Consider the following 57,671-nt stretch of genomic DNA (forward strand, 5'->3'; position numbering starts at 1 on the left):
ACTGCGCACTTTGAATCGACCAATCTGATGTCCCAACTCTTGCATCATCGACATCAAGGCGCGGCTGCCAGCCGAGTCCCGGCTCGCTTTGAACAAACGGCGCAACTCGCTGCGTTGTTGCATCCGCTCACGGTTAATCACCCGTTTGCGAGCCTGATAGTCGTAAAAACAGGACGTGGGAACATCAAAAGCGCAGCAGACCAGGGTGATGGGGGCTTGCTCCCTTAATCGGTCTATCAGCGCGTACGTGTGAATTCGTCCGCCATCAAGAGAGCAGTAGCCTTTTTTAGAATGTCCTTTTCGCGCTCGAGCCGGTTGATACGGGCTTCCAGCTCCTGGATTTTTTGCTGTTCCGGGGTCAGCGCCTTGCTGATCGGGGTTGTGCCAGTTCGTTCGGATTGAAGCTGCTGAACCCAGCGGCGAAGCACGGTTTCACCGACATCCAGTGAACGGCTGGCTTCGGGGACAGAATATCCCTGGTCGAGCACCAGGGATGCGGCTTCCAGCTTGAACTCGGCAGTAAATGAGCGACGTAATCTTGTCATTGAACACCTCAGGTCTGGGTGGCGACTGTACCACCTAAAATGGTGTCCGGGATGATTAGACCACTACAATCGCTCCAAAAGCATCCATAGCGGTTTATGGCATCCGTGCAAGGCGGTAGAATGGCCGCCAACTCAATCCATTAGCAATAAGCGCACCTGTGACCGGCGCTTATGCCCATGCTTTACCCGGATGCCTTTCATGTTTGATCAAGCCTTCAAGAATATCGACGACGCCCTGCACAAAGAGTCGGGCTGCAGCTCTGAACTGGATTACACCGAGCAGACCTCTTGGCTGTTGTTCCTCAAGTACCTCGACGCGCTGGAGCAAGACAAAGAGAGCGAAGCGCTGCTGGAAGGCAAACCCTATACTCCGATCCTGCTGCCTCGCTATCGCTGGTCGAGCTGGGCCGCCCCTAAGGGTGCCGATGGCAAGATTGACCACAACGTGGCCATGACCGGTGACGATCTGGTGGAGTTTGTCGATAAAGAGCTGTTCGCCTACCTGGAAGGGTTCAAGCAGCGGGCCAGCGGGCCGGATACCATCGAATACAAGATTGGCGAGATCTTCGGCGAGATTAAGAACAAGATCCGCAGTGGCTACACCCTGCGCGATATCATCGACTATATCGACGAGCTGCGCTTTCGCTCCCAGGTTGAAAAACACGAGCTGTCGGCCCTCTACGAAGAAAAGATCAAGCGGATGGGCAACGCCGGGCGCAATGGCGGCGAATACTACACCCCCCGCCCCCTGATCCGCGCCATGATTGCGGTGACCAAACCGCGTATTGGTGAGCGGATCTATGACGGCGCCTGTGGCTCGGCTGGCTTCTTGTGTGAAGCCCATGACTACCTGAGCGCCACGCCGGGTCTGACCACCGACGATCTGGCCACCCTGCAGACCCGCACCTTCTACGGCAAGGAGAAGAAAAGCCTCGCCTACGTCATCGCCATCATGAACCTGATCCTGCATGGCATCGAAGCGCCCAATATCCAGCACACCAACACCCTGGCCGAAAACTTGAGCGATATTCAGGACAAAGACCGGATGGAGGTGATCCTCGCCAACCCGCCGTTCGGCGGCAAAGAGCGCAAAGAGGTACAACAGAACTTCCCCATTCGCACTGGCGAAACGGCATTTTTGTTTCTGCAGCACTTTATCAAGATGCTGAAAGTGGGTGGTCGTGCAGCCATCGTTATCAAGAACACCTTCCTCTCCAACACCGATAACGCCTCGGTGGCGCTGCGTAAATTGCTGCTGGAGAGCTGCAACCTGCATACCGTACTGGATTGCCCGGGCGGCACCTTCCAGGGGGCTGGCGTGAAGACCGTGGTGCTCTTCTTTACCAAGGGCGAGCCGACCCGCAAGGTGTGGTTCTATCAACTCGACCCGGGCCGTAATCTGGGCAAGACCAACCCGCTTAATGACGACGACCTGAAAGAGTTTGTCGAACTGCAGGCCAACTTTGCCGACTCGGATAAGAGCTGGAGCCTGGATATCACCGATATCGATACCGCGAGCTATGACCTGTCGGTGAAAAATCCTAACGGCGGTGAAGAAGTGGTGCATCGCAGCCCAAGTGACATCATGGATGAGATCGCTCTGCTGGATGCCGAAAGCGCTGAACTGCTGGCCACTATCCGGGGGCTGGTATGAAGACCCTCTGGAATAAAGCAAAAATTGGTGATGTTTGTTCGCTAATGACTGGCGGGACACCAAGTAGAAACAACGAAGCGTTCTTTGGCGGAAATATTAAATGGCTTGTATCTGGCGACATTCATCAGAAAGAAATTTTTGATTGTGAAGGCCGTATAACTGAGAGTGGTCTGAATAACTCAAGCGCCAGGTTGTTACCAATTAACTCAGTAATGATTGCGCTGAACGGCCAAGGAAAAACTAAAGGTACTGTAGCATTACTTCGTACTTTAGCGACTTGTAATCAGTCGCTAGTTAGTATTCTTCCTAATAATCAAAAGCAGTTACTTCCTGAATTTCTTTACGCCAACTTACATGGCCGATATCAAGAAATTAGGCGTCTCACTGGTGATGATGACAAAGACCGTAGAGGTTTGAACATGCCTCTTATCAGAAACATAGAGATCCCCCTTCCCCCTATCCACGAGCAGCAACGTATTGTGGCCATCCTCGATGAGGCCTTTGATGCCATCGCAGCAGCCCGCGCCAATGCCGAACAGAACCGCCAGAATGCCCGCGCCCTGTTTGAAAGCTATCTCCAGTCGGTATTTAGCCAACGTGGTAATGGGTGGGTGGAGAAAACTCTTGGTGACATCGGCAAGGTGTCTATGTGCAAGAGAGTTCTCAAAGAACAGACAAGTGCGATTGGCGACATTCCTTTTTATAAGATTGGATCTTTTGGAAAAAAGGCAGACTCATTTATATCAACTGAGCTTTATAGCCAATATAAAGAAAAATATTCATTCCCCAAAAAAGGGGACATCCTTCTGTCTGCGGCAGGAACTATTGGTCGGCGTGTCATTTTTGATGGAAATGATGCTTATTTTCAAGACTCTAATATTGTCTGGATTGCGAACGATCAAACGCAAGTTCTTAACTGTTTTTTGTATCATTTTTATGGTGCTTGTGAATGGAATGCAACCAAAGGTGCAACCATTTTAAGGTTATACAACGAGGATCTAAGACGAATTGTTATTGCATTTCCAACATCATTGGATGTTCAGAAATCAATTGCGGCTCAAATGGATTTAATTTTTGATGCCACCCAGCGCCTTGAATCTCTCTATCAGCGCAAAATTGCAGCACTCGACGAGCTAAAACAATCGCTGTTGCAGCAAGCCTTTAGCGGCCAGTTATAGATGGCTGTGATTGGAACTTAACAGATGACAGCACAGCAACCATCGAGGATTGCTCGGCAGTTGGCCACATAGACAGGGAGATAATGTGAAAAACGAAGCAGAAACCCGCAGCGACCATATCGACCCCATGCTGGTGGCTGCTGGCTGGGGCGTCACCCCGGGCAGCCGCATTCGCCGCGAGTACCCGATCACCCTGGGGCGATTGGAAGGTAACGGTAAACGGGGCAAGGCGCTCTCTGCCGACTATGTGCTGGAGTATCGCAATACCAAGCTAGCTGTGGTTGAGGCCAAGGCGTGGGACAAGCCGCTCACCGCCGGGGTGGGTCAGGCCAAGGATTACGCCAGCAAGCTGGCCATCCGCTTTACCTATTCGAGCAATGGCCAGGGTATCTACGCCATCGATATGGAGACCGGCAAGGAGGGGGAGACCCTGGCCTTCCCGAGCCCCGATGAGCTGTGGAATGCCACCTTTGCGGTGCAAAATTGCTGGTGGGATCGCTTCACTGCCGTACCTTTTGAAGACAAAGGCGGCTACTGGCAGGGACGCTACTATCAGGATATCGCCATCGAGCGGGTATTGAAGGCTATCAGCGAAGGACAAGATCGCATTCTGCTGACCCTGGCAACTGGCACCGGCAAGACTTTTATTGCCTTCCAGTTGGCCTGGAAGCTCTTTCATAGTCGCTGGAACACCAATGACTGGAAGAGCGAAGGTGAACCGGCCCGCCGCCCCCGCATTCTGTTTCTGGCCGACCGCAATATCTTGGCCAATCAGGCATTCAACAGTTTCTCTGCCTTCCCGGAAGATGCTCTGGTGCGTATCTCCCCCGATGAGATCAGAAAGAAAGGCCGTGCCCCCAAGAATGGCAATATATTCTTCACCATCTTCCAGACCTTTATGACTGGCACCGATGCCGAGGGCAAACCAGCCCCGGTATTTGGTGACTACCCCGCCGATTTCTTCGACCTCATCATCATTGATGAGTGCCACCGAGGGGGCGCCAACGACGAAGGGAACTGGCGGTATATCCTCAACTACTTCAAACCTGCCGTACAACTGGGGCTGACCGCAACCCCCAAGCGCAAGGATAACGTCGATACCTATGCCTACTTTGGCGAGCCGGTTTATAGCTATTCCCTCAAAGAAGGGATCAACGATGGTTACCTGACACCGTTTCGGGTGCGCCAACATGCCACCACACTGGATGAGTACATCTACACCTCTGATGACAAGGTGATTCAGGGGGAAGTAGAACGAGGTCGGGTTTACACCGAACAGGATATGAACCGCATCATAGAGATCGGCGCCCGCGAGAAAAAACGGGTCGAGATCTTTATGAAGGAGATTGACCAGCGCCAGAAAGCCATCGTGTTCTGTGCCACCCAAGATCATGCGCTGGCGGTGCGAGATCTCATCAACCAGATGAACACAGTCAAGCACCCCGACTATTGCCACCGGGTAACCGCCGACGACGGGGCGCTGGGCGAGCAGTGGTTGCGAGATTTTCAGGATAACGAGAAATCGATACCGACTATCCTGACCACCTCGCAAAAGCTCTCAACCGGCGTAGATGCCCGCAATGTGCGCAATATCGTGCTGATGCGTCCGGTTAACTCGATGATCGAATTCAAACAGATCATCGGCCGAGGCACCCGGCTGTGTGATGGTAAGGATTACTTCACCCTGCATGACTTTGTAAAAGCCCATCACCACTTTAGCGACCCCGAGTGGGATGGTGAGCCCCTGCCAGCCGAGGTTTGTGAACGCTGCGGCACCTCCCCTTGTTCCTGCGAGAAAGCTCCGCCCAAACCATGCAAAGTCTGTGGCCAGCGCCCTTGTGTCTGCCTGAAAGAGCCTGAGCCCGAGTATCAGTGCGAGGTGTGCGGCAATAAGCCCTGCACCTGCAAGAAGAAAGACAAAATCAAAATTGAGCTGGCTGACGGCAAGGCCCGCAAGATCCAACACATGAGCGCCACCAGCTTCTGGCACCCGGATGGTACGCCGATGTCAGCCGCCGAATTTATGGACGAGCTGTTTGGCAAATTGCCGGAGTTTTTCAAGGATGAAGACGAGCTGCGCGCGCTCTGGAGTGAACCGGGCACCCGCAAGAAGCTGCTTGATGGTCTTGCAGAGAAAGGGTTTGGCATTGACCAGCTGACTGAAATGCAAAAACTGATTGAAGCCGAGGATAGCGACTTGTTTGATGTGCTAGCACATGTGGCCTATGCCGATGACCCCATGACCCGGGAAGAGCGAGCCACGCAAGCAGAGGCCATGCTGAGCCAGGAGTTTAACAGCAAGCAGCAAGCCTTCTTGAGTTTCGTGCTGGGTCACTATGTCAAAGAGGGGGTGACCGAACTGGATGACACCAAGCTGGGGCCACTGCTCAAACTCAAATACAACAACGCACTGGCCGATGCCTTTGCCGAGTTGGGCACTCCTGATGCTGTACGCAGCGCCTTCGTCGGCTTCCAGAAGTATCTCTATCAAGGGCGATGAGGGAGATGAAAAGTGTTGCAGCAAAAACACAACCTGCTCCAGAGCACCTCGCGGGTGAACCGCAAGTTTGAGGGCAGGAAAAGGGACTGGTTGTTGACTACATCGGCATCAAGAGCCGGATCACATGGCGCTGGACATGTACTCCATGAGCGATGAGGTCAACTTTGAAGACATCCGCCAGTCACTTACCGAGGTACGCAACCACCTGGATCTGCTGCGCCCCCTGTTCCACACACTGATTACTTCTGTGGCGAGCCTACCAGGCGGAGAACTTCAAGAATTACCAGGGAAGTTAAGCCCAAGACCATCCGAGACGATGGCAGTTATTGCCGCTACCGCTCTCTTTCTTTTGCCGTATTGCAGACAGGCATAGCGGGATTGCCTGACTCCACATTTCCATAGCCTGCTTATCCAGGCGCATGTTGAGGTTGATTGTGTATGTCAGTTTTTTTGTTGACTTGGAATCCTGAGCAATTTTCTACCGGTGGTGATGGCAGTGCAACCGGCCTACTGGACTATCACGAGGGCGATGAGATCCGCTGGTCTTGTCGAAGTAAACAACCTCAATTTGGAGATACGGTTTATCTGATCCGCCTGGGTAAGGAGCCGCGCGGAATCATTGCCAAAGGGGTCGTCACCCAAGCCCCGTTTAATGATTCAGACTGGAAAGATAAGGATCAGAACCGCTCTTACATCAAGTTTGAGTTGCAAGACTTGCGGCAATCATGTCAGGCGGGATTATTGCCGATGTTGCTGCTAAAAGCCGCGCTGCCCGATCAAACTTGGAGTTCGCAAACATCAGGCATTGCGATCAAGACTGATGTTTCTGCTCCGCTCGCGGATCTGTGGGAGGCCGGTAAGGATAACCACTCGTTAGTACAGTTTATGCGATGGGCAAAAGCACATGATTTTAATCAGCGATGGTATGAGGACTATCAGGCTACCTGCCAATTGGCCGACGGGATAAGGCGTGGTAAGCCGTTGACGGATGCCGATATCAATAAGCTGTGGCGTGAGCAAACCAATGGCATCGCCAGTGCTGGCCAGGGGATTATGTATAACGAGGAGTTCAACAACAATCTTGAATTCCTACGCCAGCTGACCGGGGAAATCATTCAGGCTCCCACGGCAGAGACCTATCGCCAAGTCTTTAAACGCTGGAAGAGTGACGGGACTTTTAAACGGTTTCTTAAGGTTGTCATTAACCGGGTTTTTGGCGCGGCCGCTCCCGAGCGTTACACCAGCATTGCGGATGGCTCTCGCCTCAAACCTCTATGCCAGAGTCTGCAAAGCCAATTTCAACTTGATATTCAACTCAGCGATGATTGGTTAGCGGACAATCAAGCATTGCTGGCGGCGGTGATCCCTCTCGTACCCACTGAGTGGGATCTGTATACCCGTAATATCTTGCTATGGAACCTGTATGAATGGCTCGTTGAGCCAGTGAAAGATGACAGCCATGCCCAATCCCACCAGACTGATAATCAGATCAACGAGGAAGACGCAGACTATATGACTAGCGCAGACCCTGTTCGCACACAGCCTAAAAATGTCATCTATTACGGGCCACCAGGAACCGGTAAAACCCACAAGTTGCAACAGCTGCAAGCAGAGTACACCCATCGCCCGGCCGTGATGGATGAGTCGCTGTGGCTTCGCGATAAGTTGGCCCCCCTTAACTGGATGCAGGTGCTGGTGTTGTCATTGCTGAGTCTGGGCAAGCGCGCCAAAGTGGCCGATATTGTGAGCAGTAAGTTCTTCCAGACTAAGGCGAGCATTAACGGACGTACCGATAATCTGGCGCAAACGGCGTGGAGCTATCTGCAGAAATTTACCATTGCAGAGTCGGCTACGGTCAATTACAAGGGGCGCAGTGAACCCGGGGTCTTTGATAAATCAAGCGACGCCGTATGGCTGCTGCTCGATGATCGGCTGGAGTTGGTGGATGATTTGGTGCAGTTACATGCTGAACTGACCCACGGGCCGCAATCTGCCGACGAAATCAAGCGTTATGCGACAACCACCTTTCATCAATCTTATGGCTACGAGGAGTTTATTGAGGGGTTGAGAGCTGCGACTGACGATGAGGGTAATATTCACTATTCGGTTGAGCCGGGTGAATTCTTAAAACTGTGTCGTCGTGCCGAACAAGACCCTTCACATCAGTACGCCATGTTTATTGATGAGATCAACCGCGGCAATATTTCCAAGATTTTTGGTGAGCTAATCTCGCTGGTTGAAATCGATAAACGGGCCGGTGGCCAACATCCCATGACCATTCATCTTGCCTACAGCGGCAAGCCATTTAGTGTGCCATCGAATGTCGATATCATCGGCACCATGAATACAGCAGATCGCTCTTTGGCATTGATGGATACTGCGCTACGCCGTCGCTTTGACTTCATTGAGATGATGCCTGATAGCAGTCTTTTTGCGGGTCATGATTCCATCGATATCGGCAAGGGTAAAGGTAACAGGCTCAGCCTTGGCATGCTGCTTGATAGGCTCAATCAGCGTATTGAGGTGCTTTATGACCGCGAGCATACGCTGGGACATGCGTTCTTTTATCCAGCCTATCAGGCGGTGAAAAATGGCGATCACGCTGGCGCCTTGCTCGCACTCAAGGAGGCATTTCAGACCAAGGTGATCCCGCTACTGCAGGAGTACTTCTATGAGGATTGGCACAAGATCCGCCTGGTACTCGGGGATAACCAAAAGCGAGAGGTCAGTGGCAAAGAGTTGGCGGAGCTGCAATTTGTGCAACAGCATCCGATCGAATTCAAGATGTTGTTTGGCAATGACTATGAGCCGGATCAGTTCGGGGTGAACCAGCACCGTTATCAGCTGGCGGATCATGAGCATTCGGTGTGGGATGAGGGCATGGCCTATCTGGCAATTTATGACCCTGATGTGGCCCAACGGTACGTGCGGGATCATGCATCACAACCTTCTGCTGCGCAGGTAGAAGATGTCACTTCGTAACGATATTGCGCTCTTTGAGTACGCCTATCTGGTGAGCGAGGAGAGTGGTATTACCTCGATCCCGCATGAGGTAGAGGCAATTTCGCCCTTGGCGTTTCGTTATCTCAAGGAGATGGCACTGGGGAGCGGTCAGGATAATCGCCTGTTCCGGTTGTGCAAGAAACTCGGCGTGGAAGCGCTACAGGTACAAAATTATGCAGGGGTGATCTTCACCCCTGATGGTACTCAAGTTGAGGTGTTGCCCAAGCTGGGGAGGCCAGTTCAGGACAACGATACCGCACTACCTTCGCCTGACGCCCACTGTGAAGAGGCCCGGCATGCGCTGTTGATCATGCTGCGAGCATTGCGGGAGTTTTCCCATCTTCAAACAACGAACGCCAACATTCGCCAGCAAAAAATGCCGTTGTTGGAGGTGTTCATTAGCCAATTTCTTGATTCGGTGAATACCCTGGTCAAGAAGGGGCTGCGCAGTGACTATGTTCGCTGTGATGAGAATCTGAGCTACCTCAAGGGCAAGCTCAATACCGCCCGTCAGTTGCGTCAAAACATCATCACCAAACACAAGTTCCATTGTGAATATGATGAATTCTTAGTCGATCGCCCTGCCAACCGCCTGTTGCATTCGGCACTGGTTGCGCTGACTGCCATCACGCGCAGTGGGAGTAACCAAAGGTTGCTGCAAGAGCTGATCTTTATCTTTTGCGAGGTGCCGCTCAGTGCCAACTACAAGTGCGATTTTGCCCGCTTGCGCATTGACCGGGGAATGAGCCATTACCAAACGCCACTGGCATGGGCGAAATTGATTTTAGAGGGTTTTTCTCCGCAAACCATGAGCGGGGGGCACCGGGCAATCTCATTGCTGTTCCCGATGGAACGGGTTTTTGAAAACTATGTGGCGAAAACGCTGCGAGCCACACTCCCACCGCTACTGACGTTAACCGCCCAGGCACAGCGCAAACACCTGGTTTCCCATCATGACGCTGCATGGTTTCGGCTTAAACCCGATATGGTGATTGAGCAGGGCAGCAAGGTGATCAGCGTGCTGGATACGAAATGGAAACTGCTAGACCCCGCGAAAGGGAATGGCACCGACAAATACGATCTGCAACAAGGTGATTTTTATCAGATGTTTGCCTATGGCCATCACTACTTTGATGACCCTGATGGAGACAGAGAGATGTTCCTGGTGTACCCAGCCCATCGCGCATTTCAGGAGCCGATAGCCCAGCCATTTGATTTCCCAGTTGCTGGCCAAAAAACCATGCGCTTGTGGGTGGTGCCGTTTGTGATTGATGCCGTTGAGTCTCGCTTGGTACTGCCTGCTCAATGCCAGTTACAGCTGCGATGTTTGCAGTGAAGCGTTCGTAGCAAGAGCGGTGGCTACGTGACTACATGACTAGGTGAGCGACCGGCAAGGATTTGAACCCGCATCTTGTGAAGACGGCGAGGCTACGGAATGTTATGGATGTGTCTTTTGGGAAGGAGTGGTTTTACAGCGTGTACCACCAGATGTACCACAAACACTCACGAATTAAAATTAAAAACAAATAAAATCATGATCTTATAATTCAAATTCAGACTCCGCCAGCCCAAACGTTTGGAAAGGGCCACCTCGCAAGAGGTGGCCCTTTTTTATTCCTCTGTTTTCGGCAAACACCCAATCCGCACAATCTCGCCACTTATCCCGTTACGCCTGGCAACCATCTATCAACGCTGGCATCAGGGTGATGGTCATGGCGATGCTCATGGTGTCGCCGCGCTGCAGCAGCCGCAAACCGGGGTGACCGGCCAGGTGGTGGGCATTGGCGGCGTGGCTCTGGGGCTCAAGACAAACAAAACCGCTTGTTTCATCCGGCTGATAGAGCATCAGGAAGGAGGCATCGCTGACTACCTTCAGTCGCTGTTGGCGGGTGGGGTGCACCAGCTCGGCCGTACCATGCCAGCCACCGTAACAGTGGTTGAGCCACCCTTGCGGGCGCTGCCACTGGCGAAAGTCAAGGTGGGGCGCCAGCCGGCTCGTCCAATCGATCGGCAGATGATCCGTCCCCTCCTGCCAGACGCCGCTCGCCAGAAAGCGAATCTTTGTCTGCTCGTCGCGCCAGAAGAAAGGATGAAAACCGGCGCCGTAGAGACAGGGCGCCTCCCCCAGATGCGTCAGACTGATGCGTGCCAGCAGACTCACACCCTGCAGCCGATAGTCAATCTCTGCCAGATAGTGAAAAGGACCACACTGGCTAGTAAGTTGCAGCGTCACCGAACTGGCTGAGCCTGCCACCCGCAGCCATGGCAGCAACCAGCCATCGCCATGCAGGAAGAAGTCGGGATCGATGGGGCTTTCTGGCAAGCCATGCTCCTCTCCCCACAACTCAAAACGGTTGCCTGCCACCCGATTGGCCAGCGGCACCATGGGAAAAAGGGCGCTTTCGCCGGGATGCCATTGCCCGGGATCACAAGGAACAACGGGGTCGGTATTGCGCAGCAGCGGGCGCCCCTGCTCATCCTCCAGCCCCAGCACACAGGCCCCTTGGGTTGAAACCCGCATCCGAAGATGCGGGTTGCTCAATGTGTAGACCGTCATGCCGAGGCGCTCGCCTTGGTCGGCGTCAACTCCACCTTGCCCTGGGCCAGCTGGGTTTCCAGCGCCTCCAGCGTCACCCCTTTGGTCTCGGGCACCTTGCGGTAGATGAAAATCAGCCCGGCGAAACAGATAAGGCCATAGAGCAGGAAACTGCCTGCGGCCCCCAACCCGGCGTTAAGCAGCGGAAAGGTGTAGGTCAGCACGAAGCAGGCGATCCAGAGCGCTAGGGTTCCGGCTGACATGGCCAGCCCGCGTACCCGGTTCGGGAAGATCTCCGAAAGCAGCACCCAGGTCACTGGCGCCAGGGTCAGCGCATAGATGGCGATCGCCGCCAGCACCAGCAGCAACACCGGCAAGCCCAGCACGCCGCTGGCATAGGCCGCGGCCATCATGCCGTAGATGATGGTGAGACCAGCCGAGCCAATCAGCATCAGCTTGCGACGACCGATCTTGTCCACCATGGGCAGCGCAATCAGGGTGAACAGCAGGTTGACTAGACCGGTGGCGACGATGGATTTGAGGGTGCTATTGATGTCAAACCCGGAGGAGGCAAAGATCTCCTGCGCATAGTTGAAGATGACGTTGATGCCGCACCACTGCTGGAACACCGCCAGCACAATCCCGATGATGAGAATCGGCCGCACCGAGGGTTTACCCAGCTCCGCCAGCGATACCTTGTGCGCCGACTCCCCCACCAGCGTCTGGCGGATCTCGGCCAGCGTCTGCTTGGCATAGGCATCCCCGCCAATCTTGCCGAGCATGCGGGCCGCCTGCTCATACTGGCCATCTTTGGCCAGCCAGCGCGGTGACTCCGGCACGAAGAACATCAGCACCAGAAACGCCAGCGCCGGTACCAGCTCGGCACCGAACATCCAGCGCCAGCCGGACTGGCCGTTCCAGGTCGCCAGAATATCGGCTTGGGTGGCGTTGCTCGCCACCGGGTCGGCGATCATCAGGTTGACCAGCTGAGCCGCCAGCACACCGATGACAATGGTGAGCTGGTTGATGGCAACGAACTTGCCCCGCTTGTCGGCCGGGCTGATCTCGGCGATGTACATGGGCGAGAGCGCAGAAGCCAGACCGATACCGATCCCCCCCACAATGCGATAGACCACGAACAGATCGAAGTTGCTGGCCGCAGCCGTGCCCCATGCCGAGATGGTAAACAGGATGGCGGCCAGGATCAGCGGCTTCTTGCGGCCGAAACGATCCGCCGACCAACCGGAGATGGCGGCCCCCAGCACACAGCCTACCAGCGCCGAGCTCATGGCCCAGCCGGACTGGGCCGGGTCGGTGATGGAGAAATAGGCCTCATAGAAGGGCTTTGCCCCGCCGATGACCACCCAGTCGTAACCAAACAGCAGGCCACCGCAGGCGGCCACCAGGCAGATCATCCAGACGTAGCCCATGTTGAGCCGGTGCGTATCCGAGCGATGTTGAGTGTGTTCCATGACTCATCCTTATTATCTTGTCGATTGTAGGGTGCAGTGGCGCCCCGTACCGTGGCAGGGCGCCCGTTGTTGTTATGGCTGTGATGGATTAAGTGACAGCTCGCGGCAGATCAGGGCGAACAGCTGCCCCTTGTCGTGAGCCGGGTTCAAGATGAGCAGCTCGCGCAGGGTCTGGGAACACGCTTCACGCTGATCCAGCCCCAACTGGCCGAGGGCCCGGACCAGCAGACAGTGCTGACGGTGTTTGTGCTGCGGGTCGTCATCCAGCACGATGAGATCCGGCAGCGAAACGGCAAAGAAGTCCGCCTCGACCGACTCGCCCATTGCCTGCTCGGCCCAAGCCACCATCCCTTCAAACAGACGTTGTGCCTCCGCAATCCGTCCAAGACGAGCCAGCGCCATACCCTGATAGAAGAGGTAATCCACCGGCTGATCGTTGTAGTAGCGGCTGGCCCCCAGCGACCCCTGACCAAGACAAGCCTGTTGCAGGCACTGGGCCGCCAGACTCTGGTGGTCACAGGCCAGATGGCAGAGCGCCAGCAGGTAGTGAATGTCGTTGTCGGTTTGTCCTACAAGGCGCCCCTCCCCCAAATTGAGGGGGTAGTGCAGCGCCTGTTGCAGCAACGGAACAGCCTGCTCGTGACGTCCCTGAGTCATCAACGCCAGCGCCCGGCGCTGCTGGTTGATGAGGTACTGACCGGTCACTTTGCCCTCGCCCCCCTCCCAGGGGTGGAATTCGCGCAGCCGCAAGATCTCGGCCGCCGCATCCAGCTGACCGGTAATGTGATAGAGGCTGAGCAGTTCGGCGGTCAGATCATCGCGCTTGAGGGCGACCGCACGGTGCGCCTCCAGCAGGGCCAGCCGCTCTGCGGGGGCCATGGCACAACGCTTGTGCAATTGATCCAGCTCGAACAGCAGCCGCGCATCGTCCGGCTTTAGGGAAAACGCGCGACGCAGACACTGCTCGGCCGCCGCCATATCACCTACCTTGTTGAAGTGGTGGATACCGAGGTTGCGCCAGACCGGGGCAAAGTCCGGTGCCTGCTCGCACACCCGCTGCCACAGGGCAATCGCCTGCTCGTAGTTGCGCTTACTGTAGTGAAAGCAGCCCAGCAGATAGCTGGCAAACCAGCTGTGGGAAATCTGCGCCAGCATGGCCACCTCGCCCAAGGTGTTGGGGAAACGTACCTTGCGGCCAAACGCCTGCTCGGCCCGCATCAGCAGCTCCTCCTGCTCCGGCCCCGCGGCCAACAAGCTCGCCTCGAACAGCAGCGGCAAGGTCTCCTCCATCGGCAGGGCTGCCAGCAGCTTGCTGGTCAGTTCGGGGCGCCCCCAGCTCAGCAGTTCGCTGGTGAGGAAGCAGAGGTTGGTGCCACGTCCGTTGCAAATACGAACCAGCGCTTCGCGATCGGCGGCCTGCTCGCTTGCCAGCCAGCGCAGGAAGGCCAGCTGATAGTGGAGTGGATAGCGAACGCGCTGTTCGTCGATATAGGCGATTGCTGCCTCCGGCTCACCAGACTCCAGCAGGGCCAATCCCTTGAGAGCGATGGCGCCGTAGTGGGTGCCGTTGACGGCGAGACTGCGCTCGACAAATTGCAGCGCCTGCAAGGCATCGCGGCGCACCATGGCGATACGGGCCAGCCCGAGGAAGCCGCCATCGCGACAGTTGCCGCTCCAGGTCGCCTTGTAAAAGTCATCGAACGCGGTATCGAACTGGCCGAGCCGCTCCTCGATATGGCCGCGCAGCAAGCTCGCCTTGCCACACTGGGGGTTCTTGTTGAGGCGATGGGCCCGGGTCAGTGCCTGATTGGCGTAAACCAGCGCCTGCTCGTAGTTGGCACGGTTGTATTCCAGGGTCGCCAGTGCCAGGTTGCAGCGATAGTCGCCGCCATCCAGCTCCAGCCCCCGCAGGTAGTAATCAAAGGGCGAGCGGCTGGCGTGCAGATACTGCTCCAGATGCTGGCCGATGAAGTAGAGCTCGTCGACCGAGTCGAGATTGACGGCGGGCGCCGGTGCGGTGGCCGGATCCGGCAAGGCCTCGCCCGCGGGTTGATGCTCGAGGTAACTCAGCACGCACTGACCCTGCTCATCCAGCAGACGGGCCTGCAAACGTCCCTCACTGGTGATGGTGAATGGCTCCATCCAGGCCTGACCCGGCTGCAGATCCAGAAGTTGCGTAAACAGCACGCCCCCCTCGTCGCTTACCTCGAAACTGGCCCCGCAAAGCGGCGCCACCGCATAGACCCCGCAGACGAGGCCGTCATCGCTACGCTCCAGCTTGATGGCGGCGCGTGTGTTGGCATTTTGCAGAGTGCCGAGGGTGTTGTAGGGCAGGAAGTTCTGCACGAACACCTTCTCCTCCCCCGCATCCAGCCAGGTGAAATCGGGCTGGTTGTCGGTATAGACCCCGGTCATCAGCTCGATGTAGGGGCCGTTGTCGTCGGTCAGGTTGCGATCCCAGGCCAGACCGAAGTCACAGTTGCCCCAGCTCCACTGCTTCTTGCCCGGCGAGACGTGGTGATCCGCCACGTGCAACAGGCCCCCCTGCTCGTCATGACAGTAGGCACCGACGAAGTCGTAGTCGGACTTGTCCGCCATATAGGAGGTGGGCACCGGAATGTTGCGGTAACGGGAGATATCGACTCCGGCGGAGTAGTCCACCTTGTAGTAGGTGCCACGGGCGATGGGGAAGGCGCTGACGTCGCGCTTGCCGTGGTCATAGACGGCGGTCACATCGGGCGGGAAGACGCTCTGGTGGGCATCGCCCCCTTTCACTGCCGGGTTGGACCACCAGAGGAAATGGCGCGGCGTATCGTTGCCGTTGAACACCTTGCCGGTGATCTCGATGAGCGCCTTGTCGGGGTAGAGGGTGAAGCCCGCCATCACCTGCAAACCACGCATCGGCTCCACCTCGCCGAGCCAGACAGTTTTGGCGCCGCCCTCGCGCTCCGCGATGGTGAAGTCCACCGGCATGAAGGTGGTGGGTCTATGGTGCTGCGGCCAGTTGAACTCGATGCCGCCGGAGATCCAGGGCCCCACCAGCCCCACGAGCGCGGGCTTGATCACTTCGTTGTAATAGACGAAGTCGCGATTCATCACCTTGTCATAGGCACGGTGGATGCGACCGCCCAATTCCGGCAACAGCATCACCTTGATGAAGTCGTTCTCCAGCCAGACCGCCCGATAGGGCTTCATCTGCTTCTGACCGGTAAGAGTATCGATCACGCCATAGGGATAGACGGCCCCCGAAGAGCCCTGATAGACCCGCTTCTCGAGAAACATGGGGTTGGGATCTTCAGCGCCCACCTCGTAGGTCGGCAGGGTGATGGTTTCGACCCAGACCTTGACATCAGCTCTCATCAATCTCGCCTCACTTAATACTTGTTAGTAAAAATTTCAGTGAAACCAGATTAGAATGGTTAAACCACCATTAATTGCCTAAAGATCACGCAATACAGTAAGCGGAGTTTAGTGAAGTAATGAGCACAGGGTTGAACAACCAGAAGGTACGCCACCACAACAAGCAGGTGCTGCTGGCCCTGCTCTACCAGCTCAAGGAGGCGAGCAAGTCCACCTTGGCGCGCCATTGCGAGCTCTCCATTCCTGCGGTCAGCAGGATCCTCGACGAGCTGGTGGCCGAAGGGGCCATCAGCCACAGTGAACAAAACCTCTCCCAGCGCGGCATCAATGGCGGCAGCTACCGCATCGCCAGCGGTCAGGGGGCGATCCTCTGCCTCAATATCAGCCCCACCAGTCTGGAGAGCATTCTGGTGGACAACCTGATCACCCCCCTCGACGACTACGCCGGCCAGAAAATTGCGCCACAAACCCCGGACGAGCTGCTGCGCCTGATTGAGTCCTGCTACTACCAGCACAAGCGCCGCCACAAGGGGCTGGCGATCCGGTTGGCCATCGCGGTACACGGTCAGGTCAACCCGGCCAGCGGGGTGTCACAGACCATGCCACAGGCCCCCTGGCACGCGTCGGTCGAGCTCAAGTATCTGCTGGAGGAGCGCCTCGGCTGCGAGGTGATGGTGGACAACGACTGCATCATGCTGGCGCTGGCCCAGAAGTGGCAGGGAGCGGAAAACGTCGGCGATTTTTGCGTCATCAACGTCGACTACGGCATCGGCTCGGCCTTCATCATCAACGGCCAGATCTATCGAGGTGCCCTGTTTGGCAGTGGCCAGATTGGCCATACCATCATCAACCCGGATGGCAGCGCCTGTGCCTGTGGCCGTTACGGCTGTCTGGAGACGGTGGCATCCCTCTCGGCCATCAAGAAGCGGGCCCGGGTCTTTTTCAAGCAGCAGGGGGCAGATCCCGCAGCGCTGGCGGAGGGGCGCGTCGGCACCGCCCAACTGCTGGCTCGCTACCAACAGGGGGATCTCATGATCCGCGCCATGGTGGACGAAGGAGCCCGCGCCATTGGCCTGAGCCTCTACAACTTTCTCAACATCCTCAATATCAACCGCATCTGGCTCTATGGCCGCAGCTGCGGTTTTGGCGAGGAGTGGCTGCAGACCATCATTCACCAGACCGGAGCCAACCCGTTCGACTGCAGCGATGCCGTCAACGCCACCCACATCCGTTTTGGCCAGCTCAGCCGCGCCCAGCAGGTGATGGGGATTGGCTATCTCTATGTGGAACGTGCCCTGGCACAGCCTCGCTAGCCTGTTTGCGCAAGGGCTGACTCAGACCCCCGCCTGCTGGCAGGCCCAGTCAATGAAGGCTTGCGCCTTGGGGTTCTGGCAATTGGGCAGGGTGGCGATGTAGTAGCGCTGGGCGCAGCGCACCGCCATGTCCGGGAAGGGGGCCACCAGCTCGCGCCGTGCCAGCCGCTGGCTCACCAGGTTCTGGCGTCCCATGGCCACCCCGGCGTGGTTCATGGCGGCGATGATGGCGAGATCGGAGCGATCAAACCCCATGCTGGCCCTGCATGCCGAAAGCGACACGCCGGACTGCTCGGCCCAACCGGACCACTCGTCATCGTTGGAATCCTGGCTCCAGGCTTGCCGATCGTGCAGCAGACGGCAGTGTGCCAGGTTGGCCGGGTTGCCGAGCAGCCCGTGCTGCTCGGCATACTCGGGGCTGCACACCGGCACCATGTACTCGTCCATCAGCGGGTGAATGGCGAGCCGCGCAGGCGTCTTGTCATCGAAGCAGAGGGCGAGATCGATGCCGTAGCCATGCAGGTTGATGTTCTCGTTGCCGGTCATGATGTTGAGCTCGATCTGGGGATGCTGGCGGGCGAAATCCGCCAGTCGTGGCACCAGCCAGCACTGGGCGATGGAGGGGCGTGAGAAGACGGTCAGGGTGCCCGACAGCTCCTGATGGCGGATCTCAAGGATCTCCTGGTTGATGAACTCCAGCGATGACTTGAGCGCCCAGAACACCCGCTGCCCGTCTGCCGTCAGCGCCACCTTGCGGTGAAAGCGCTGGAACAGCTTGAAGCCAAGATCCTCCTCCAGGGCGCTTATCCGGTGGCTCACCGCACTCGGGCTGAGCGCCAGCTCGTCAGCCGCCAGCGCAAAGGAGCCGTGTCTGGCTGCCGCCTCGAAGGTGTGCAGTCTGGCCAGCTGATAGCCGTTGAGCAGCTTGTTTCCCGCGACACTGCTTCTTGCCACATAGTTCTCTTCGCCGTACATATGCCCCCCTTGCGAAACCGGCACCGATGATACCGAAAAAGTGGCCCGCTGCATCAGCTCACACCATGCAAAACCACCTTCACACCATAAATGTGATGAATGTGGCACCTTTGCATCAATCCAGTTCACCCAAACTGCCGATTTCATCATTTGTCAGGGAACCTGCATTTTCATTCAATAGCGCCAACATCATTCCCATGACAGAGGCACGCCATGAATTCAGAAATGTGGATCGTCGGAACCCTGCTGACCAGCATACTGCTGATCGTCGTCACCATAGTGAAGGGCAAGGTCCACCCCTTTCTCGCCCTGCTGCTGGCGAGCTTCTATGTGGGTACCCTGATGGGGATGAACCCGCTCAAGATGGTCAACGCCATGGAGGAAGGCATAGGCGGCACCCTGGGCTTTCTGGCCGCCGTCATCGGCCTTGGCACCATACTCGGCAAGATGATGGAGGTGTCGGGCGCCGCCGAGCGCATCGGCCTCGCCCTGCAGCAGTGCCGCTGGCTGTCGCCCCAGGTGACCATGGTGCTGGTCGGGCTGGTATGCGGTATCACCCTGTTTGTGGAGGTGGGGGTGGTACTGCTCATTCCGCTGGCCTTCTCCATCGCCCGCAAGACCAACACCTCGCTGCTTACCCTGGCCATTCCGCTCTGTACCGCCCTGATGGCCGTGCACTGCATAGTACCGCCCCACCCCGCCGCCCTCTATGTCACCAACCAGCTGGGTGCCGATGTGGGATCCGTCATCGTCTATGGCCTCGCGGTCGGGCTGTTTGCCTCGCTGGTAGGTGGCCCGCTGTTTCTGAAGCTGCTGGGCAAGCGGGTACCGTTCAAGGAGGTGCCTGCCGCCTTTGCCGACATCCAGGCCCGTAACGAGGCCGAGCTGCCGACCTTGGGCGCCTCTCTCTTCACCGTGTTGCTGCCCATCCTGCTGATGCTGGTCAAGACGGTGGCCGAACTCAACATGGATCACGCCAGCCACCTCTATATTCTGCTGGAGTTTATCGGCAACCCCATCACCGCCATGTTCATCGCCGCCTTCACCGCCTACTACGTGCTGGGGATCCGCCGGCGTATGCAGATGGAAGGGCTGCTGGACCAGACCGAGCAGTGCTTCTCCTCCATCGCCAACATACTGCTGATCATCGGTGCCGGCGGCGCCTTCAACGGGGTACTCAAGGCCAGCGGCCTGGGGGACGGCCTGGCCACCATTCTCTCCCAGCTCGACATGCATCCCATCCTGCTGGCCTGGCTGGTGGCCATCGTGCTGCACGCCGCCGTGGGCTCAGCGACCGTCGCCATGATGGGGGCGACCGCCATCGTCTCCCCCATCATGGTGCACTACCCGAACATCAGCCCGGAGATCATGACGCTCGCCATCGGCTCTGGCGCCATTGGCTGCACCATGGTCACCGACTCCCTGTTCTGGCTGGTCAAGCAGTATTGCGGCGCCACCCTGAACGAAACGCTCAAGTACTACACTACCGCCACCTTCGTCGCCTCCCTGATGGCGCTGGCCGGCACTTTCCTGCTCTCCTGTATCGTGTAACGAGGCCGAGAACACCATGAAAAACATCGACGTATCACAACTCACCCAGCAGTTTCCGCTGCTGCACTCCCTGATCGCGCTGGAACCGGTCAGCTGGTTCAACCCCAAGGCCACCACCCTGGTGGAAGGTCTTCCCTATGTGGGGCTCGATGGCCGCGATGTGGCGGATGCCTCCGCCCGCCTGGCCCGCTTCGCCCCCTACCTGTGCGAAGCCTTCCCCGAGACCCGCGCCAGCAAGGGCATTCTGGAGTCCAAGATCGCCGCCATTCCCGCGATGCAGGCCACTCTCAACCAGCGTTACGGCGTTGAGGTCACCGGTCGATTGCTGCTGAAAAAAGACAGCCACCTGCCCATCTCCGGCTCCATCAAGGCGCGTGGCGGCATCTACGAGGTGTTGGCCCACGCCGAGCAGCTGGCCATCAAGGCCGGTCTGCTCTGCGAAGAGGACGACTATCGCAAGCTGTTCACGGACGAGTTCCGCCACTTCTTCAGCCAGTACAGCATCGCGGTCGGCTCCACTGGCAACCTTGGCATGTCCATCGGCATCATGAGCGCCCGCCTCGGCTTTCGCGTCACCGTCCATATGTCCGCCGATGCGCGGGAGTGGAAGAAGCGCAAGTTGCGCGAACATGGCGCCATCGTGGTGGAATACGCCGAGGATTACGGGGTGGCGGTGGAGCAGGGACGCAAGGAGGCCGAACGCGACCCCGCCTGTTTCTTCATCGATGACGAGAACTCCCGCACCCTGTTTCTCGGCTACGCGGTGGCCGGTGAACGGGTGAAAAAGCAGTTCGATGACATGGGGATTGTGGTGGACGCCGACCATCCGCTGTTTGTCTACCTGCCTTGCGGTGTCGGCGGCGGCCCAGGCGGGGTGGCCTTTGGCCTCAAGCTCGCATTTGGGGACAACGTTCACTGCCTGTTCGCCGAACCTACCCACTCCCCCTGCATGCTGCTCGGGGTGCACACCGGCATGCACGATGCCATTGCGGTGCAGGATCTGGGCATCGACAACCTCACCGCCGCCGATGGCCTCGCGGTGGGGCGCGCCTCCGGTTTCGTCGGCCGCGCCATGGAGCGGCTGCTGGCAGGCTTCTACACCCTGAGCGATCAGGAGATGTACGACCTGCTGGGACTCTTGGCCCGCGAAGAGCAGATCAGGCTCGAGCCTTCTGCCCTGGCCGGCATGGCAGGCCCATGGCGCGTCGCGACTGACCTTGAGTGGCAGGCCGGTCAGGGGCTGGATGTCGCCAAGATGGCCAGCGCCACCCACCTGGTGTGGGCCACCGGCGGCGGCATGGTGCCCGCCGAGGAGATGGAAAAGTACCTGGCCAGCGCCCGCCTCTGATCTTTTTTTCAGCCATAAAACCCGCCAGACTGGCGGGTTTTTCTCGTGTGGGATCAGCAAGATGGCGCCTCTGCTCACCATCCCACACATCAGACGGCCAGACAGCTGGACACCCTGAATTGCTGACAATCCCCCCAAGCTGGTTATTTTGTGATACGATAGTGACCGTTTTTTGACATCTGCACCCACGTTGGCGCCCTGTTCGGGCGAGATCGCGACCCAATCCGTTGATCACAACCATCAAGGGCATGCAGAAAAACCGTGGCCTGATGGCCCCGTCCGGCACAAAGCCTGGCGGCGGTCAGCAAGACACACGAGATAAGGAGATCGGGCAATGAAACAATATCAAAGCTGGCTGGGACAATATCTGATGAGTCGCCGCGATGGGGACCACGCCATGGCATCCGAACTCGCCAGCTCCATCTGCGAGTTCTGGCAGACCCAGGGGGACGAGGCCGAGCAGGACAAATGGCAGCAGATCTACCAGCACCATCTGGAACGAACCACCTAATCATCCGAATCCTTGCCTTGCAGCCCCAAACTGCAAGGCTCTCTTTTATCCAGCCCCTTCTTCCCCTCGCCTCCTTTGCTCTCTCACCATGACAGCGCAGATCTGCCTGCTTCATATCGTTGCCCGCATCGATTCAACAGGTTACCGGGCAGGGCCGCCAGCCATGTGCAATTTGGCGTCACATCGGCCCGTTCGCGCCTTGCCCCTGCCCCTCCCCTTTGTTAGAGTCGCGCGCCGCGCGGCCACCGCGCCCATAACGACAACGCGCGCCCAGAGCGCCAGCAACGAGCGAGAACAATCCATGCGTGAGCGCATCAGACAAGAGTGGTTTGGCAACGTCAGGGGGGATCTGCTGTCGGGCACGGTCGTGGCCCTGGCCCTGATCCCGGAGGCCATCGCCTTCTCCATCATCGCCGGCGTCGATCCCAAGGTGGGGCTCTACGCCTCCTTCTGCATCGCCGTCATCATCGCCTTCACCGGCGGCCGCCCGGCCATGATCTCCGCCGCCACCGGCGCCATGGCCCTGCTGATGGTGACCCTGGTGCGCGAGCACGGCCTGCAATACTTGATGGCCGCCACCCTGCTCACCGGCCTGCTGCAGATCCTGGCCGGCTACCTGCGCCTCGGCGCCCTGATGCGCTTCGTCTCGCGCTCGGTGGTGACCGGCTTTGTCAACGCCCTGGCCATCCTCATCTTCATGGCCCAGTTGCCGGAGCTGACCAACGTCAGCTGGCAGGTCTACGCCATGACCACAGCCGGGCTTGGCATCATCTACCTGTTCCCGCGCCTGCCGCGCATCGGCAGCCTGCTCCCCTCGCCGCTACTGTGCATCGTGCTGCTCACCGCGGTGAGCGTCGGCCTCGGCCTCGAGGTGCGCACGGTCGGCGACATGGGCGCCCTGCCGGACACCCTGCCGGTCTTCATGTGGCCCGACGTACCCCTCAATCTCGAGACCCTGGCCATCATCTTCCCCTACTCCGCCGCCTTGGCCGTGGTGGGACTGCTCGAATCCCTGATGACCGCCGCCATCGTCGACGAGATGACCGGCACCCGCAGCGATCGCCACCGCGAGTGCAAGGGCCAGGGGCTGGCCAACATCGCCGCTGGCCTGATGGGCGGCATGGCGGGCTGCGCCATGATCGGCCAGTCGGTCATCAACGTGAAATCTGGTGGCCGCGGCCGCCTCTCCACCCTGGTGGCGGGGGCCCTGCTCATCGTCATGGTGGTGTTCCTGGACGAGTGGATCCGCCAGATCCCCATGGCGGCCCTAGTGGCGGTGATGATCATGGTATCCATCGGCACCTTCTCCTGGGGCTCGGTGCTGCGCATGCACAAGACGCCACTGGCCACCAACCTGGTGATGCTGAGCACGGTGGCCGTGGTGGTGGTGACCCACAACCTGGCCCTCGGGGTGCTGACCGGGGTGCTGCTGGCCTGCCTCTTCTTCGCCCACAAGGTGGCGCGTACCCTGCTGGTGCACAGCGACAGCGAGCGCCACGGCGCCACCCGCACCTACCGGGTGCACGGCCAGGTCTTCTTCGCCAGCACAGAGCAGTTCTGCGCCGGCTTTGACACCGGCGAATCCCTCGAGCGGGTGGTGATCGATTTAAGCGACGCCCACTTCTGGGATCTCAGCGCCGCCGAGGCCCTGACCACGGTGCGCCGCCGCTTCGAGGCTGCCGGCACCGAAGTGCAGCTGACAGGCGTGAGCGACGCCAGCGCCGCCCTGCTCGGCCGCTTCGCCCCGGCGACCTGACCGAGCGCCGCTTTGGCGCCAGGCGCCCATAAAAAAGGCCAGCCCCCTGGGGCTGGCCTTTTGCATCTCTACAGACTTACATCTGGTCGACCATGTCCTGGGCGAACTGGGAGCAGGAGCGCAGGGTGGCGCCTTCCATCAGACGCTCGAAGTCATAGGTGACGGTCTTGTTGCGGATCGCCGCTTCCATCCCCTTGATGATGAGGTCGGCCGCCTCAACCCAGCCCATGTGGCGCAGCATCATCTCGGCGGAGAGGATGAGGGAGCCTGGGTTGACCTTGTCCTGACCTGCGTATTTCGGCGCGGTGCCGTGAGTTGCTTCGAACAGGGCGACGCCGTCGCCGATGTTGGCACCCGGCGCGATGCCGATGCCGCCCACCTGAGCCGCCAGCGCGTCGGAGATGTAGTCGCCGTTCAAGTTCATGCAGGCGATGACGTCATACTCGGCCGGACGCAACAGGATCTGTTGCAGGAAGGCGTCGGCGATGACGTCCTTGACGACGATGGTCTTGCCGGTTTTCGGGTTCTTGAAGGAGCACCAGGGGCCGCCGTCGATGAGCTGGGCGTCGTACTCTTTCTGGGCCAGGGCGTAGCCCCAATCCTTGAAGGCACCTTCGGTGAACTTCATGATGTTGCCCTTGTGCACCAGGGTCACGGAGTCGCGATCGTTGTCGATGGCATACTCGATGGCGGCACGCACCAGACGCTCGGTACCGGCCTTGGACATGGGCTTGATGCCGATGCCGCAGGTCTCGGGGAAGCGGATCTTCTTCACGCCCATCTCGTTTTGCAGGAAGGCGATCACCTTCTTGGCTTCGTCGCTGTCGGCCTTCCACTCGATGCCGGCGTAGATGTCTTCGGCGTTCTCGCGGAAGATCACCATGTCGGTCAGATCAGGACGCTTGACCGGGCTCGGGGTGCCCTCGTAGTAACGGACCGGACGCAGGCAGATGTAGAGATCCAGCTCCTGGCGCAGGGCCACGTTGAGGGAGCGAATACCGCCGCCGACCGGGGTGGTCAGCGGGCCCTTGATGGCCACGCAGTATTCACGAATGAAATCCAGGGTTTCGGCCGGCAGCCAGGCACCTTCGCCATAGACATGAGTCGACTTCTCGCCGGTGTAGATCTCCATCCAGGCGATCTTGCGCTCGCCTTTGTAGGCTTTCTCGACCGCGGCATTCACCACATTCAACATGGCCGGGGTCACGTCCACACCGATGCCATCCCCTTCGATAAACGGAATGATCGGATGGTTGGGAACCTGCAGCTTGCCGTTGGCATCGACTGTGATTTTCTGGCCCTGGGTCGGGATAACTACTTTGCTTTCCATCGGCATCTCCTAACTTCCGTTTGTTATCAATCTGTAAGTTGCGCGCGGCCATCTTAAGCCCATCCATTGGCAGAATCAAATGGCGAGCACGCATGTCAGACCATAGTCGCGCACTGGATCACAATGCGTCCATTCAGCCTGCGCCGGATCCGGAGCAGCCCCGCCGGCGCCTGACTCGGACAGGCTCCGGCGGCATCCCTGTTTATCCCGCCAGCCCCTCGGCCTGCCCCTGCGGCTGGCTGAGCGCCCGGTACTGGGAGGGGGTCAGCCCGGTCTTCTGCTTGAACACCCGGCAAAAATAGTTCACATCGCTGTAACCACAGCGGCTGGCCACCTCTTCGAGGCGAAAGCGGTATTTCTTGAGCATGAACTTGGCCCGATCGATGCGCACCCAGCTGATGTAATCGGCCAGGCGCATGTGCCCCTGCTCGCGAAACAGGTGCGACAAATGGCTGGCCGAGACGTTGAAGCGATGGGCGATCGAATCCCGGCTGATGGGGCGGTGAAAGTTCTCCTGGATATAGATGCAGATCCCGTGAAACAGCTCGGCCCCCCGCGGCCGCTCGAAGGTGGACTCGGCCAGCAGCTGGCGCACGCTGGTGAGCAGCGCCTGCAGCAGGTGATTGTCGGTGGGGGAGCGCGCGGGATCCTCGGTCAGCACGTTCAGTGCCGCCAGTATGTGTTCGTTCACATGGCCGGCCCGGGCCATGATGCTGTGCTTTTGCACGTCAAAGAAATCGGGGTCTTCCCGCCGCTTGCTCACCAGACTGAAACCGAGCTGACGCTTGCCGAACAGCAGGCTCAGCACCGAGCAGTCGGTGGTCCAGAGCGGCTTGTTCCAGCCGTTGGGGGGGATGTAGAGCGCCTGCCCCGGGGCGATGCAGATCTCCTGGCAGCCCTGCTCCCTGTCCCAGATCTGGTTGCGATACTCGCCGCTGAACACCAGCTCGAGGCGGGGAAAGTTGACCTGATAGCTGAAACCGGGCGGCACCCCCTGATCCTGGGCAAACCAGATCTGGTCGAAAGGGGCCTGCTCGTGGAGGGCGCCATCGAGCAACTGGCTGAAGACAAGAGACATGCTGATCCTGATCAAGAGAGAGGCAAGCGGTTGCGGTGCCCGCGACCGCCCATGTTATAGTCCGGTCCACGGCAGCAATGCCACCCTTTTCTGCACCCGATTTTCTGCACACCAAATGAGGCATCCCTTATGAGCAGTCGCGATCTGCCCTCTTTTTTGTCAATGCAAAATCCGATTCAAGGCTACGACTGGGGCAGCCATGACGCCCTCACCACCCTGTTCGGCATCCCCAATCCGGCGGGCAAACCCCAGGCCGAGCTGTGGATGGGTGCCCACCCCAACGGCTGCTCCGAGGTAGTGCTGGCCGGGCAGGTGCAAAAGCTCTCGACCCTGATAGAGCGCGCCCCCGCCGCCGTACTGGGCGAGGCCACCCAGACCCGTTTTGGCAGCCTGCCGTTCCTGTTCAAGGTGCTGTGCGCCGAGAAGGCCCTCTCCATTCAGGTGCACCCGAGCAAGGCGCAGGCCGAAGCGGGCTTTGCCAAGGAGGAGGCCGCCGGCATTTCGCCCAAAGCCGCCAATCGCAACTACAAGGATCCCAACCACAAGCCCGAGCTGGTGTTTGCCCTCACCCCCTATCAGGCGATGAACGGTTTTCGCGCCATCCCGGCCATCCTGGCACTGTTCGAGCGGGTCAAGCTGTCCGCCCTTGCCGAGCTGGTTGCCGCCCTCGCCGCCAGCCAGAATGAAGCGGGTCTGCAGCACTTCTTCCACCAGCTGCTGGTGCTGGAAGGGGCGCGCAAGGAGGAGGCACTGGCGGGCTTGCTGGCCTTTGCCGCCAAGCATCAGGATGAAGAGACCTTTGCGCTGATCACCAGCCTGGCCGCCCAGTACCCGGGGGACGTGGGGCTCTTCTCGCCGCTCTTGCTCAACGTAGTGATCCTGCAGCCCGGTCAGGCGATGTATCTGGACGCCTGCACCCCGCACGCCTATGTGCGCGGCACCGGCCTCGAGATCATGGCCAACTCCGACAACGTGCTGCGCGCCGGACTCACCCCCAAGTACATAGACGTGGCCGAGCTGTTGGCCTGCACCCGCTGCCAGGCCAAGCCGGACGACCAGATCCTGCTTGCCCCCCGCCTGGACGGGGCGGTGCAGCACTTCGAGGTGCCGGTGCCGGACTTCACCTTCAGCGTCTACCCGGCGGGCGAGCATCAGCTCACTACCACTAGCGCCGAGATCCTGTTTGCCATCGACGAGGCCGTGATCCTCAAGCGCGGTGACGACACCCTGCGTCTCGAGAAGGGTCAGTCCGCCTTCATCCCGGCCGCCACCGGCCGCTACCAGCTGCTGGCCGAGGGCCGGGTCGCCCGCGCCGGCAACCGCTGCTAAGCCGGTTCAAATCGAGCCATGACAACAAGGGCCATCCAGGATGGCCCTTGTTGTTGGCAGTGACCGCCACTGTCCACTTCCGCCTTTGCCGACTAATTTCTTGATGTGCGGCATAAAATCATCAGATCCTGCTGTCGCCCTCTGCCGGGTTGGCTATCATGCCCGTCTGGCTATCACATGCCTTGATACCCGCCGGAGCAGCACTGTCAGCCGGCCCCAGTTCAGGAAGAACATCATGAAAGGCTACTGCGGACTATCCGTTTTACTGCTGGCGCTGCTGGGCGGCCCGGTGCACGCCGCCTGCGACAAGGGGGTGGCACTCAGGCTGGCCAAGGCGTTCTGGAGCGAGCACAAGGATTTCTATTACGCCGATCCGGCGCCGCTCAAGGCGCTGCTCACCCCCGACTTTTTCGCCGTGCTGAGCAGCGAGGCCGAGTGCAACGCCGATGGCGAGGTGTGCGCCATCGATGCCGACCCCTGGATCAACGCCCAGGATGGCGAGGTGAGCGAGCCCGTCAGCTTCACCCTGGCCAAGGAGCAAGAGCAAGGGGTAACGGTCAGGATGCACTATCTGTTCGCCCTCTCCGATACCCAGAAAGAGCCGCAGACCGTCAGCCTCCACTTTCAAAAGAGCGGCGACAACCGCTGCTACCTGATGGATGACTTCATCCCCCCCGGCGATGGCTCCCTCAAACAGCGCCTGCGCCAGTGGCAGAACCACAACGCCATCGAGTTGCAATAAAAAACCCCCGCCATACAGGCGGGGGTTTTGCATTCAGCCGGGCCACACGCATCAGCGCCGGGCCCATGGCGAGGTCACTCCTCTACCGCCTCCGACTGAGGCTCTTCAGCACGGATCTGCTGCAGCTCTTCGACCCTGGCCTGCCATTTGTCGTGGGCCTGTTTGCGCTCCTGTTGCTTGAACTCTTCGCGCATGGTGTCGATATTTTGGGCCAAATTTTCCATCAGGATGTCTCCTTACATCTGGGTGAACATGACAAGTAAAACGGGTTGACGGCACACTCCGCATCAAGGGCGTTGGCCTGTCGGTTCATCAAGTTTGACTTCCGGTTTGCCAAAACTGTCCAACTAAATAAACGATTGGATATGCACAAAGCAATCTAAAAAATGATTAAACGTCTCTCGTAAAACCGTCTAAAGGCGCTCAACAGACCCACTTCCCGCTCCTACACATGAGATGTAAACCATTAAATATCAGTACCTTAAAGTGATCACGTAGCGAGTTCACACGCCCTTTTCAAGGCGCCGATTATGCACTAATTTTTCACGCCCCGTGTTTTCGTCCCTTGCAGCCCCGCCACCACAAGCGCCGCCCAGAGCCAGGCAGCCGCTTTTGCCGAGCGGCTCACAGTTTTGCTGACCACGGGAGCACACAAATCTCCATCCTTCAGCCCACAAAGAGCAGGCCCTCCAACCGCCGACTGGTGATGAATTGCCCCCACACCAAGAATAATCGCCTGTTTTTAAAGATGTTTTTGTTAATCCACAGCGACCATCTTCAACCGGACAAAATGCGAGCAGGCTCACAGGTGAGCGCCATCAACACAAAAATCCAGTAAAGGGCACATATGTCCGATTTCGGCCGAGGCACTTGGGAGAAACAATAAGCAGGTCAACCCGTTGCACCACCGTTTTCAACAGGACCAGTTCCATTCGGACGGCACCAGCCAGGAGAGAACCATGCTCACCACCCTGATAGATGAAGGATTGATCTGCCTCGATCTTGCGGCCTGCGACAAGCAGGCGCTGTTTGTCGAGCTGGCCGAGAGGCTCAAGGCCAGCGGCAAGATAGCCAGTCAGGATCAGTTTGTGCGCGACCTCTGGGCGCGAGAGGCGCTCGACAACACCGGCTTCGAGCAGGGGGTCGCCCTGCCCCACGCCAAGAGCGAGGCGGTGCGAGAGCCCGCCATCGTGGTCGGCATCAGCCGCCAGGGCATCGACTACGGCGCCGAAGATGGCGAGCCCTCCAAGCTGTTCTTCATGATTGCCTCCCCAGCGGGCGGCGCCAACCACCATATCGAGGTGCTGGCCGAGCTCTCCACCAAGCTGCTGGAACCCGGTTTCATCGCCAGCATGCAGGCGGCCACCAGCCGCGCCGAGGTGCTCGCCTTGCTGGCCGCATCAGGGCCGTCCGCAGCCCCTGCCGCCCCCCGGGCGCAACCCGCCCAGCCGGCGGAGCCGCAGGAGCGCGGCATCAAGGCCCAGCTCAACACCCTCAAACAGCATTTGCTGTTCGGCACCTCCCACATGATCCCCTTCATCGTCGCGGGGGGCGTCTTGCTGTCGCTGTCGGTGATGATCAGCGGCAAGGGCGCCGTGCCCGAGGCGGGCGTGCTCAAGGACATGGCCGACATGGGGATTGCCGGGCTCACCCTGTTTACCGCCGTGCTGGGCGGCTACATCGCCTACTCCATGGCGGACAAACCGGGCCTGGCCCCCGGCATGATCGGCTCCTGGATTGCAGTGCAGCAGTTTCATACCGGTTTTCTCGGCGCCATCCTGGTGGGCTTTATCGCCGGTCTCATCGTCAACCAGCTCAAACGCATCAAGCTGCCGGATTCCATGAGTTCGCTCGGCTCCATCTTCATCTATCCGCTCATCGGTACCTTCCTGGTGTGCGGCATCGTGATGTGGGTGATAGGTGCGCCCATCGCCGCCATGATGGAAGGGATGAACCACTGGCTCTCCAGCATGGCGGGCTCCGGCAAGGTGATGCTGGGGGCCATCCTGGGTGGCATGACCGCCTTTGACATGGGCGGCCCCATCAACAAGGTGGCCACCCTGTTCGCCCAGACCCAGGTCAACACCCAGCCCTGGCTGATGGGCGGGGTCGGCATCGCTATCTGCGTGCCGCCGCTCGGCATGGCGCTGGCCACCCTGCTCTCCCCCAAGCGCTACAAGAAAGAGGAGCGTGAAGCGGGCAAGGCGGCCGCCATCATGGGTATGATCGGCATCAGCGAGGGGGCCATTCCGTTTGCCGCCGCCGACCCGGTGCGGGTCATCCCGGCCATCGTCGCAGGCGGCATCGTCGGCAACATCACCGGCTTTCTGATGCACAGCATCAACCACGCCCCCTGGGGCGGCTGGATCGTGCTGCCGGTGGTGGAGGGCAAGATGGGCTATATCCTGGGCACCCTGCTCGGCGCCCTCACCACGGCCCTTATCGTCAACCTGCTGAAAAAGCCGGTCAGTGACACCGAAGAGAGCAACGAGCGCCTGGAGGAGTACCAGATCATCGAGGCGGAAGGGGAAGCCGAGGTGCTGGCCATCACCGCCTGCCCCTCCGGCGTGGCCCACACCTTCCTGGCCGCCAAGAGCCTGCAAAAGGCAGCCGCCAAGGCCGGCATCAAGTTGAAAGTGGAAACCCAGGGCGCCAACGGCATCATCAACCGCATCAGCGCCAAGGACGTGGCCAACGCCCGCTGCGTCATCCTGGCCCACGACGTGGCCATCAAGAACAAGGAGCGCTTCGCCCATATCGAGGTCATCGATGTGAAGACCCGGGAGGCCATCCACAACCCGGAGGGGCTGCTGGCCCGCACCCGGCCGGGGCGTCAGGTGGCCTGATGCAAAGTTCACTCAGGTTTACAACAAAGGGGGAAACCAGTTCAGAGACACATGCCTGAATTCACCCGCAGTTGAAGTCAGTGACTCTTAGGTTGCTGGCTTCAAGTCATAGACTTGGATGCGCCCCCCACCAACTCCATCGATATGCGGCCTCTTTGCGGCAGTTGCGACAAGTACTACCTGTGAATTGCAAGATCAGCGTGACAGGCCTTCCCTACTTGGCTCAGACAGAGGACAAGAGTCTTCCAATTGATGAGATGGTGATCCAAACCTATCAGGGAAAGAGTACCGTCCTTGGTTATACCGCCTATCTGCCCACCGTGATGTAATTAAGGATAGATTTGGTGCAAGGTGGTGATTGGGATGAGTCTTGGCAGGAATTTCTAGCCAAATCACAGTACTATAAAGGCGAAGTTGTATTCTTGATCAATCAACCACATGGACCTAATTCATAGATTGATATCTTAGGGAAACAATAATATAACAACAGGAAATAAACCATTACCTATTTCGCTTAATTTTATAGGGGCTGAATTAACCCAGCCCCTATTCAGATTACTCTAATACAAGATTACACAGTAAGTTCATCATAACCACATTTTCAGGATGACACTTTTTGTTCATCTATTGAATGCGTTGGTGACAGGAATTTCGTTGCCAAACTCTCAAGCAATGATTTACCTGTCGGGGTTTGGCTGAGTGTTTCCAGCATACCACCAAAGGCCTGCCCACCTTGTGGAGAAAATATCTCCATCGCATTCTTTACCCCCGTGGGTACATCACCACCATTAACCATCACCTTCATTTCAGCCTCGGAAAGAGCCTTGGCTTGCTCTTCTCCAACACGTTGATATGCTTTAACGACCTCGAGTGCTACCAAATATTGCTGATAATTCAGATTTGAACCAATCTCTTTGGCCAGTTCTATTTGTGCTGCAACCGGAGCCATTTGCATTGCTTTTAGGGCAGTTGCCTGAGCTTCACCATCCACAGTCACCCCTTCGGCATCTCTTTTAGTCGCTTCTAGTTGACCATTTGCACATATTATCATGGTTTCTTTCTGTTGTTCTGCTTCAATAATGGCAGCCTGTTTTTTTATATTAGCATCACCAACTTCTTTGACCTGGCGAATGTCAATATCGCGTTTTTCAGTCTCGGTTTGCTGCAATTTTATACTCTGTTGTGCCAATTCTCTGGCGATACCGACTTCTTTATCTTTTTCCGCCGTTCGTTGACCTACCGCCTGTTCAGCACTCTGGCGTTGCATCTCAACTTCTCTTTCTGCTTCAATCTCGGCAGCCTGAGCCTTTTTCATATTTTGGGCTACTTCAACCCGACTCTCCATTTCAATATAGGAGGATTTTTTTGCCATAATATTGGCGATCACACGACTATCTTCAGAATCACGAATATCCATCAACTCCATTGACTTGACTGGCTCGACCCCCCAGCTTTCCAACTCCATTTTTACCTCTTCAGTAAATTGGCGCCCGAATGTTGCGCGGTCTGTCATGATCTGATTGATGTCATGAGATGCCAAGATGGTTCTAACGGACCCCTGTACAACTGATTTCAGTTGTTCGTGCAAAGATTCGAAATTTGCAACACGTTCTGCCGCCAAATTGGTGTCTTTGACCCGGAAAAAAGCAGTAACATCTAGTTCAAAGGGTACTCGCTCTTTGTCGTAAGCTTTGTAAGCATCCAATTGCAATGAAAAGTTGTTAACTGGTAACACGATTCGGGTTACACCAATGACTGGAATCCAAGAAGGCCAATTATAATAAACGTTGCCATTCTCCATTCCGGCACCATAAGAGGTTGTTTTTTTCTTGCTTTGCACAATATGCACTTTATTCGTATCTACTACGATACGGAAGCAAAGCGGTATTAATACAAGACACACCAATAGAACAACCAGTGGTACAATAAACACCAGTCCCTCGACACCAACAAAATCTAACATACAAACCTCGATTACCAGATGATTATAATAATTGACAAGCTCCCCAAAATCATAACGTGAAGATAACAGCTACATATGGAGAGCCGTTGGCAATGTTCCTCTATATACCGTTTGAATTCAATACCGTATATTGCGCATTGGGGCGCACAGAATCCCCATAATGGAGTCGTTCCGTTGCATTTGTATCAACTCCCCATCAAATTAAGAATCTCCCAAAGCCCGTCTGCAGCAGCCCGAGCTCGCCCTCACCCGTCATATCATCCCCCCCAGCTTGCAGAAGAGGGGGTTGGCTTGAGTTGGCAAGGCTGGCAGATTCACGAGCCGCTACCTCTTCACTTTTCCTGCGCCTTGATCCAGCGTCGATAGCGGGCGTTGCCAAGCAGGGTCTGCCACTGCTGCCAAGCCAGCGCCAGGGCGGGCGCGATCTTGGGGCGGCTCGGCTGGCCGCGCCCCAGCCGCCGCAGCTGGTATTTCACCATCGCCATATAACCTACCGAGGCCAGCACCTTGTTGCGCCAGGGGATGGGCCTGAGCTCGGCACTTGCCGCCTGCTCATGGTGCCATCTGGCGGGCAGATCCGGGGCGATGGCCAGCGCAGTGGCCATGCCGGCGACCGCCACCCCGCTGCCAAGCACCTGCTCCACCACCGGATAGCGGCGAATTCCCCCGGTCACCATCACGGGCATATGGGCAACGGAGACGATCTCCCGAGCGAACTCCAGAAAATAGGCCTCCCGCGCCAGAGTCCGACCATCGCGGGCCTGGCCGTGCATGGCGGGCGCCTCGTAACTGCCGCCGGAGAGCTCCACCAGATCTACCCCAAGCGGGTTGAGCATCTCCACCACCGCCTTTGCATCCTCGGTGCTGAAGCCGCCACGCTGAAAGTCGGCGGAGTTGAGCTTGACCGATAGTGAAAAGCGCTCCCCCGCCTGCTGACGGATCCCTTCTACTATCTCCAGCAGCAAGCGGGCTCGATTCTCAAGGCCGCCGCCCCAACGATCACTGCGCTGGTTGGTGAGCGGCGAGAGGAACTGGCTCAGCAGATAGCCGTGCGCGGCGTGGATCTGCACCCCGTCAAAACCGACACGCTGTGCCAGCAGCGCCGTGTTGATGAAGCGCGCCTTCACCTCGGCAATGTCGGCCTCGCTCATGGCTCTGGGCGGGGCGAACTGCCTCGAGAAACTGCCGAGCGCCATGGGCACGGCGGAAGGGGCCAGGGTGGGCTGCCCCAGCGCCGCCGGCATCTGGCGACCGGGGTGGTTGATCTGCATCCAGATCTGGGCGCCCCCGCTCTTGGCCGCCTCGGCCCAGGCACTGAAACGCTCGGCCAGCTCTAGGGAGAGATCGTGGGAATCGAGTACCACGCCCCCCGGCCCCGTCATGGCGTGACCGTCCACCATCACATTGCCGGTGATGAGCAGGCCGGCGCCACCCTCTGCCCAAGTACGATAAAGCTGGATCAGCGCCTCTGAGGGGGCATGGTCACGGTCGGCCATGTTCTCTTCCATGGCCGCCTTGGCGAGGCGGTTGATAAGCTGGCTGCCATTGGGCAGGGTCAGGGGAGTAAATGGATTCATGGCGATCTCCTCGGTAATGAGGACCCCACCATAAGTTTGAAGCTGACTTGAAGGTCAAGCCCCTTTATCGGGATGCCGTCGCGATGGGAGAAATGCTATCCACCCGCACAGTCCCTGCTCAGTGCCGTTGACATTCAAGCGGGCTTTAACCCTAGAATTCCCCATGATCCCGCCGTTTGGCGGGCAGACCCGCCAACCCGCAGCCCAGGAGGCAAGATGAAGATCGGTGAACTGGCCAAACAGACCGGCATGGCGGCCTCGGCCATCCGCTTCTACGAAGCCAGAGGCCTGCTCAGCAAGGTACGGCGGGGTGCCAATGGCTATCGCGACTACCCGCCCGAGACGGTACCCTTGCTGACCATCATCGGCCAGGCGCAACAGGCGGGCTTCTCCCTCGACGAGATCAAGCAGTTGGTGCCCGCAGATATCAGTTCTTGGCAACACGCCCCGCTACTGGCGGCGCTCGAGGCCAAGGTGAGCGACATAGAAGCGCTGGAGGCAAGACTTGCCCACAGCAAGCAGCAATTGCAGGCCCTGATCCGGCTGGTGGAGTCCAAACCCGACGAGATGCCGTGTGAAGAGAACGCCGCCCGGGTATTGGCCAGCATGGGTATTCCCTCCCCCGAGGGCATCGTAAAAAACACCATCGCAACCAAGCCCGTTACGCACCCCAAAAAGTGATCCCGCTCGCAACCAGCACACGCCCCCAGCATGGGGGATTGAGAGCCAACTGAAGAAGACTATGATGGGCGCGCCATCCATAACAGGTCATCATCATGACAACAGAGTGCACCGCCCAACCCCAAAGCGAGCCACCAAGCGAAATCCATCGCTGTGACAAATGCCGGGAGCGCACCCGCCATATCGTGGTGCTGGTGCCACGGGATCACAGCCAGGACATCATGCCCAAGGATCCGCGCAAAGCCTTCTGGCAAGCCTTTCGCTCCAGCAGCCTGACCAACGCGGTATTCGGCCAGACCCTCGCCTATCAGGCCACCCATGTAAAGCACCTGATCTGCGAGCGCTGCGGCGAGAAGTTTCTGGAGTATTGAGGCCCAGAAGGCGGCACACCCCAGACAGTCAGAGCGAGATAAAAGAGAAATAAAGATGACCTTTGTCGAAATGACCCCCGGTCAACTGCCGCTGACGCTGCTGCTGGAGGCAGATCCCGCAGAGCAGCGTATTGCCGCCTATCTGCCCGGCGCCTGGGGCTTTGCCGCCCTGGCAGGCAACGAGGTAGTGGGCGCCTGTGTGGCTGGTCTGGTGGGGGAGCAAACGGCCGAGATCTTCAATATCGCCGTTGCCCCCAATCGCCAGCAGCAAGGTATCGGCTCCGGCCTGCTGCGCTTCGTGTTGACCAGCCTGGCCGGGAAAGGGGTATGCCGCGTCGAACTCGGCACCGGCAGCTTCGGCCACCAGCTCACTTATTACCAGCGCCACGGCTTTCGCGTCGATGCCGTCATCAAGGATCACTTCCTTACCCACTACCCGGAGCCCCTGATGGAGCACGGCATCCAGCACAAGGATATGCTGCGGCTCTACCTTGAACTGGGCTAGGCTATCCCCACCCTCAGCAGCCTGTAGCGCCCTGGGGATAAATGGTGGGGGGATCAATTCAGCGTCGCCACACCTCATCGAAAGCAACGAAAGCCATATCGATCGCCATGACACCGATAAAGGGATTAACGCAGGATGCAGACAAGAAAAGCCAGCCCAGATGAACTGAATGCCATCTTCTGGATGGGCTTTGATGCTTGGGGCGAAGGACTGCCACCGACTGAATATCTGGCGAGCTGCCACGCCAGTCAAAAATACCGCTCCGGTGTGTGGTATGTCCTGATTGTGGGCAATCAGCCTGTCTCTTCCCTTATCGTCTATCGGGACCGATTTGGCCTTGGCCAGGGCTGTTTTGGCATAGGTTCACTGGCAACGACACCTGCGATGAGGGGGCAAGGATTTGGCGCCTATCTGCTGCGTGGGGTGACAGGCATGCTGCTGGATAGTCCCGATGCCGTCGCCACCTTCCTCCATGCAGATATCGACCATCACTTCTACGAGAGGCTGGGGTATAGGCGCATTCCGGGGGGTGATTGCATGTATTTCTCTCATAGGCGGCCACGCTATGTCGGCGAACCGCCAACCTACTTTTAATCCACTCTCAGCCACCATCCACATGGCAGCCACCCGATGGCTCACGACGTTTCTCCACCTTGCCACCCCTCCCCTTCCCCTGATTACCGCCATTTATGTGCTTTGGCTCACATCCAAGAACCTCTCATTACCTCACAAATTTCTAGCAATGTAGATCCCTTAGCCAAGATGAGGGCTGGCTCCATGACAGCTGCACATCGGCACATACACTTTCAATTGATTGATTTTTAACTATAAAAAAGCAATTTGTGATTCAATCAAGACCCACTTTGTCAGCTGGTCTGCTATGCGATCAAGATCACACTCAAGGCCATATCGCACAAAAATCCAGTATTTCGCAGTTTTGTCCGATAGGTGCGCTGCCCTGCGGGCGGGATAATAGTGGGGTCACTTTTGTCTGCATCTCCTGGGCGCTAGCCCAGGAAAAGATGCCAACAGGCTCCGGCCAGGAGCAGGGAGAACGCCATGATCACCACCCTTATCAACGAGCAGCTGATCGCGCTCGATTTAAAGGCCACGCGCAAGGAGGAGGTCTTCACCGAGATGACCCGATTGCTCGCGGCGCAAGGCAAGGTCAGCGACGAGCAGCAGTTCATCAAGGACCTGTGGGCCCGGGAAGAGCTGGACAACACCGGCTTTGAAGAGGGCGTTGCCCTGCCCCACGCCAAGAGTGCGGCAGTGAGCACCCCGGCGGTGGCCATCGGCATCAGCCGCGCCGGTATCGAGTACGGCGCCGAGGATGGCAAGCCCTCCCGGCTGTTTTTCATGATTGCCTCCCCGGCCGGCGGCGCCAACCACCATATCGAGGTGCTGGCCGAGCTCTCCGCCAAGCTGATTGAAGAGGGCTTTATCGATGCCCTGCTGGCAGCCAAGACCCAAGCCGATGCGCTGGCCCTGCTGCTCGAGAAGAAAGAAGAAACAGCCCCGGCGCCCGCCGCCGACAAGGGGCTGATCATCGGCGTCACCGGCTGCCCGGCCGGCATCGCCCACACCTATCTGGCGGCGGAATCCCTGGAGCGCGCCGCCAAGGAGCTGGGCTTTGAGGTGAAGGTGGAGACCAACGGCTCCATCGGCGTCAAGAACAGCCCGACTGCGGCCGAGATCGCCCGTGCCAGCGCCATCGTGGTGGCCTGCGACAAGCAGGTGGACATGGCCCGCTTCAACGGCAAGCCGCTCATCAAGACCGGCGTGAAGGCCCCCATCAAGGATGGCAAGGGGTTGATTGAGCAGGCACTGAAGGCCCCCGCCTATGTGGCGGACAAGGATGAGCGCAAGAACGAGGAGAAGAGCTCAGGCGGCAGCTCGGATCTCTACCGTTATCTGATGAATGGCGTCTCCCACATGATCCCGTTTGTGGTCACGGGGGGTCTGCTGATCGCCCTGGCACTAGCCATCGGCGGCGATCCGACCCCGAGCGGCATGCAGATCCCGGCAGGGAGCATGTGGAACCAGATCCTCAACGTGGGGGTCGCCGCCTTCACCCTGATGATCCCCATTCTGGCGGGCTACATCGCCTACGCCATCGGTGACAGACCCGCGCTGGCACCGGGCTTTATCGGCGGCTGGATCGCCAACAACGGCAGCTTCTACGGCGCCGACGCCGGTACCGGCTTTATCGGTGCCATCATCGCGGGCCTGTTGGTCGGTTATCTGGTGCGCTGGATTGCGACCCGCCACTACCACAAGATGGTGCAACCGCTGGTGCCGATCCTGATCGCCCCCATCGTCGGTTCCCTGTTTATCGCTGCGGTCTTCATCTTCATCATCGGCGCCCCCATTGCCGACATGATGACGGGTCTGAACGCCATGCTGCTCTCCATGAGCGGCGGCAGCCTGGTGCTGCTGGGGATCGTGCTGGGGGGCATGGCCGGCTTTGACATGGGTGGCCCGGTCAACAAGGTGGCCTTCCTCTTCTCGGTGGGCATGATAGCCTCCGGCCAGACCCAGTTCATGGGCGCCATGGCCTGCGCCATCCCGGCCGCGCCCCTTGGCATGTCGCTGGCTACCGTGCTCGGTCGCAAGCTCGGCATCTTCGATGCCACCGAAATTGAGGCGGGCAAGGCTGCTGGCGCCATGGGCCTGGTGGGGATCTCCGAAGGTGCGATTCCGTTTGCCGCCCGTGATCCGCTCGCCGTCATTCCGGCCAACGTGCTGGGCAGCATGACCGCCGCTGTGATGGCCTTCCTGTTTGGTATCACCAACAGCGTTGCCCACGGTGGCCCCATCGTGGCCCTGCTGGGTGCAGTCAACAAGCCGCTACTGGCCCTGCTCTGCATGATCTGCGGTGCCATCGTCACCGGCGTGGTGGCAGTTGCCCTGAAAAAGCTGCGGGTCAAGAAGAGTGACGAGGTGACCCTGGCCAAGGCCGCCTGATCCCCTCCCAACCAAGCCGCCCCTGCTGGGAGCGACTAAACCGGACGAGGCCACCTGCGGGTGGTCTCCTCTTTTGTCAGGTTCGAGAGAGCCCGTTCACCTCTGCCGCACGACGCCAGCTTGTGATCCTCTTCACGCTTCGCGGCCGGATCCCGCCAAACTAGGAAATTTTCCTACCCCCCCTAGGGATGGCTCTCACGCCATTTGCAGCGCGCCTCATTAAAGTCACGCTACCTGATGTGGTTACCCGACCCGCGCCATGGCGCAAGGGACGGGCATGGGTTCAATCGACAGGGGCTCGCCGCGCACCGCGCCCGCTTCCTGTTGTTCTTTCCGTGGCGTGACCTCCAACTCCAATCAAAAAGGGTGGAACGCGGCGGAAACAGCGTCTATCTCGCAGAGGATGAACGAAGATGTTTAAACTGCTCGAACAGGTCCGGGTCCCCACCCTGAACCTGCCGGTCGAAGCCCGGCGCAAGCTCTGGTTCAAACCGTTTATGCAATCCTATCTGGTTGTGTTCATCGGTTACCTGACCATGTATCTGATCCGCAAGAACTTCAACATTGCGCAGAACGACATGATCCAGGAGTACGGTCTCTCCATGACCGAGCTCGGCATGATCGGCCTTGGCTTCTCCATCACCTACGGGGTGGGCAAGACCATCGTCTCCTACTATGCCGACGGCAAGAACACCAAGCAGTTCCTGCCGCTGATGCTGATCCTCTCCTCCCTCTGCATGCTGGGCTTCAGTGCCAGCATGGGCGGCACCGGTTTCAGCCTCTACCTGATGATCTTCTTCTACGCGGCCAGCGGTTTCTTCCAGAGCTGCGGCGGCTCCTGCAGCTACTCCACCATCACCAAGTGGACGCCCCGCAACAAGCGCGGCACCTATCTGGGCATGTGGAACCTCTCCCACAACGTGGGCGGTGCCGGTGCGGCCGGTGTGGCGCTGTTCGGTGCCAACTACCTGTTCGATGGCAACGTGCTCGGCATGTTCATCTTCCCCTCCATCATCGCGCTGATCGTCGGTTTTGTCGGCCTGCGCTTTGGTAGCGACTCGCCGGAGGCCTATGGCCTGGGCAAGGTGGAAGAGCTGTTTGACGAAGTAGCGAGCGAAGAAGACGTCGCCACCGAAGAGCAGAAGCTGACCAAGTGGCAGATCTTCGTGAAGTACGTGCTGCTCAACAAGGTGATCTGGCTGCTCTGCTTTGCCAACATCTTCCTCTACGTGGTGCGCATCGGTATCGACCAGTGGTCTACCGTCTACGCCCACCAGGAGCTGGGTTTCTCCAAGGACGTGGCCATTCAGGGCTTTACCTTCTTCGAAGTGGGCGCCCTGGTCGGTACCCTGATGTGGGGTTACCTCTCCGATCTGGCCAACGGTCGCCGTGGTCTGGTGGCCTGCGTGGCGCTGGCGCTCATCATCGCCACCCTGGGGCTCTACCAGCACGCTACCACCCAGTTCATGTTCCTGGGCTCCCTGTTCCTGCTGGGCTTCCTGGTGTTCGGTCCGCAACTGCTGATCGGCGTGGCCGCCGTGGGCTTCGTACCCAAGCAGGGGATCAGCGTGGCCGATGGCGTCAAGGGCACCTTCGCCTACCTCATCGGTGACAGCTTCGCCAAACTGGGTCTGGGCATGATCGCCGATGGCACCCCCATCTTCGGCCTGACCGGCTGGAGCGGCACCTTCGCGGCGCTCGACATGGCTGCCGCCGCCTGTCTGGTACTGATGGCCTGCGTCGCGGTTGCCGAAGAGCGCAAGATCCGCCGCATCAAGCGTGAACTGAAAGCCGCTACCCTGGCGACCCAGTCCGCCTGAGCCCAGGCATCCGCCCAAGCTGGGCAGGCAGTCACTGCCCGGTCGCACGGTTTCACTCCGTAGTGTGCATTCGGCCCGCCCTCTGGCGGGCCGTTTTTTATCCCCTCTTTTCCCCACTTGTCCCTTTTGGGGCCGCAAAAACGCTCATCCCTTGCCCATCCCTTCAACAGAGCGCAGTCGGGATCCCATTTTTGCCTCCACCCCTTTGGCAAGGCCACCCCTTGGCGCTATCTTGTTGCCCCACCCGAATTTGCCGTGAGAGCCCATGAAGATCCTCGCCGTCACCGCCTGCCCCACAGGCATCGCCCACACCTACATGGCCGCCGAGGCGCTGCAAAAAGCCGCCGACAAGCTGGGGCTCAAGATCAAGGTCGAGACCCAGGGGGCCATGGGGCTGGAGAACATCCTCACCGCCCGCGACATCGCCGGCGCCGATCTGGTGCTGATCGCCTCCGATATCGAGATTGAGCAAAAAGATCGCTTTCTCGGCTGCCCCATTCACCAGGTGGCGCTGGAGGCGGTGCTGCTCGATGCGGTGGCCGTGCTCAAGACCGCCGCCCCCGGCGTCTAATGCTGATCCGCGAGATCTCCTTTCACTGCCGGCTGGGGCTCACCATCACCCAGGCCAAGCAGTTGAGCCGGCTGGCCGGGCTGTTCAAGTCCCATATCCAGTTCATCAACGTCACCCGCCGCCAGGCGGTGGAGGCGGCCAACCAGCTCTCCCTGCTCACCCTGGCTACCCAGCCCGGCGATCTCTGTCTGCTGCTGATCGAGGGGCTGGATGCCGAGCTCGCCCACATGGCCTTCACCTGCTGGTGCGTGGAGCTGGGCCAGCCGCTGGGGCGCCCCGGCAGCGCCGCCCTGGCCGAGCAGCGCCTCGCTCAGGCGCTGCCCGACTATTGCTTCACCCTGGCCCAGCTCGGCCATGCCACGGCGCCCCTCGACAAGACCCAAGCACTGGCGGTGCTGGTGGATCTACTGCCCGCCGCGCTGATAAGCGACAGGCCCATGCTGGAGCAGGCCATCGCTGCGCGTGAGCAGCTGGCCGCCACCATCATCCGGCCCGGCCTCGCCATGCCCCACGTCATCTGCCCCGCCATCCGCCGCCCTGCGCTCTCGCTGCTCAGCAGCAGCGAACCCATCGAGTGGGGCTCCGCGCTCGGGCCGGTGCAGACCCTGATTTTGCTGGCGGTGCCCGCCGGCCTGGCTCCCGAGCAGTTGCGCCCCCTCACCCGGCTGGCCCGCGCACTGATGGACGAGCAGGTGGGCACCGCGCTGCTGCACGCCGGCTCCGCACCCGCCCGTCAGGCCATCGTCATTGACGGCCTGCTTGGCTGAGCGACTGGCCTCCCGTCCCCGTCGTTCATGCCCGTGACAGCCCCCTGTGGTACACTCGCCCTTCCCCTGTTTTTGGTATGCATGCGATGAAATCAACCCGCCGCCGTCTCTCCCTCTCCGCCCGTCCTAACGCCGAACATTCGGCCAGCGGACCCGCCGCCACGGCGCGCCCATCCCAACGCCGGGAGTCGCAGCACGCCATGAGAGACAAGGAGGGCGAGCGCAAACCGGCACCGGCGCCTGCCGATCGCAAGCTGCTGCTCTTGAACAAGCCCTACATGGTGCTCTGTCAGTTCACCGACGAGGCGGGCCGCGAGACCCTCAAGGATTACATTACCGAGCCCGGCATCTATGCCGCGGGCCGGCTCGACCGCGACAGCGAGGGGCTGTTGCTGCTCACCAACGACGGCAAGCTGCAGGCGCGCCTCACCCAGCCGGGAGAGAAGACCCCCAAGACCTACTGGGTGCAGGTGGAAGGAGTGCCGAGCGAGGAGAAACTGGCGGCCCTGCGCGCCGGAGTGGAGCTCAACGACGGCATGACCCTGCCCGCCGGGGCGCGCATCATGGATGAACCGGCCGTGTGGCCGCGCAACCCGCCCATTCGCGAGCGCAAGGAGATCCCCACCTGCTGGCTGGAGATCAAGATTGTCGAGGGGCGCAACCGCCAGGTGCGGCGGATGACCGCCCATATCGGTCACCCCACCTTGCGCCTGATCCGCTACGCCATCGGGGAGTGGACCCTCGATGGTCTGGCGCCGGGGGAGAGCCGCGCCCTGCCCGCTCCCGATCTGGCACCAGCACCACGGCATTCTGCAACGCACGGCAAGCCGCGCACAGCCGCCAGGCCACAGGGGGCCGGCAGCAACAGCCAGGCCCGGCCGACCCGTCACGCCCAACACCAGGAGCGGGACAGCCGTGAAGCGAGCCCCCGCCCGGCCAATCGCAGCGGCGGCCGTGGCACCGCGCGCCGTCCGGCCCGCAGCAAGCCATCGGAATAACACGAGCAAGCCATTTGGCCAGTGTGCCGCAACATAGATGGCGCAACCTGATCGAGTGCCACAGCAAGGCACAATGCACAAGACAAGGAGTCCCAATGAGCGATCATCCCCCCCTGCCCGCCCGCCTTACCGTGGCCGCCCTGGTGCACTGGCAGGGTCGCTTCCTGCTGGTGGAAGAGGAGATAAAAGGCCAGCGCCGCTTCAACCAGCCCGCCGGCCACGTGGAGCCGGGGGAAGATCTCGTCCAGGCGGCCTGCCGCGAGCTGAAAGAAGAAACCGGGCTCACCGCCGCTCCCACCGCCTGGCTCGGGGTCTATCTCTACAAGCCGGCAGACAGCGAGGCCACCTTTGTGCGCATCGCCGTCATCTTCGACCTTGAAAAGGCGCCGGGCCAGCACCATCCAGAGGATCCCGACGGCGACGTGCTGGCCTGCCACTGGCTCACCCTGGAGGAGATTGCCGAGTGCAAACCGGCCCTGCGCAGCCCCCTGGTGTGGCAGTGTATTCAGGACTATCTGGCGGGCACCCGCTTGCCGCTGTCGGCCCTCAAGGCCTTCATTTAAGAGCCGTTGGAAGCTCTTTTTGACGCGATTGGGCCGAGACAAGAAAAACGATTTCCTGCTGCCGGGTTCCTGATGGGAACGGCGGCATGGATATGTGACCGGGGGCGCGAAATTCTGGTAGAATACGCCCCGTTTAAACGAACTGGTAACTTCGACTAATGACAGACAACAGCCAAATCAAGGTGATCGTCGGCATGTCCGGCGGCGTGGATTCTTCCGTCTCGGCCTACCTGCTCCAGCAGCAGGGCTATCAGGTCGAAGGCTTGTTCATGAAGAACTGGGAAGAAGACGACACGGACGAGTACTGCTCTGCCGCCCAGGATTTGGCTGATGCCAAGGCCGTCTGCGACAAGCTGGGGATGAAACTCCACACCATCAACTTCGCCGCCGAGTACTGGGACAATGTGTTCGAGCACTTCCTCGAAGAGTACAAGGCCGGCCGTACGCCGAACCCGGATATCCTGTGCAACAAGGAGATCAAGTTCAAGGCGTTCCTGGAGTTTGCCGCCGAGGAGCTGGGTGCCACCTACATCGCCACCGGCCACTATGTGCGCCGTGACGACAGCACCGGCCGCCCGCGCCTGCTGCGCGGCCTCGATACCAACAAGGATCAGAGCTACTTCCTCTACACCCTGAGCGAAGCTCAGGTGGGTCAGAGCCTGTTCCCGGTCGGGGATCTCGAGAAGCCGGAGGTGCGCCGCATCGCCGAGCAGCTCGATCTCATCACCGCCAAGAAGAAAGACTCCACCGGCATCTGCTTCATCGGTGAGCGCAAATTCAAGGACTTCCTGGCCAAGTTCCTGCCCGCCCAGCCCGGCCCCATCGAAACCGTGGACGGCAAGGTGATCGGCGAGCACCAGGGGCTGATGTATCACACCCTGGGCCAGCGCAAGGGGCTTGGCATCGGCGGGCGCAAAGATGCCACCGAAGAGGCCTGGTACGTGGTCGACAAAGAGGTCGAGCGCAACACCCTGATAGTGGCGCAGGGCGAGCATCCCCGCCTCTACTCCGATGGCCTGATCGCGAGCCAGCTGCACTGGGTGGATCGCACCCCCATTCGCGAACCGCGCCGTTGCACCGTCAAGACCCGCTATCGGCAGGAAGATATCCCCTGCCTGATCCAGCCCATCGACGATGAGACCATCCGGGTCATCTTCGACGAGAAACAGGCTGCGGTGACCCCGGGTCAATCTGCCGTCTTCTACGACGGGGAAGTGTGTCTGGGCGGCGGCATTATCGAGCAGCGTTTCAGCCATCCGGTGTAAGGGCTGGACGCTCACAAGCGTCCGCGCTCTACTCCCTTCTCCCCTCGCGGGGAGAAGGGACAAAGAAAAAACAGCACAAGGCAGTGATACATGATTGGCAACTTACAGGCCGGATCATGGCATCGGCCGGTGAATGAACAGAACAGGGCTGTGAAGATATGAGCGACAAATTCCAAGACAGAACCATGGCCTTTGCCGGCATCTGCCAGGCCGCCTACCTGGTGCAGAAGGTGGCCCGCGACGGCACCTGTGACGAGGCCTCCCTGCGCGAGAGCCTCTCCAGCATCCTGGTCACCGACCCCAAGCAGCCGCTGGACGTGTTCGGCAACCACCTGGCCATTCGCGACGGCTACCGCGCCCTGGTCGAGCAGCTGGGCGCCGACGGCAGCCAGAAGAATGCCGAGCTGACCCGCTACGTGGTGAGCCTGATTGCGCTGGAGCGCAAGCTGGCCAAGCGCAAGGACATTCTCAATATGCTGGGCGAGCGGATCAGCCAGATCGGCCGTCAGCAACAGCATTTCGATCTGCTCGACGAGCAGATCCTGGCCAACATGGCGAGCATCTACAGCGATCTTATCAGCCCCATCGGGCCGCGCATCCAGGTAGCGGGTACCCCGCTGTTCCTGCAACAGCCGCTGGTGCAGCACAAGGTGCGCGCCCTGCTGCTGGCCGGCATCCGCGCCGTGGTGCTGTGGCGCCAGCTCGGCGGCAGCCGCACCCAGATCATCTTCGCACGCAAGAAGATGGTCGAACTGGCCAAACGTTACTAATCATCGCTCGCGCCCGGGCAGAGAGGTCGACATCAAGGTGAACAGCCGCACATCAGCCTTGATAACCACTGCAAGCGCGCGAGTGAATAAGCATCCCCCACACACATCAGGAGTTCACCACATGGAGCTGTCAGCGCTGACTGCTGTTTCCCCGATTGACGGTCGTTATGGCGACAAGGCCGATGCCCTGCGTCCCATCTTCTCCGAATTCGGCCTGCTGCGTTTTCGCGTCGAAGTCGAGGTGCGCTGGTTGCAGAAACTGGCCAGCCACGCCGGGATCCCGGAAGTCCCTGCCCTGAGCGCGGCCGCCAGTACCCTGCTCGACGGCATAGTCCAGAGCTTCAACGAAGCCGACGCCGCACGCATCAAACAGATCGAGCGCACCACCAACCATGATGTGAAAGCGGTGGAGTACTTCCTGAAAGAGAAGGTGGAAGTGAACCCCGAGCTCGCCGCCGTCAGCGAGTTCATCCACTTCGCCTGCACCTCCGAAGACATCAACAACAACTCCCACGGCCTGATGTTGAAAACCGCCCGGGAAGAGGTGATCAAGCCTTACTGCGAGAAGCTGATCGGCGAGATCAAGCGCCTGGCCCATGAGTATCGCGACATGCCGCTGCTGTCGCGCACCCACGGTCAGCCGGCCACCCCGAGCACCATGGGCAAGGAGATGGCCAACGTTGCCTACCGTCTGGAGCGCCAGCTCAAGCAGATCATGGCTGTCGAGATCCTCGGCAAGATCAACGGCGCCGTGGGCAACTACAACGCCCACCTCAGCGCCTACCCGGATGTGGACTGGCACCAGTTCTCCGAGGAGTTCGTCACCTCTCTGGGCCTGACCTGGAACCCCTACACCACCCAGATCGAGCCGCACGACTACATCGCCGAGCTGTTCGACGCCATGGCACGCTTCAACACTATCCTGATCGACTTCGATCGCGATGTGTGGGGCTACATCTCCCTGGGCCACTTCAAGCAGCGCACCATCGCCGGTGAAATCGGCTCCTCCACCATGCCGCACAAGGTCAATCCCATCGACTTCGAAAACTCCGAAGGCAATCTGGGTCTGGCCAACGCCGTGTTCCAGCACTTGGCAGCCAAGCTGCCCATCTCCCGCTGGCAGCGTGATCTGACCGACTCGACCGTGCTGCGCAACCTGGGCGTGGCGGTGGGTTACTCCCTGATTGCCTATCAGGCGACCCTGAAGGGTATCTCCAAGCTGGAAGCCAACAGCGATGCCATGGCCGCCGATCTGGATGCCAACTGGGAAGTGCTGGCCGAACCGATCCAGACCGTGATGCGCCGCTACGGCATCGAGAAGCCCTATGAGAAGCTCAAAGAGCTGACCCGCGGCCGCCGCGTGGACGCCGAAGGCATGCGTACCTTTATCGACACCCTGGAATTGCCGGAAGCCGTGAAAGTCGAGCTGAAGAAGCTGACCCCGGCCAACTATATCGGCGACGCCCAGCGTCTGGTCGATCTGCTGAGATAAGCTGATAACCAATGAACAGGGGCTCTGTGCATGCTCTGCCACAGGGCCCCTGTTATTTTCGACCTGCGTCACTTTGTTCAACGACGTCGCCATGCTCAACTACGTAGTTGTTCAACTACGTAGTTATGTTCAACCGAGTGGCCTTGCCCAAGCCCGTCTTGGGCAAGCCCTCTCTCACAAGATACGAGAAGCACCATGTACCAACTCAATCTGGATATCGCTCACTTCCTCGAGCACTACTGGCAGAAGCGCCCGCTCCTTATCAAGGGCGGTTTCAAAGACTTTCAGGATCCCATCAGCCCGGACGAGCTGGCGGGTCTGGCCATGGAGGAGGTGATTGAATCGCGCCTGGTCACCCGCTTCAACAACAAGTGGGAGGCAGCCCACGGCCCCTTCGAATCCTACGATCACCTGGGTGAGGAGAACTGGACCATTCTGGTGCAGGCCTGCAACCACTGGGCGCCCGAGGTCAACGAGCTGGCACTGCCGTTCCAGTTCATCCCGGGCTGGCGTTTTGACGATGTGATGGTGAGCTTCTCCACCCCCCATGGCGGTGTCGGCCCCCATATCGACAACTACGACGTCTTCATCACCCAGGGTCAGGGCAAACGCCACTGGCGGGTTGGCGATGCCACACCGCGCAATGAGTTCGCCGCCCATGCCGCCCTGCTGCACTGCGAGCCGTTCGAGGCGATCATCGACGTCATCATGGAGCCGGGCGATATCCTCTACATTCCGCCCGGATTCCCCCACGAGGGCTACGCCATTGAGCCCTCCCTGAACTTCTCGGTGGGCTTCCGTGCACCGGACGCCAAGGCGCTTATCTCCTCCTTCGCCGATCACCTGATCGACAACGACCTGCGTACCGAGCGCTACGGTGATCCTGACCTCAAGCCCCGCGCCCGCCACGGCGAAATCCAGCCCCACGAGCTGCACCGCCTGCGCGAGCTGATGCAACAGGCCCTCGATGACGAGACCCTGTTCAAGGAGTGGTTCGGTACCATGATCTCCGAGGCCAAGCACGATCTGGACGTCAATCCGGTGGAGCCGGACTACAGCGCCGAGGAAGTGGCCGACCTGCTGACCCAGGGCGAGCCCGCCATCAAGGTGCCGGGGCTGCGCTCTGTCTGGTTCAGTGGCGAAAGCCAGACCTGCTACATCGACGGCGAAGCCTGGACGCTGCAGAGCGAGGATGCCGCCGCCATTTCGCTCTTGTGCGACAAGGACATGGTCACCCAGGCCGACATGGTGGAGCTGGCCGATCAGGCCGGCTTCCTCCAGCTGCTGACCCGGCTGGTCAACCGCGGCTACTGGTTCTTCAACTGATCCCCTCGCGGTGACAGAAGGCGCCCTCGGGCGCCTTTTCTATCTCAGCTGCCCGACCTCACCGTCTCTGCTGCCGACCCGGCCACCCCGGCGGCGCTTTCACTTCTGCTCTGATCCACAACCTGCTTTCGAAGCTGAACCCACTCTTGACGGCACCCCTGATGATGCTTTTTTGCGCAAGTGAAAGCTCGTATCATGCGGCCATTGCTCAAGCAGCCAGGTTTAGCAGAGAGGTATCCCATGCAGATCAGCACTCGTCCCATGCCGTTGCCCGGTTATGACAACGCCTATCCCAAGCTGACCCCGGAGCAGCTCAACCAGGGCCGCGACAAGGCGCTGGACAAGAGAGATGAATACGTGGCGACGCAGGAGGAGAAAGAGACCACCCGCCGCACTCTGGCCGTCTCCTACACAGAGCAGCAGCAGGACAAGGCCGCCGTGGATCGCTATCTGCAAGCCAGTGGGCAGGAGAGCGATGATAAAAGCGCCCCGACGGCCGTCGATCTCTACCGGATGGAAGAACGCCACCAGCAGCAGCAACAGCAGCTCGGCGACTACCTGCAATACCGGCAGAGCCCCCTTGGCAAGCGACTGTCGGGCATGACAGGAGCCGAGGATCGCAAGGGCAACCTGCTCGATACCCGCGCCTGAGCAAGCCCTGTACACGCAAGGGGATGACATAAAAAAAGCCCTCGCTGAGGGCTTTTGAGTGTTGCCGACAAGGGCATGGCCTGTTTTCGACACATCAGGAGTCGATACGGGTCCTTCATGGCCCAGGACATGAACGCGTGAAAACGTGCCGACTGCGTTATTTGGGAATAAACGCATTCTTGTAGAAGGAGCGGAATCCATTGTCCGGCACCTGAAATTCCACCCCATTGTACAATGACAAAGAGGCATCATCAGTCTTGTTCATGATTGCGCCATAACGCGCATAACCACTCTTGCCATCGTGATACATAAAGTCCATCCGCGAAACCAGATCGTTGGTTTTCTTGAAGAGCCGGCCAACAATCGGCGAGTCTGAGGACAGGGGATTATTGATGGTCCGCAGCAATTTCATTCTGGTATAGTCACCATCGTCATCCCGGGTCAGCAGATAATGGTAGCGGGTATCGGGCGCCTGCAGACCATTTAACCGATAGATCAAATTCACATTGGTACCGAGCGCCAGTGCATTCAGGCCATAGGTTATCGGTGCATCGCGCTGACCGACAAAGTCAGATATTATCCTGCGGGCTACCCCACCTTTTACTTGATAGATATGCCGGGTCGTAAAGATAAGGAACATGGTCTCGTCAAGGCCATTGATGGCAACCACATCCAGCGGATACTCTTGCCACTCCAGATTTAATTGACTCGTCAGTTCATTGCTGTTTGTCGGGGCATCCTCCAGATGAGACGTTAAGAAGGCTCGTGAAAAGCTTGAGTTGTTGCCCAGCACCACAAATATTGCTGCGCGACTATTATTATTTGCCTGACTCTCGACGGCATGCCAGCAGGTCTGCAAATCACTTCCCGGCCGCCAGTTACTGATTGGGGTGGTGGCTCCCGCAGTGAAGAAGTTCGATATATTTCCGTAGCCTGGCTTCTGAATATTGGCAAAGTTATAAATCCTGCCATTTCTCGGGGAGGTGACCAATGCTCCTGGCTGGGTATAAATCGGGTTGTCATGATCCGCGATACTTGGGACGTAATCCCAATCGGTATTCATGGTCCTTGCATCGAATGCGCATACCAGAGTGCGCTTCCAGTAACTGGATACTCGGCAAATATATGCCCCCAGGTCTTCATACTCAAGCCCCTTCGGTTTAATATACTCGTTGGTATATCTCGCGATCGGGGTAGGTTTGACCTCTTCTTTTTTGAGTAATGTGTAGATCCATTGGGCGATGGCCACCACAATGCCTATCACCGCGACAATAATTCCAAGGGGGCCGGCAATGGCAAAACCCATAAAAGAGGCCACGGCGACACCCAATGCTACCGTGGCGACCAACATATTGATTGCCGCAAATATAATATCCCCTATATCGCCACCCTCGACAGCCTGATATAGGTTATACGCGGCCAAGGCCGCCCCCAGCGCCGCCAATCCGACAAAACATATATTGATAATCCGGGTGATATTCTGCGTGGCGAGAAACATCTTGCTGGCTATCTGCCGCTCTAGCACATTCGTGAGATGCTGGCCCTTGGCGGTAAGGTTGCTCAAGAATTGACTGAATTTACCCATATTGATGGCAATGCTATTGATGATGCCTTCACCATTGCCATAAATAAACATGGTCACTTTATCAAGGAATCGACCGAGCTGGATCAGATTCAATGTCACATCAAACAGGGCCGCCCCCAACTCCATCAAAGGAACAGGGTTGCTCCATTCCTCCCGATCGGTCGCCGTCAACCAGGTAAAGTTGCCCACCCCCAGCAACAAGGTGAACACGGAAAGGAATGAATCTATGGGAAAGGCAGCGGGAGCCACACCGGAGAAGGCTGTGGGAGCCATACTGCCCGCCGTCCCTGCCAGCGCAGGATATCGTTGAAGAATGCGCTGCCGGGCCCCCTCATCCTGCAGGGTGCTCGTTCTCAAGCTCATGTTGTTCAGTTCATTCCAGAAGCTATCCGGGCTATTCTGGTTGAAGAAACTGTTCCAGAAGGTGCGCTGAGTCCCGCTTTCATTTCTCAGCAAGGTCACCACATCATCGAAATTTCTCCTGTTGGCCAAGACTGTGTATTTCTCGCTTTGTTGGCCCCAGCTCAGGTTCATGGCAAACCCACTGTATACAGAACCCGCCAGGGTACGTTCAAATTTTTTCAGCTCATCCTCGGTGATGCGACGACCGGATGATATATTGAGCGCTCTTACTTTATTGATGGTGTTGTAGACTTGCCACATCGCCTTTTCAAACGATGAACCTGATCCCAGATACTCCTGAACTTTGAAAGAGCTGATCAGTTCCTCTAACACCTCATTCTTGGAGTAGTGTTCGATAAGTTGACGAGCCCAGTTTTCCCCCGCTGCTTTGTAGCCGGTTAACTTTCCGCTTTGACAATAATGGGTAGCGACAGAGTATAGCTGATCGATAATTTCTTTAAACTGCGTTCCCTTTTCAGCTTGCTTTATATTTGCATTTACCTTCACCATATCCCAGGAGTTATACAGCTTCCGGTCTGCCACAGTGACATTGGTTTGCTTGCTATATGAGTTCTGCAACAAGCCACTCACATATTCAACCATATTATCGGTAAAATAGCGTCGGTTGCTGCTGTAAATAGCATTTACCGAATTGATGCCATCACTCATGGTCAACACATTATTGTTAGGCTTCATGCCAGGGCCTAACGCTTCGCTCAATGAGCTGTTCTGATACTGGAATTCGAACTTCATCAGCTCTTGAAACATCACCTGGGCAAGATATTGCGCTTCATCGGTTTCTTGTACAAAGTTGACCCGGTTCGAATCAACGACGGGCTGATTAGATGCCATCACGTAAAAATTGATCGCATCCAGCTCGGCGAAATTGCCACTAGTCAGGACAGCAATAGCGGCTTTCACCGGGGCTGGGAAGACAGTGCCGGCAGCCAGGCCTATCAGCGACATGGAGGAGAACGTCAGAAAATCCCGACGCCCTTGTGAAACTTCACGATGGATAATTTCTGAAAGTTTTTTCATATTATATATCCCTATCAGTGCTCATTGCTTCCCAGATTATTAAATATTTCAGGCAATAGTCTGGCAGGCCATGTCATCATGACCGAGCATATGGTTGTTGTTCTATGAGAGATGTAAATAGGCTACCATATCAGCATCGTCAATATATGCATGACAGCAGCACCACCGATATACAAGGCAAGGAAGATATTAACAATTAAAGCCAAGGTAACCGTATCAAGCCTCCTTGTTTATATATTGCACAACCTACCTGCCAATCCTCATTTGAGTCAAACATCAATAATGAGGTCTAACCAGAAAATGTTACCCGTTAGACAAAAACAGATATTGATGAGAAAAAGTTGTAACAATATATTGCGAAAGAAGCCCTAGAAAAAATGCGGCAAGGTGCCATCAGGCTGCAGGGCAGCACCATGATTTCCAGATAAAGATGGTACGCACTATATATCCCGGCACGGAGCAAAGTGGCATTAGCTCACCGGTGTGCTCGTGAATACGATCCGCAATGATTAGGTGGGGAAGGAAAAACCATCGACTATTCGAGGGGGGAGACACTGCATCTGCAGCGCATTCAGATAACAAAACGGCAGCCCCTGGCTGCCGTTTGCGTGGCTCATTGTTCTTCGGGAAGTTCGTCAAACAGCGGGTGGTAGAGCACTTCACCCTGCATTCCGGTCAAGCCGCCCTCCTGCAGCTCCATCGCCATAAAGCAGTCGGCGGGCACCTCATAGATGCAGTACAGGCCGAACTCGCTGGCGGGACGAAAACCGAAGCGGCTGTAATAGGTCGGGTCACCAAGTACCACCACCGCCTTCCAGTCCATCTCCAGCGCCGTATCCAGCCCCTCGCGCACTAGATCCGAGCCGATCCCCTGCCCCTGCCAATCCGGGTGGACCGCCACGGGCGCGAGACCAAGCCAGGGCCCCTCCACCCCGTTAATGGTGATCGGGCTCAGCATCAGGTGCCCCATGAACTCGTACTCCTCCTCCTCGACCATGGTCACCACGGCGGCGCCGCATTCGCGCAGGCGGTTGACCAGTTCAGCCTCGTCAGTACGGCCAAAGGCGGCACTCACTAGGTCATAGACCGGCAGCATGTCGCCAGGGCGCTCGGTTCTCAGCATACAGCGTTACTCCTCGTACAGCAGAGCGGGCATTATTCCACAAACTGCCCGCCGCCCTGAGCACCTTTGTCCAGAAATGGGAGGGTGGACTCAGGAAAACGATCCGCCACCTGCGCCAGCAACTCATGCAGATCGACCGGTTGCAGGCTGGTGATGGCGGTTCGATAGGCATTGAACAGCAGCGGTTCGGCCCGTGCCAGCCAGGCCAGGGTGTCGTCGGCATCCCGATGCCAGCGACCGGCCAGCTCATCGAGCAGAGCGGGCAAGGCCACCAGCAAGTCGAGCAGATGATAGCGATGGGTGAGCGGCTCAGCGGCCAGCAGGGCGAGCCTGCGCTCCTCACTGGCGAGCCAGCGCAAGCGCTGGCGCCGCTCAACCAGGGTCAGCAACACAGGCCCCTGGCGCTGCAGACTGGCCAACTGCAGCAGGTAGTCCAGCCCCTGCTCTTCGGCGTCTTTCAGCAGCAGGCCGCGCAGCAGATGGAGCTGCTCCGGCTCGGCCTGCGCCAGCGCATCCTGGTCGTAGTATTCCACCGCCAGCGGCCCGTCAGTACCCAGGGAGCGTGGCGGCGCGGCGGCGGGCTCGCCCTCTTCTGCCTCATCCCGATTTGTCATGAACAGCGCCAGCCGCTTCGGCGCCCCCTCCCCGACCTGTGTCTGCAGGATGGCCGCCACCACCCGCTCGTCAGCCAGCAGGGGGGCCAGCTGGCGTTCGACCGGCGCCGCCAGCGTCAGACTTCGCGCCAGCTGCCAGTAGCTCACCTCGCACTGGTTCTGGCTCAAGCTCTGGCGCTGGCCACTCAGTGCCCGTCGGCCGCAATAGCGCATGCCCAACTTGGCCATCACCCGGCCGGAGGCATGGTTGTCCGGCATGTGGCGGGCGGTGAGCACCGGCAGCTGCAGCCGGTCGAACGCACAGTCCTTCACCAGCCGGGCGGCCCGGGTCGCCAGTCCGCGGTTTTGCCAGGGCACACCCACCCACCAGGCCAGCTCGCCGTTCCAGTGCAGCGAGATAACCCCCACCAGCGGCGCATGGCCCTCGCCAGCCGGCAGGGTCAGCGCCCAGCTCCAGCCCAATCCGAGCGCCGCCTTGCGCCAGCAGCCGGCCAGCCAGTCGCGGGCCGCCTCCAGCGGATAGGGGTGGGGAATGTTGAGGGTGTAGCGGGCGAGCGCCGCATCGCTGCAATAACGCACCACCTCGGCTTCATCGCACGCCAGCAGGGGGCGCAGCTGCAGGGCGGGTTCCGACCGGGAGGGAAGTTCGGCCAGCACCGGCACCGTCAGGCGGCGGGCCAGCAGGCGGTTGAGCACGGCGCCCAGATCGTCCTGCGCCGTCAGCGCCAGATCGGCCCCCTGTCCTCCCAGGGTCAACAGCCCCTCCTCTCGCGCCAGGGTCAGCAGGGAGGCCGAGCCACTGATGAGGATCTGCCGGCTCGGATCAACGGCCTGCTGGCCGGGCAGATCGCCGTCCAGCCAGGCGGCCAGCAGCGCGCTGGCCGAACGCACGCCATCGGGCGGACAACAAGACCAGGGGCCGCCGGTCTCGCTCGGCAAACGCTCATCGACCTTGCTCTGCAGCAACTGCCAGCCATGGCCCTGCCGCTGCCAGGCCTGCAGCACCGGTGCCCAGTGGGGCTGCCACAGGGCACGCTCGATCAGCAGTTCCATCAGCCGGCCTGACAGGCTGCGGGCAGGCTCAGGTGGCGGGGATGCGCCTCGATACGGGCAATCCAGGCCCGGATGGCGGGCCAGCCCTGCAGCGAGAAGATCCCCTCCTCCGCCACATGGGTGTAAGCATAGAGCGCCAGATCGGCGATGGTCGGCGCCTCGCCACACAGGTAGGGACTCTGCTTGAGCTGCTGCTCCAGCACCGCCAACGCCTTCTCGCCGCCGGCTTTGAGCCCGTCGAGGCGCGCCTCCTGGGACTCCGGTCGCCCCAGATAGTGAACGATGAAGCGAGCTACCGCGATATAGGGCTCATGGCTGTACTGCTCGAAGAACAGCCACTTGAGCACCTCGGCCTGCTGGCGCGGTTCGGCCGGCCACAGGGACGACCCCTGCGCCAGGTAGAAGAGGATGGCGTTGGACTCCGCCAGGGTGTCGCCCTGGGCCAGCTCCAGCACCGGGATCTTGCCGTTGGGGTTCAGGGCCAAAAAGTCGGGGGTGCGGGTCTCCCCCGCCAGCACATCCACCGGCACCCAGTCGAGGGGCAGCTCAAGCCAGCGGGCCAGCAGCCAGGGCTTGTAGCAGCTGCCGGACTTCAGATCGCCATACAGACGCATACAGACTCCTTGTCAGCAGCAGAGGGCTAGCGGGGCGCTCAGGGCGCCAGCCGCTCGATGTGCCACCCTTCCCCTTCGCGGGTGTAGTAGAAACGGTCGTGCAGGCGATGCTCGCCCCCCTGCCAGAATTCGACCGTGTCGATGCGCACCCGGAAACCGCCCCAGAAGCTCGGCAACGGCACCTCGCCATTGGCAAACTTCTGCTTGAGCTCGAGGAACTTGGCCTCCAGCACGCCACGGGCCGAGATACGGGTCGACTGTTTGGAGACCCAGGCGGCGATCTGGCTGTCTTTGGGACGGCTGTGGAAATACTTCATCACCTCGAAGGTGCTCATCTTCTCCACCCGGCCGGTCACATGCACCTGTCTGTCCAGGGTGTGCCAGGGGAAGAGCAGGCTGATGCGGGGGTTGCCCTCCAGCTGGTGCGCCTTGCGGCTGCCCATGTTGGTGTAGAACACCATGCCTTCGGCGTCGTAGTGCTTGAGCAGCACGGTGCGCTGCCAGGGCTGGCCGTCGGCATCCACTGTGCCCACCACCATGGCGGTGGGGTCGGTCAGCCTGGCTTCGCACGCCTGGGCCAGCCACTTCTCGAACAGGGCGAGGGGCTCGGCCGGCAGATCGGCCCTGTGCAGTCCACCCCGGGTGTATTCACGGCGCAGATCGGCTACATCCATCATCTTGATTTTCCTTCTCTCTTTGCCGCCCATGCGGCCATGCGTGCAGGCATTGTGCGACGAGCACGCCATGGGTACAAGCCTTGTGACCGGCAAATGACAGCCGTAAAAAAGAGGGAGGCTCGCGCCTCCCCCTGTTGACCTTGACGGCCCTCTGTCACTGCCGATCCGTTGCCGGTAGTGGTGGGCAGTGCGCCAGCATGCGCCGGTTGTAGTCGGCCGCGTAGGCCGCCAGTTTGGCCTGGGCCTCCTGCTGGCCTGGCTTGATCACATCCCCCAGCCCCTCCAGATAGCGCACGCCGCAGCGGGCCTTGGCCGAAGCCTGCTGCTCCGGCGCTATGCCGGGCGCCACCTCACCGCGCCCAGCCCGCACGATCAGCCGGTAATCCTGCTTGGCCAGGCTGGCGCTGACCGCCTGCTCCAGGGTATCGGCGTCGGCCTGACAGCCGCCGAGCAGGGACGCCAGCACCAGCCAGGCCGCCCTCATCCGCGCCTCCGCTGCCAGCCCAGCAGGGCCAGCGCCAGGGTCCAGAGACCGAGGGCGCCACCGCCACCACCGCCCGAGCTGCCGCCGCTTTGGACGACCGGCAGCTTGGCCGGGCTGATGGCGAAGAAGATGTTGTCGCTGCAAGCAACCTTCAGACGGGCGGCGCTGGCCAGATCCGCCGGCAGGGTCACGGTGGCCGAGCCGCTGTTGGGCTGGCTAACCGCCAGGCTGCTCCAGCTGGTTCCCTCGTTCTGGGTCAGGAGCAGATCCACCTTGCTGCAGCTGATCGGTGCCAGGTTGGTGCCGGCCACATCCCAGCTGACCGCCTGACTTGCCCCCGGCGTCAACGACACCCCAAGCGGCGCAGTCAGCCGGAAGGCGCTGCCGGTATTGACCACCTGTACCTTCATGTCGTCGCTGGCGACACCGCCCTTGCCGTCACGCACTGTCAGCCGGAAGTTGAGATCCCGGTTGGTGGTGGGCCAGGCCTCGCCCTTGGCGAGCGTGCCCGAGAGCAGGGAGGGCAGGCTCGGCAGGATCCGCTCCGGTAAGCTGGTGGGGGAGACAAAGCGAAACAGCGGCCGGCTGCCGTCGTCCACCATGGTGGCCAGGCTGCTCGACTCAGTCCCCAGATCGATCTGCTCCCAGGTGTAGGTCAGGGGATCACCGTCCAGATCGGCGCCGGCCCCCTTGAGCGCGAACGGCGTGTTGGCCGGAATGATGCGGCTGGCCCCGGCCGCCGCCTGGGGCGCGTTGTTGACAAGATC

45 protein-coding genes and 1 pseudogene (1 of these 46 running past the window's edge) are annotated in these 57,671 nt (G+C 59.3%); 29 read left to right on the plus strand and 17 right to left on the minus strand.

All coding sequences use genetic code 11. The annotated features are described in order from the left end of the window. A pseudogene (locus tag AB5Y98_RS04740) lies at positions 1–545 on the minus strand (transposase); the annotation flags it as partial. Positions 546–744: 199 nt separating this feature from the next. Here AB5Y98_RS04740 and AB5Y98_RS04745 point away from each other — a divergent pair. The 6 genes from AB5Y98_RS04745 (at position 745) to AB5Y98_RS04770 (ending at position 10,216) form a co-directional block, all read left to right on the plus strand. Beyond that, positions 745–2,199 carry an N-6 DNA methylase gene (locus AB5Y98_RS04745; protein ID WP_336290837.1) on the plus strand — a complete coding sequence of 485 codons (1,455 nt, stop codon included), beginning with the start codon at positions 745–747 and terminating at the stop codon, positions 2,197–2,199. Continuing rightward, entirely contained in the window at positions 2,196–3,377 is a 1,182-nt protein-coding gene (locus AB5Y98_RS04750; RefSeq protein WP_336290836.1) for a restriction endonuclease subunit S, read from the plus strand. Before AB5Y98_RS04745 ends, AB5Y98_RS04750 begins: the two co-directional genes overlap by 4 nt. A gap of 85 nt (positions 3,378–3,462) precedes the next feature. Then, positions 3,463–5,877, plus strand: a complete 2,415-nt coding sequence (gene hsdR / locus AB5Y98_RS04755) for an EcoAI/FtnUII family type I restriction enzme subunit R (RefSeq protein ID WP_336290835.1) — start codon at positions 3,463–3,465, stop codon at positions 5,875–5,877. Between the two features lie 124 nt (positions 5,878–6,001). Continuing rightward, positions 6,002–6,250 (plus strand): hypothetical protein, encoded by a 249-nt coding sequence (locus tag AB5Y98_RS04760; protein ID WP_336290834.1) that lies wholly within the window; start codon positions 6,002–6,004, stop codon positions 6,248–6,250. Between the two features lie 65 nt (positions 6,251–6,315). Then, positions 6,316–8,859, plus strand: a complete 2,544-nt coding sequence (locus tag AB5Y98_RS04765; RefSeq protein ID WP_368231432.1) for an AAA family ATPase — start codon at positions 6,316–6,318, stop codon at positions 8,857–8,859. Continuing rightward, a complete protein-coding gene (locus AB5Y98_RS04770; RefSeq protein ID WP_336290832.1) occupies positions 8,846–10,216 on the plus strand; it encodes an McrC family protein in 1,371 nt (456 codons plus the stop codon). Before AB5Y98_RS04765 ends, AB5Y98_RS04770 begins: the two co-directional genes overlap by 14 nt. A 330-nt stretch (positions 10,217–10,546) precedes the next feature. Here AB5Y98_RS04770 and AB5Y98_RS04775 read toward each other — a convergent pair whose 3' ends face one another. The 3 genes from AB5Y98_RS04775 to AB5Y98_RS04785 all read right to left on the minus strand — a co-directional run bounded on the left by AB5Y98_RS04775 (position 10,547) and on the right by AB5Y98_RS04785 (position 16,248). Further along, positions 10,547–11,437: an aldose 1-epimerase gene (locus AB5Y98_RS04775; protein ID WP_368231433.1), complete on the minus strand. Its 891-nt coding sequence runs from the start codon at positions 11,435–11,437 to the stop codon at positions 10,547–10,549. Next, entirely contained in the window at positions 11,434–12,888 is a 1,455-nt protein-coding gene (locus tag AB5Y98_RS04780; protein WP_368231434.1) for a sugar porter family MFS transporter, read from the minus strand. The genes AB5Y98_RS04775 and AB5Y98_RS04780 overlap by 4 nt, the downstream gene beginning before the upstream one ends. Positions 12,889–12,960: 72 nt before the next feature. After that, positions 12,961–16,248, minus strand: a complete 3,288-nt coding sequence (locus AB5Y98_RS04785; protein WP_368231435.1) for a DUF5107 domain-containing protein — start codon at positions 16,246–16,248, stop codon at positions 12,961–12,963. Between the two features lie 119 nt (positions 16,249–16,367). Here AB5Y98_RS04785 and AB5Y98_RS04790 point away from each other — a divergent pair, with 119 nt between their 5' ends. After that, on the plus strand, positions 16,368–17,561 hold the full coding sequence (locus AB5Y98_RS04790; protein WP_368231436.1) for an ROK family protein: 1,194 nt from the start codon (positions 16,368–16,370) through the stop codon (positions 17,559–17,561). A 21-nt stretch (positions 17,562–17,582) separates the two neighbouring features. Here AB5Y98_RS04790 and dsdC read toward each other — a convergent pair whose 3' ends face one another. Next, positions 17,583–18,536 carry a DNA-binding transcriptional regulator DsdC gene (gene dsdC, locus AB5Y98_RS04795; RefSeq protein WP_368231437.1) on the minus strand — a complete coding sequence of 318 codons (954 nt, stop codon included), beginning with the start codon at positions 18,534–18,536 and terminating at the stop codon, positions 17,583–17,585. Positions 18,537–18,749: 213 nt separating this feature from the next. On the opposite strand from dsdC, the gene dsdX reads away from it, so the two are divergent. From dsdX to AB5Y98_RS04815, 4 genes are all read left to right on the plus strand, one after another. Continuing rightward, positions 18,750–20,087, plus strand: a complete 1,338-nt coding sequence (gene dsdX / locus AB5Y98_RS04800) for a D-serine transporter DsdX (protein WP_362818934.1) — start codon at positions 18,750–18,752, stop codon at positions 20,085–20,087. 16 nt (positions 20,088–20,103) lie between these two features. Then, entirely contained in the window at positions 20,104–21,435 is a 1,332-nt protein-coding gene (locus AB5Y98_RS04805) for a D-serine ammonia-lyase (RefSeq protein WP_368231438.1), read from the plus strand. Between the two features lie 334 nt (positions 21,436–21,769). After that, complete coding sequence (locus AB5Y98_RS04810; protein ID WP_005298942.1) at positions 21,770–21,946, plus strand: hypothetical protein; 177 nt, start codon at positions 21,770–21,772, stop codon at positions 21,944–21,946. A 301-nt stretch (positions 21,947–22,247) separates the two neighbouring features. Next, positions 22,248–23,702: a SulP family inorganic anion transporter gene (locus AB5Y98_RS04815; protein WP_290035645.1), complete on the plus strand. Its 1,455-nt coding sequence runs from the start codon at positions 22,248–22,250 to the stop codon at positions 23,700–23,702. Between the two features lie 76 nt (positions 23,703–23,778). On the opposite strand, the gene icd is transcribed toward AB5Y98_RS04815, so the two are convergent. Further along, the gene (gene icd / locus AB5Y98_RS04820; protein ID WP_017786499.1) at positions 23,779–25,032 is read right to left on the minus strand and encodes an NADP-dependent isocitrate dehydrogenase; all 1,254 of its coding nucleotides are present in this window, start codon (positions 25,030–25,032) and stop codon (positions 23,779–23,781) included. A 202-nt stretch (positions 25,033–25,234) separates the two neighbouring features. Beyond that, entirely contained in the window at positions 25,235–26,110 is an 876-nt protein-coding gene (locus AB5Y98_RS04825; protein WP_005298937.1) for an AraC family transcriptional regulator, read from the minus strand. Positions 26,111–26,239: 129 nt separating this feature from the next. Between AB5Y98_RS04825 and manA the strand changes: the two genes are divergently transcribed. Together manA and AB5Y98_RS04835 are read left to right on the plus strand one after the other, a co-directional pair. After that, positions 26,240–27,439, plus strand: a complete 1,200-nt coding sequence (manA, locus tag AB5Y98_RS04830; protein ID WP_368231439.1) for a mannose-6-phosphate isomerase, class I — start codon at positions 26,240–26,242, stop codon at positions 27,437–27,439. A gap of 235 nt (positions 27,440–27,674) precedes the next feature. Continuing rightward, positions 27,675–28,181 (plus strand): hypothetical protein, encoded by a 507-nt coding sequence (locus tag AB5Y98_RS04835; protein WP_017786496.1) that lies wholly within the window; start codon positions 27,675–27,677, stop codon positions 28,179–28,181. A gap of 74 nt (positions 28,182–28,255) precedes the next feature. On the opposite strand, the gene AB5Y98_RS04840 is transcribed toward AB5Y98_RS04835, so the two are convergent. Beyond that, on the minus strand, positions 28,256–28,405 hold the full coding sequence (locus tag AB5Y98_RS04840; RefSeq protein ID WP_005298930.1) for a hypothetical protein: 150 nt from the start codon (positions 28,403–28,405) through the stop codon (positions 28,256–28,258). 735 nt (positions 28,406–29,140) lie between these two features. Here AB5Y98_RS04840 and AB5Y98_RS04845 point away from each other — a divergent pair. Beyond that, positions 29,141–31,027, plus strand: a complete 1,887-nt coding sequence (locus AB5Y98_RS04845; RefSeq protein WP_368231440.1) for a PTS fructose transporter subunit EIIC — start codon at positions 29,141–29,143, stop codon at positions 31,025–31,027. A gap of 601 nt (positions 31,028–31,628) precedes the next feature. Here the strand turns inward: AB5Y98_RS04845 and AB5Y98_RS04850 are convergent. Continuing rightward, positions 31,629–32,990 carry an SPFH domain-containing protein gene (locus AB5Y98_RS04850; RefSeq protein WP_368231441.1) on the minus strand — a complete coding sequence of 454 codons (1,362 nt, stop codon included), beginning with the start codon at positions 32,988–32,990 and terminating at the stop codon, positions 31,629–31,631. Between the two features lie 332 nt (positions 32,991–33,322). Then, positions 33,323–34,567, minus strand: coding sequence for an NADH:flavin oxidoreductase/NADH oxidase family protein (locus tag AB5Y98_RS04855; protein ID WP_368231442.1), 1,245 nt, complete (start codon positions 34,565–34,567; stop codon positions 33,323–33,325). 216 nt (positions 34,568–34,783) lie between these two features. On the opposite strand from AB5Y98_RS04855, the gene AB5Y98_RS04860 reads away from it, so the two are divergent. From AB5Y98_RS04860 to AB5Y98_RS04930, 15 genes are all read left to right on the plus strand, one after another. Beyond that, positions 34,784–35,248 (plus strand): MerR family transcriptional regulator, encoded by a 465-nt coding sequence (locus AB5Y98_RS04860; RefSeq protein ID WP_368204823.1) that lies wholly within the window; start codon positions 34,784–34,786, stop codon positions 35,246–35,248. A 95-nt stretch (positions 35,249–35,343) separates the two neighbouring features. Next, complete coding sequence (locus tag AB5Y98_RS04865; RefSeq protein WP_017781171.1) at positions 35,344–35,619, plus strand: hypothetical protein; 276 nt, start codon at positions 35,344–35,346, stop codon at positions 35,617–35,619. Positions 35,620–35,674: 55 nt separating this feature from the next. Next, entirely contained in the window at positions 35,675–36,124 is a 450-nt protein-coding gene (locus AB5Y98_RS04870; RefSeq protein ID WP_368231443.1) for a GNAT family N-acetyltransferase, read from the plus strand. 135 nt (positions 36,125–36,259) lie between these two features. Further along, the gene (locus tag AB5Y98_RS04875) at positions 36,260–36,718 is read left to right on the plus strand and encodes a GNAT family N-acetyltransferase (protein WP_368231444.1); all 459 of its coding nucleotides are present in this window, start codon (positions 36,260–36,262) and stop codon (positions 36,716–36,718) included. 465 nt (positions 36,719–37,183) lie between these two features. Further along, positions 37,184–39,091 carry a fructose-specific PTS transporter subunit EIIC gene (locus AB5Y98_RS04880; protein WP_368231445.1) on the plus strand — a complete coding sequence of 636 codons (1,908 nt, stop codon included), beginning with the start codon at positions 37,184–37,186 and terminating at the stop codon, positions 39,089–39,091. 413 nt (positions 39,092–39,504) lie between these two features. Further along, on the plus strand, positions 39,505–40,911 hold the full coding sequence (gene uhpT / locus AB5Y98_RS04885; RefSeq protein ID WP_043132379.1) for a hexose-6-phosphate:phosphate antiporter: 1,407 nt from the start codon (positions 39,505–39,507) through the stop codon (positions 40,909–40,911). 265 nt (positions 40,912–41,176) lie between these two features. Further along, a complete protein-coding gene (locus AB5Y98_RS04890; protein WP_017409976.1) occupies positions 41,177–41,482 on the plus strand; it encodes a PTS fructose transporter subunit IIB in 306 nt (101 codons plus the stop codon). Then, entirely contained in the window at positions 41,482–42,249 is a 768-nt protein-coding gene (locus tag AB5Y98_RS04895; RefSeq protein ID WP_368231446.1) for a PTS sugar transporter subunit IIA, read from the plus strand. Before AB5Y98_RS04890 ends, AB5Y98_RS04895 begins: the two co-directional genes overlap by 1 nt. A gap of 77 nt (positions 42,250–42,326) precedes the next feature. Continuing rightward, positions 42,327–43,247 (plus strand): pseudouridine synthase, encoded by a 921-nt coding sequence (locus AB5Y98_RS04900; RefSeq protein ID WP_368231447.1) that lies wholly within the window; start codon positions 42,327–42,329, stop codon positions 43,245–43,247. 95 nt (positions 43,248–43,342) lie between these two features. Further along, the gene (locus AB5Y98_RS04905) at positions 43,343–43,810 is read left to right on the plus strand and encodes an NUDIX hydrolase (protein ID WP_017766656.1); all 468 of its coding nucleotides are present in this window, start codon (positions 43,343–43,345) and stop codon (positions 43,808–43,810) included. Between the two features lie 158 nt (positions 43,811–43,968). After that, on the plus strand, positions 43,969–45,075 hold the full coding sequence (mnmA, locus tag AB5Y98_RS04910) for a tRNA 2-thiouridine(34) synthase MnmA (protein ID WP_043132371.1): 1,107 nt from the start codon (positions 43,969–43,971) through the stop codon (positions 45,073–45,075). Between the two features lie 158 nt (positions 45,076–45,233). Further along, positions 45,234–45,845 (plus strand): high frequency lysogenization protein HflD, encoded by a 612-nt coding sequence (gene hflD / locus AB5Y98_RS04915; RefSeq protein WP_043759119.1) that lies wholly within the window; start codon positions 45,234–45,236, stop codon positions 45,843–45,845. A gap of 121 nt (positions 45,846–45,966) precedes the next feature. Further along, entirely contained in the window at positions 45,967–47,337 is a 1,371-nt protein-coding gene (gene purB / locus AB5Y98_RS04920; protein ID WP_368231448.1) for an adenylosuccinate lyase, read from the plus strand. Positions 47,338–47,532: 195 nt separating this feature from the next. Next, positions 47,533–48,663 (plus strand): cupin domain-containing protein, encoded by a 1,131-nt coding sequence (locus tag AB5Y98_RS04925; protein ID WP_368231449.1) that lies wholly within the window; start codon positions 47,533–47,535, stop codon positions 48,661–48,663. Positions 48,664–48,903: 240 nt separating this feature from the next. Beyond that, a complete protein-coding gene (locus AB5Y98_RS04930) occupies positions 48,904–49,314 on the plus strand; it encodes a hypothetical protein (protein WP_368231450.1) in 411 nt (136 codons plus the stop codon). Between the two features lie 157 nt (positions 49,315–49,471). On the opposite strand, the gene AB5Y98_RS04935 is transcribed toward AB5Y98_RS04930, so the two are convergent. From AB5Y98_RS04935 to AB5Y98_RS04965, 7 genes are all read right to left on the minus strand, one after another. Beyond that, a complete protein-coding gene (locus AB5Y98_RS04935; RefSeq protein WP_368231451.1) occupies positions 49,472–52,339 on the minus strand; it encodes a hypothetical protein in 2,868 nt (955 codons plus the stop codon). A 613-nt stretch (positions 52,340–52,952) separates the two neighbouring features. Then, positions 52,953–53,462 (minus strand): N-acetyltransferase, encoded by a 510-nt coding sequence (locus AB5Y98_RS04940; protein WP_336288959.1) that lies wholly within the window; start codon positions 53,460–53,462, stop codon positions 52,953–52,955. A gap of 32 nt (positions 53,463–53,494) precedes the next feature. Then, a complete protein-coding gene (locus tag AB5Y98_RS04945) occupies positions 53,495–55,129 on the minus strand; it encodes a GNAT family N-acetyltransferase (RefSeq protein ID WP_368231452.1) in 1,635 nt (544 codons plus the stop codon). Beyond that, the gene (locus tag AB5Y98_RS04950) at positions 55,129–55,743 is read right to left on the minus strand and encodes a glutathione S-transferase family protein (RefSeq protein ID WP_368231453.1); all 615 of its coding nucleotides are present in this window, start codon (positions 55,741–55,743) and stop codon (positions 55,129–55,131) included. The genes AB5Y98_RS04945 and AB5Y98_RS04950 overlap by 1 nt, the downstream gene beginning before the upstream one ends. Positions 55,744–55,781: 38 nt before the next feature. After that, the gene (gene pdxH / locus AB5Y98_RS04955; protein WP_005298871.1) at positions 55,782–56,420 is read right to left on the minus strand and encodes a pyridoxamine 5'-phosphate oxidase; all 639 of its coding nucleotides are present in this window, start codon (positions 56,418–56,420) and stop codon (positions 55,782–55,784) included. Positions 56,421–56,574: 154 nt separating this feature from the next. Then, positions 56,575–56,904 (minus strand): hypothetical protein, encoded by a 330-nt coding sequence (locus AB5Y98_RS04960; protein WP_019839607.1) that lies wholly within the window; start codon positions 56,902–56,904, stop codon positions 56,575–56,577. Beyond that, on the minus strand, positions 56,901–57,671 hold the final stretch of the coding sequence (locus AB5Y98_RS04965; RefSeq protein WP_368231454.1) for a reprolysin-like metallopeptidase. Its footprint extends 1,209 nt past the window's final position; 771 of the gene's 1,980 nt are visible here — the last part of the coding sequence; the start codon falls outside the window, past its right edge — the gene reads right to left on this strand; it ends in the stop codon at positions 56,901–56,903. The genes AB5Y98_RS04960 and AB5Y98_RS04965 overlap by 4 nt, the downstream gene beginning before the upstream one ends.

Source organism: Aeromonas sp. s3 (assembly GCF_040907805.1).
Taxonomy (GTDB): domain Bacteria; phylum Pseudomonadota; class Gammaproteobacteria; order Enterobacterales; family Aeromonadaceae; genus Aeromonas; species Aeromonas dhakensis.

Bases quoted from the DNA above. Each gene is read 5' to 3' on its own strand.
- AB5Y98_RS04745 (WP_336290837.1), top strand. From the start codon at position 745: ATGTTTGATCAAGCCTTCAAGAATATCGACGACGCCCTGCACAAAGAG.
- AB5Y98_RS04750 (WP_336290836.1), top strand. From the start codon at position 2,196: ATGAAGACCCTCTGGAATAAAGCAAAAATTGGTGATGTTTGTTCGCTA.
- AB5Y98_RS04760 (WP_336290834.1), top strand. From the start codon at position 6,002: ATGGCGCTGGACATGTACTCCATGAGCGATGAGGTCAACTTTGAAGAC.
- AB5Y98_RS04765 (WP_368231432.1), top strand. From the start codon at position 6,316: ATGTCAGTTTTTTTGTTGACTTGGAATCCTGAGCAATTTTCTACCGGT.
- AB5Y98_RS04770 (WP_336290832.1), top strand. From the start codon at position 8,846: ATGTCACTTCGTAACGATATTGCGCTCTTTGAGTACGCCTATCTGGTG.
- AB5Y98_RS04775 (WP_368231433.1), bottom strand. From the start codon at position 11,437: ATGACGGTCTACACATTGAGCAACCCGCATCTTCGGATGCGGGTTTCA.
- AB5Y98_RS04780 (WP_368231434.1), bottom strand. From the start codon at position 12,888: ATGGAACACACTCAACATCGCTCGGATACGCACCGGCTCAACATGGGC.
- AB5Y98_RS04785 (WP_368231435.1), bottom strand. From the start codon at position 16,248: ATGAGAGCTGATGTCAAGGTCTGGGTCGAAACCATCACCCTGCCGACC.
- AB5Y98_RS04790 (WP_368231436.1), top strand. From the start codon at position 16,368: ATGAGCACAGGGTTGAACAACCAGAAGGTACGCCACCACAACAAGCAG.
- dsdC (WP_368231437.1), bottom strand. From the start codon at position 18,536: ATGTACGGCGAAGAGAACTATGTGGCAAGAAGCAGTGTCGCGGGAAAC.
- dsdX (WP_362818934.1), top strand. From the start codon at position 18,750: ATGAATTCAGAAATGTGGATCGTCGGAACCCTGCTGACCAGCATACTG.
- AB5Y98_RS04805 (WP_368231438.1), top strand. From the start codon at position 20,104: ATGAAAAACATCGACGTATCACAACTCACCCAGCAGTTTCCGCTGCTG.
- AB5Y98_RS04810 (WP_005298942.1), top strand. From the start codon at position 21,770: ATGAAACAATATCAAAGCTGGCTGGGACAATATCTGATGAGTCGCCGC.
- AB5Y98_RS04815 (WP_290035645.1), top strand. From the start codon at position 22,248: ATGCGTGAGCGCATCAGACAAGAGTGGTTTGGCAACGTCAGGGGGGAT.
- icd (WP_017786499.1), bottom strand. From the start codon at position 25,032: ATGGAAAGCAAAGTAGTTATCCCGACCCAGGGCCAGAAAATCACAGTC.
- AB5Y98_RS04825 (WP_005298937.1), bottom strand. From the start codon at position 26,110: ATGTCTCTTGTCTTCAGCCAGTTGCTCGATGGCGCCCTCCACGAGCAG.
- manA (WP_368231439.1), top strand. From the start codon at position 26,240: ATGAGCAGTCGCGATCTGCCCTCTTTTTTGTCAATGCAAAATCCGATT.
- AB5Y98_RS04835 (WP_017786496.1), top strand. From the start codon at position 27,675: ATGAAAGGCTACTGCGGACTATCCGTTTTACTGCTGGCGCTGCTGGGC.
- AB5Y98_RS04840 (WP_005298930.1), bottom strand. From the start codon at position 28,405: ATGGAAAATTTGGCCCAAAATATCGACACCATGCGCGAAGAGTTCAAG.
- AB5Y98_RS04845 (WP_368231440.1), top strand. From the start codon at position 29,141: ATGCTCACCACCCTGATAGATGAAGGATTGATCTGCCTCGATCTTGCG.
- AB5Y98_RS04850 (WP_368231441.1), bottom strand. From the start codon at position 32,990: ATGTTAGATTTTGTTGGTGTCGAGGGACTGGTGTTTATTGTACCACTG.
- AB5Y98_RS04855 (WP_368231442.1), bottom strand. From the start codon at position 34,567: ATGAATCCATTTACTCCCCTGACCCTGCCCAATGGCAGCCAGCTTATC.
- AB5Y98_RS04860 (WP_368204823.1), top strand. From the start codon at position 34,784: ATGAAGATCGGTGAACTGGCCAAACAGACCGGCATGGCGGCCTCGGCC.
- AB5Y98_RS04865 (WP_017781171.1), top strand. From the start codon at position 35,344: ATGACAACAGAGTGCACCGCCCAACCCCAAAGCGAGCCACCAAGCGAA.
- AB5Y98_RS04870 (WP_368231443.1), top strand. From the start codon at position 35,675: ATGACCTTTGTCGAAATGACCCCCGGTCAACTGCCGCTGACGCTGCTG.
- AB5Y98_RS04875 (WP_368231444.1), top strand. From the start codon at position 36,260: ATGCAGACAAGAAAAGCCAGCCCAGATGAACTGAATGCCATCTTCTGG.
- AB5Y98_RS04880 (WP_368231445.1), top strand. From the start codon at position 37,184: ATGATCACCACCCTTATCAACGAGCAGCTGATCGCGCTCGATTTAAAG.
- uhpT (WP_043132379.1), top strand. From the start codon at position 39,505: ATGTTTAAACTGCTCGAACAGGTCCGGGTCCCCACCCTGAACCTGCCG.
- AB5Y98_RS04890 (WP_017409976.1), top strand. From the start codon at position 41,177: ATGAAGATCCTCGCCGTCACCGCCTGCCCCACAGGCATCGCCCACACC.
- AB5Y98_RS04895 (WP_368231446.1), top strand. From the start codon at position 41,482: ATGCTGATCCGCGAGATCTCCTTTCACTGCCGGCTGGGGCTCACCATC.
- AB5Y98_RS04900 (WP_368231447.1), top strand. From the start codon at position 42,327: ATGCATGCGATGAAATCAACCCGCCGCCGTCTCTCCCTCTCCGCCCGT.
- AB5Y98_RS04905 (WP_017766656.1), top strand. From the start codon at position 43,343: ATGAGCGATCATCCCCCCCTGCCCGCCCGCCTTACCGTGGCCGCCCTG.
- mnmA (WP_043132371.1), top strand. From the start codon at position 43,969: ATGACAGACAACAGCCAAATCAAGGTGATCGTCGGCATGTCCGGCGGC.
- hflD (WP_043759119.1), top strand. From the start codon at position 45,234: ATGAGCGACAAATTCCAAGACAGAACCATGGCCTTTGCCGGCATCTGC.
- purB (WP_368231448.1), top strand. From the start codon at position 45,967: ATGGAGCTGTCAGCGCTGACTGCTGTTTCCCCGATTGACGGTCGTTAT.
- AB5Y98_RS04925 (WP_368231449.1), top strand. From the start codon at position 47,533: ATGTACCAACTCAATCTGGATATCGCTCACTTCCTCGAGCACTACTGG.
- AB5Y98_RS04930 (WP_368231450.1), top strand. From the start codon at position 48,904: ATGCAGATCAGCACTCGTCCCATGCCGTTGCCCGGTTATGACAACGCC.
- AB5Y98_RS04935 (WP_368231451.1), bottom strand. From the start codon at position 52,339: ATGAAAAAACTTTCAGAAATTATCCATCGTGAAGTTTCACAAGGGCGT.
- AB5Y98_RS04940 (WP_336288959.1), bottom strand. From the start codon at position 53,462: ATGCTGAGAACCGAGCGCCCTGGCGACATGCTGCCGGTCTATGACCTA.
- AB5Y98_RS04945 (WP_368231452.1), bottom strand. From the start codon at position 55,129: ATGGAACTGCTGATCGAGCGTGCCCTGTGGCAGCCCCACTGGGCACCG.
- AB5Y98_RS04950 (WP_368231453.1), bottom strand. From the start codon at position 55,743: ATGCGTCTGTATGGCGATCTGAAGTCCGGCAGCTGCTACAAGCCCTGG.
- pdxH (WP_005298871.1), bottom strand. From the start codon at position 56,420: ATGATGGATGTAGCCGATCTGCGCCGTGAATACACCCGGGGTGGACTG.
- AB5Y98_RS04960 (WP_019839607.1), bottom strand. From the start codon at position 56,904: ATGAGGGCGGCCTGGCTGGTGCTGGCGTCCCTGCTCGGCGGCTGTCAG.